A 43,851-nucleotide genomic window follows, 5' to 3' on the forward strand; every position below is an offset into this window, starting at 1 on the left:
TATGGCTAACGGTGCTACTGCTGTTTTAAATATTAAAACTAGAATTTTGGTCACTGATGCTGTTATTACTAATGTTGCTAATGTTACTAGTGATACTCCTGATCTTGATTTAACTAACAATGAGGATAACGCTACTGTTGATATTGGTCATGAGGCTGATTTGGCCATCGTTAAGGTTGTATCAAATTCAACCCCTCACTTTGGTGATGTTATTACCTGGACTATTACTGTTACTAATAATGGTCCGGACAGGGCAATTGACGTTGTTGTTAATGATACCTTACCAAAAGGATTAGTTTATGTCAGTGATGACTCTAACGGAGCTTATGATAATGTCAAAGGAGTTTGGACTATCGGAACAATACAAAACAAGGCCAGTGTTACATTAAATATACTTACTCAAGTGAACATTACTAATGCGACAATTACTAATGTTGCTGTAGTTGACTCAGATACTCATGACCCGAATGAGACAAACAATAAGGACAATGATACAATCACTGTTGGAAATTATGCTGATTTGGGCATTGATAAAACTGTAAGTCCTCATTATCCAAAAGCGGGTGATGTTGTTACTTGGATTATTACTGTTACTAATAATGGTCCGGATACTGCGGTTAATGCTTTTGTTCGTGATGTTTTCTGTTTTAAATATTAAAACTAGAATTTTGGTCACTGATGCTGTTATTACTAATGTTGCTAATGTTACTAGTGATACTCCGGATCTTGATTTAACTAATAATGAGGATAACGCTACTGTTGATATTGGTCATGAGGCTGATTTGGCAATCGTTAAGGTTGTTTCCAATCCAAATCCTAGACCTGGTGAAATTATTACCTGGACTATTACTGTTACAAATAATGGTCCTGACAGGGCAATTGACGTTGCTGTTTATGATGTCTTGCCAAAAGGTTTAGAATTTATTGAATCTGATGGTGCTTTCTCTGATAATATGTGGTATATTGGTGTATTGGCTAATGGCGATACTGCGGTTTTAAATATTAAAACTAAAGTTTTAGTCAGTGATGCTGTTATTACTAACATTGCCAATGTTACTAGTGATACTCACGATAGTAATTTAACAAATAACGTGGGTAATGATACCATCGTCGTTCATCCTCAAGCAGACATTTCCATCGTTAAAGAAGCAAATACTGCTAAAGCTAATATTCATGATATAGTCGTTTGGACTATTACATTAACCAATAACGGTCCTGATGTAGCTGAAAATGTCGTTGTAAATGATAAATTACCTTCTGGATTAAAATTATTATTTGCAAGGGCAGATGTTGGCTCCTATGAGAATGGTGTTTGGAGTGTTGGTTCATTAAACAATGGTGAAGTTGTTACATTAAAATTGATTACTGAAGTTACAATTTTAAATGGAACTATTAAAAACATTGTTAATGCTGAAACTTCTTCTTATGACCCTAACAAAGACAATAATAACGATTCTGAAATTGTCACTGTTATTCAAATTGTTGATTTAGGGCTTAAGATTGATTCAAATAAACAGGTACTTAAAGTTGGAGATGAATTTATTTGGACTATTACTGTTATAAATTATGGTCCGAATGTTGCAATAAATACTGTTGTTACTTATTATGTGACTGGAGATGTTAAATTTATTAAATATGCGGCATCTAAAGGAACAGTAGACCCATCAAGGGGTATTTGGAAGATTGGTGATTTGGATATGGGAGAACAGGTTACATTGAAGCTTGTTTATAAAGCATTAGGTACTGGCATTGCACGTATCTATGCAAATACAAGTTGTGACCTTCCAGAAATAAGTATGGCCAATAACAACGACACATCTGTTGTTAAAATCATACCTAATGAAACCAATCCTAAAAACAAAACAGATATTGTAAAGAATGAATCCACTTCATCTTCAAATCCGTTAACTGTATACCAAACAGGTAATCCGATTGCACTTGTCATTTTGGCATTGCTGTCTGTAGTTTTTGTACGTTTAAAAAGGGAATAAAATTTTAACATATTTGTAAGTGGGAAATGAATTTTCCCATCTTTTCTTTTATTTTTTTCTACAAGCAAATTGCTTTTAGCTTTAATATAATTAAATTCTATCATTCAAATTGCTATTTTTTTAATCGAATTTTAAATATGTGATGACCATAATTTTTCTTCAGTTATTTTTAATCATATAATCTACATATAAATAATCAAATATTATATTTTTTCAATTCCAATATTATAAAAGATATTAGAAAGATATATACATATTGATTAAATTAATTGTGTGATTAAATGAAAAGTGATAGTGTTAAAAAAGGTATTCAAAGGGCTCCTCACAGATCCCTTTTAAGGGCTTGTGGGCTTGATGATGATGACTTTAAAAAACCGTTCATTGGAATAGCTAACAGCTTTACAGATATTGTGCCTGGCCACATTCATTTGAAAGAACTGGTCGAGTTTGTAAAAGACGGAATCATTGCCGCCGGAGGTATTCCATTTGAATTTGATACTATGGCGGTTTGTGACGGTATCAGTATGAACCATGAGGGAATGAAATATTCACTCCCTTCACGTGAAATCATTGCAGCAACCGTTGAAAGCATGACCAAAGGCCATGCATTTGACGGACTAGTATTGATTCCAAGCTGTGACAAAGTAGTTCCGGGAATGATAATGGGTGCCGCACGTGTGGATATTCCAAGTATTGTAGTTACTGGAGGTCCAATGCAATCCGGTGAATATAAAGGCAAACCTGCGGATCTGATCACTGTTTTCGAAGCTGTTGGTGCCTATTCTGCAGGAAAAATGTCTGAAGAAGAAGTATATGAGCTTGAAAAATGTGCATGTCCTGGAGCCGGAAGCTGCTCAGGTTTATTTACAGCAAACACCATGGCATGCCTTACCGAAACATTCGGTTTGTCCCTGCCGACCTGCGCTACAACTCATGCAAGAACAGAAGAAAACGACCAGATTGCATTTGAATCCGGAAAGCAAATCATCAAACTCGTCGAAGATGATATCAAACCTTCAGACATCCTGACTCAGGAAGCATTTAACAATGCGATTGCTGTAGATATGGCATTGGGTGGTTCTTCAAACACTGCCCTTCACATTCCCGCTATTGCCAGTGAAGTTGAAGGAGTAGATGTTGACTTGGAACTCTTCGATGAAATATCAAGAAAAGTGCCTCATATAGCATTGATTTCACCTGCCGGTGAAGACTCCATGATGGACCTGCACTTTGCCGGAGGAATTCAGGCTGTTTTAAAAACATTGGGAGATAAAATTGATACAGATCAATTGACAGTAACCGGAAAAACAATCAGGGAAAACCTTGAAACAGTTGAAAACAAAAACACTGATGTAATTCATACTTTGGATAATCCTGTACATGAAGATGGTGGAATTGCTATTTTAAAAGGTAATCTTGCCCCTAACGGAAGCGTAGTTAAAAAAGGTGCTGTTGCCGATAATCTGATGCATCTTAAAGGGCCTGCAAAAGTTTATGACTCCGAAGAGGAAGTGACAAAAGCCATATTTGACCATGAAATCACTGAAGGCGACATTGTTGTAATCAGATATGAAGGTCCAAAAGGAGGTCCCGGAATGCGTGAAATGTTAAATCCGACTTCCGCACTTGCAGGAATGAACATTAAGGATGTAGGTTTAATAACAGATGGAAGATTCTCAGGTGGAACAAGAGGGCCTTGTATTGGACATGTGTCTCCTGAAGCCAGAGAAAATGGACCGATAGCCGCTATACAAAATGGGGATATAATTGAAATCGACATTAACAACAGGCTGATTAATGTTGAACTTAGTGATGAAGAAATTGAAAAAAGATTAAGTGACCTTAAACACCCTCAAAGCGATGTATCCGGTTGGTTAGCTATATATCAAAAACTGGTTCACTCTGCAGATACTGGTGCTATTTTAAGGTAGTGTTAAAATGGAAATACTTAATTATTCAGAAATAGATTTAACAGAAACAATCAAAAGGTCAGAGGAAGATGTAAACAAGGTTTTAGACATCGTATCTGACATTTTGGACAATGTCAAAATTAATAAGGATGACGCTATTCGCCAGTATACAGAAAAGTTTGACGGGGTTACAATAGAAAATTTGAAAGTATCCAAAGATGAAATTGATGAGGCTTATGAAACATTGGATGAGTCTTTACTTGTTGCTTTAAAACAGGCAGCTTCAAATATCGAAAAATTTCATAAAAGACAAATTCCATCTGAATGGGAAATGGAAGTAAATCCCGGCATTGTTGCAGGCCAGATAGTAAGACCTATTAACTCTGCCGGATGTTATATACCTGGAGGCCGTGCAGCTTACCCTTCATCAATACTGATGACAGTGATTCCTGCAAAGATTGCCGGTGTCGAAAAGGTAGTCTGTGTAACTCCTCCTCAAAAGGATGGGAAGATTTTGGATGCGATTTTGGTGGCTGCGGATATTGCAGGTGCTGATGAAATCTATAAGGTCGGAGGTGCCCAGGCGATTGCAGGCCTTGCATTCGGTACAGAATCCATACCTCAAGTAGAAAAAATTGTAGGTCCCGGCAATATATTCGTTACAGCTGCAAAGAAATTGGTCTATGGTCAAGTAGATATTGAGTTTCCGGCAGGTCCCTCTGAAGTGCTTATATTGGCTGATGAAACTGCAAATCCGGAATTTTTGGCAACAGACATATTGGCTCAGGCAGAACATGATCCTAATGCATCCTGCTTTTTGGTGACTGATTCAAAGGATTTGGCTATTAAGACTGATGAATTTGTTGGAAAATTAACTGAAACTGCACCAAGGCGTGAAATCATAGAGGAATCCCTTGAAAAAAGTGGAAAAATCATTATCACTAACACAATTGAAGAGGCAATTCACGTTACAAATGAATACGCTCCCGAACATTTAATCATATCCACATCAGATGACGATGAAACATTATCACACATTAATAATGCAGGTTCTATCTTTTTAGGTGCTTATTCACCAGTTGCGGCAGGCGATTACGGTTCAGGCACAAACCATGTTCTTCCGACCGGTGGAGGAGCAAAAATGTATTCCGGTTTGTCAACTGAAGCATTCATTAAAAAGCCTACAGTTCAAAGGCTTACAAAAGAAGGTCTTAGGCAATTGTCCAAAACTTCAGTACCTATTGCTGAATATGAGGGATTCTTTGCCCATGCAAATTCATTCAAAACAAGATTAAAATAATGTTTATAAGTTAAAACCCTTATAAACCTTTTTTTTTATTTTCAATTTAATAAAAGTTAAAAAAATAGCTATTGGATAGCTATTAAAATACATTTTCCACGTCAATGCGGTTGACAATGTGTTTTCTGAAGGATTTTGATGAAACGATACCGATAATCAGTCCGAGTATTGTAAATATTATCGCAGGATATCCGAACAGCATTTCATAGCTGAAGGAGAATCCGTTTGCAACTTCCACGATAAAATTGCTTAGAAGACCTAAAACAAGTCCGGTAATGATTCCTAAAAGGCCACCGTTGATTATTTCTTTAAATGATCCGAATATTCCAACAGATATAATCAGGCTAATTATAAATCCGATAGGGTAATAATCTCCTTTTACATTTGCAAAAATGTAAGAAAATATCAGTGAGAGGAACACAGACAATATAATTGAAATTAAAGTACATATAATTAAGCTCTTAAAGTTTATTGTGTTTTTTATTCCTGCAAATGATTGTTTATCCACTTCTACGGACTTTCCGCATTCTGCACAGAATACTGTTTCATTATCAATTTCGCTGTTGCAGTATGGACAATATCTTTTTTCTGCAGTGTCTGTTTTTGTTTCGCTATCTTTAACCTCTTCAGTTTTTTCTGCAGTGTCTGTTTTTGTTTCAGCCTCTTTAACCTCTTCAGTTTTTTCTTCTTCCTGTGTACTTTCTTCTGTTTCTTCCGGGCTGTCTTCAGTTTGACTGTCGTCATCCGCTGAGTCATCAATTTTTGTACCACATTTTGGGCAAAAAACACTTTCTTCATCCAGTTCAGCATTACATTGCGGACAAACATTATCTTGTTCAATTTTAGCTCCGCAATTGGCACAATATGGATTATCATGTGCTTCTTTTCCACATTCTGGACATTTAACCATATTTTATAACACCTTTTTTTGTTTTAAAAATTTTGTTTTGTTACTATTTTATATATTTTTTATAGTATTTATATCATAAAAAACATACATTGTATACATAATAAGTTTAGGTGAAAGTTAATGAAAATTGATACTCATGTTTTATTTCTTATTTTAATTGTTGGTATCATTTCTGCCGGTGTGGTTGGCGCAAATGTGTTAAACAGTGACCAATCAATGAAACAAGAAGTATTTGATGGTATTAAGATTTCTGTACCTTCAGATTCTAATTTTGTTAAAACCGGGGATGGCGTTTATAAGGATAGCAAATATGGCGTTACCCTTCACACATTTAAGAATAATGACTCAATGATTAAATTTTTGAAAAATACAAAAAATTCAAAAGTGGTTCCGGTTGAAAATCAACCGCCACAGTCTGTAGCATTTAAAAAAGGAGACACAATAAACATATTGGTAACTAATGGTCAAGAAGGAGTTGCTGTAGGTTCTAAAGATGGTGAACTCACTACTAAAATAGCAAACAATGTTGTATTCAGTGACAATCATAAATCACAAAAACCTGCTCCTATTATAAATATTGTTTCACCAAAAATGGACATGCATAAGGATTTCAATTTAATCATGCCTCTTATAGGTGACGTGAATACCAATATATTTAATTTAGCCCTTGTTGAAAATGCTCTTGTACTTGTAGTTGATAATCATAATGAAAACCTTGAACAGTCCATGTTCAATAATATTGAAATTGTATCTGATGATTCCTCTTCAGACGCTTCAACAGGCAATGCAGAAGATCATTCCGATTCAAACGGAGTCATAATTACTGATGATAATGAAACTTCAGCGGACGGTCAAAATACCACTACTTCATCCGGTGATGATTTGGCTGATGAAGTATCCACAAAATTGTTGGATGACAGCTCTTCCAGTAACAGCGCTCCAAGTTCAGCAGAAAGTAGTTCCGCTAGTTCAAGCCCTGTATCTTCAAGTTCTAGCCAGCCTGCTTCTTCAAGTTCACCAAGCAGTTCAGTAGCTGCTCCTAGTTCAAGTTCATCAAGTCCATCTTCAAGTCCATCTTCTTCAAGCTCATCATCTTCTAAACTTTCATTTGATGAGTGTAAAAATCTTGTAGACCAGTACTTAATGAATTTAAATGGTATGAAAATTGACAGGCATGAACAATCTGGAGACACTTATATCTTCTATATTGTGGACAGCACCCATAATGATATGAGTGCAGGTACAATTACTGTAGATGCTACTACAGGTCAATTGGACAATACTCACTTCAATAAATAATAATTTTTTATTATTATTTCTTTTTTTATTTTTTAAATCTTATTAGTTATAAGTTATAACTTTTTTTTAGTTCAAAATATTTTTTCAGGCAGTTTTTTTCCTATTTTACATACGTTTATTAAACATTAAAACCAAAGTAAAATCATAATGAAAATTTATCATTATTATTAATTTTTTTAAAAACCTCGAGGTGAATAATTTGCAAGGTTTATTAAACGATTGGAGAAGAACTAATTACGCTAACCAATGCCAGCCTGATATTGCAGGCGAAGACGTTACTATCATGGGTTGGGTTCATGAAATCCGTGATTTCGGTGGAATCATGTTTGTAATCATCCGTGATGTAACTGGCAGAGTTCAAGTAACTGCTCCAAGTAAAAAAGTAGGCGAAGAAATATTAGAAGAATTAAGAGAACTTAGAAAAGAGTCCGTTGTAGCTATTAAAGGTACTGTTCAAGAAGCAGGAAAAGCACCAAATGGTGTTGAAGTTTTACCAAAAGAAATCAAATTATTAAACTTAGCTAACCAGCCTTTACCAATGGATCCTACTGAAAAGGTTAAAGCAGGAATTGATACAAGATTGGATTCAAGATTTTTGGATATAAGAAAGGATAATGTTTCTGCAATATTTAAAATTAAAGGTCAAATGTTCCATACTATCAGAGATTTCTTCTATGATAATGGATTTTATGAAATTAACACTCCTAAACTTGTAGCTTCAGCTACTGAAGGAGGAACAGAATTATTCCCAATCACTTACTTTGAAAAAGAAGCATTCCTCGGTCAATCCCCTCAATTGTACAAACAAATGATGATGGCATCTGGAATGGATAAAGTATTTGAAATAGGTCAAATTTTCAGGGCAGAAGAGCATGATACCCTAAGACACTTAAACGAAGCGGTTTCTATCGATGCTGAAGCTTCATTCGCTGACGATGAAGACGTAATGAAAATCCTAAACGACATGATTATTCAGGTATTGAAAGATGTCAATGAAAACTGCGCTTCCGAATTGGAGATTTTAGGCCATGAATTAGAGGTTCCTAGTGGAGATTTCCCTCATGTAACCTATGATGAAGCTGTTGATATTGTAAACTCCAAAGATGTTGAAATGGAATGGGGAGAAGATTTATCCCGTGAAGCCGAAAAAGTATTGGGTGACACCATGGGTGGATTCTATTTCTTAACCAGATGGCCTTCTGAAATCAAGCCGTTTTACGTAATGCCTGTTGAAGGTGAAGAGCAATATTCCCATGCTTTCGACTTGATGTATAACAACTTGGAGTTATCTTCCGGTGCAACTCGTGTTCACCAATATGATTTACTCGTAAAACAAATTGAAGAAAGAGGATTAAACCCTGCTGGATTTGGAAGCTATCTCAAAGCGTTCGAATACGGTATGCCTCCTCACGCAGGTTGGGGTGTAGGTGCTGACAGGTTAACCATGGTGCTTACAGGATCTGAAAACATCCGTGAATGTGTACTCTTCCCAAGAGACAGACACAGATTAACCCCTTAAATTTTCTTTTTTTGATTAGAATGAAAGAATATGACATAGCTGTTATTGGAGGAGGACCTGCCGGAATGATGGCTGCAATTGCGGCCGGGCAAAATTCCTCCAGCGTAATATTGCTTGAAAAGAATCCGTCATTGGGGCGCAAGCTCCTGCTGACCGGCGGAGGAAGATGCAATATCACCAACAATAAGTCAATAAAACAGCTATTAGATTCTTTTAACAATAAAAATTTCCTCAAACACTCTTTTTATACATTTACAAATGAAGATTTATTTTCACTGTTTGACTTTGAGTTTATCCAAGAGGAGGATAATCGGGTTTTTCCCAAAAGTGAAAAGTCCAGAGATGTATTGGAAGGACTCATTAAAAAGTTGGAAAATGTAGTTATAAGTTATAACTTTGAAGTAAAAACCATTACTGAGGACTTTATTATTAATGATAAGATAAAGGTAAATAGGATTATAATTGCTACCGGTGGCATAACTTATCCTCAGACAGGCTGCAGCATAAAAAATTACTCATTAACTTCACAGCCATTGACAGACATTAAATATGGGCTTTCACCATTAATTACTGAAATGGATTTGTCAGATATTGCCGGAGTGACTCTAAGCGATGTTGTTATAAGTTATAAGAAAAGCAAAGTTAGGGGAAACGTGCTGTTTTCACATGTCGGTCTGACCGGTCCGGGAATTATAAATTTAAGCAATGAAATATCCGAAAGTATAAGTTATAACCTATTGGAAAATGAACCTGATGTTGATTTGGAGATAGCTATTGATTTATGCCCAGAATACACTCGCGAAGCTCTTTTGGATAGGTTCACATCAGACTTTCAATCCAAGGGAAAGACAATGATTAAGAATTATCTGAAATTGTTTTTGACAAACAGTTTTGTGGCTTTCTTTTTATCACAAGTAGATATTGACCCTGAAATCCAATTGTCCAAAATTAATAAGAAAAGCAAAAACAGGCTGATTGAGAATTTGAAACGCTTCACTTTTAAAGTCATAGGATTCAATGACAATCTGGCCAAAGTAACTGTTGGCGGTGTTGATTTGAAATATATCAATCCGAAGACAATGGAATCAACTATAACACCAGGTCTTTATTTTGCTGGGGAAGTTTTGGATGTGCATGGTCCGACAGGAGGCTATAACTTAAAAATTGCTTTTTCTACAGGTTATTTGGCAGGTCTGTCGGCCAGTGAAAAATAGTTTTGACTTTTTACTCTATTTTTAAAATTTATCTTGAATAAACAAAATGTTTAACATATATTTAATTCAAAAATTATAATATGACAGACAAAATGTTCATGGGTGCATCAACTAAACAAGGTATGGATATTGCTACAAAAAGTAGGGAAATTATCCGTGGCCTTATTGGAGATGATGTAAAAGACTTAAATCCTGCTGAAAGGGACATTGTTGAGAGAATTGTTCATTCAACTGCCGATCCTGAATATGCAAAACTTGTACATATGAGTTCAGATTTTGTGGATGTGGCTATGGCTTCTTTAAGGAATAATGAAACTATTCTAACCGATATCAATATGGTTAAGTATGGCATTACACAATACCCTGGAGAAGTGGAGTGCTATATTAAAAATGAAGAAGTAAAGCAAATTGCAAAACAGGAACAAATCACAAGGGCAGCCGCTGCAATTAGATATGCGGCGCAAAATGATTTTGAAGGCATTGTTGTGTCAGGCAATGCTCCGACAGCTGTTTTTGAAGCTATGGATTTATATCAAAAATGTGAAATGAATGTTAAGGCTATTGTCGGAGTTCCTGTAGGTTTTGTAGGTGCTGCCGATTCCAAAGAAGCTTTAAAGAATTCAAATATTCCAAATATTGTAGTTGAAGGCCCTAAAGGCGGTACACCTATTGCTGTAGCATGTGTAAATTCCTTAATTCAACATTTATGAAGGTGAATTAAAATGTTTTCTGAAGAATTATTCAATGAATCTAAAAATTACTTTCCAGGTGGAGTGAATTCTCCAGTGCGTGCTTTTAAACCATATCCTTTCTTTGTAAAAAGTGCAGGTGGTTCTAAAATAACTGATGTTGATGAAAATACATACATTGATTATTGTTTGGCATATGGTCCTTTGATTTTAGGCCATGCCAATCCGAAAGTCGTAAGGGAAGTTTCAAATCAATTGACTATCGGAAGCGCTTATGGTGCTCCTACTGAAAATGAGATTAAACTTGCAAAAGAAGTGGTTTCCAGAATTCCTTCAGCTGAAATGGTGAGATTTTGTAACAGCGGAACCGAAGCCACAATGAGTGCAATAAGGCTTGCAAGAGGATTTACAGGTAGGGATAAAATCGTTAAATTTGAAGGGGCGTATCACGGTGCACATGACTATGTTTTAGTTAAGGGCGGATCCGGTGCTGCAACCTTGCCTGACTCTCCGGGCATTCCTACTGACACTACTAAAAATACTTTGTCTGTTCCATTCAATGATGAGGAAGCCTTAACTGAACTGATTGAAAAAGAAGGAGAAAACATTGCCTGTATTATAATGGAAATAGTTATGGGCAATATTGGATGCATTGAACCAAAACCAGGATTTTTGGAATTTATTAGAAAAATAACTGAAGAAAATGGTATTGTATTGATATTTGATGAAGTGATTACCGGTTTCAGGGCTTCAAAAGGTGGAGCTCAGGAATATTATGGAGTTACTCCGGATCTGACTACACTGGGTAAGATTGTTGGAGGAGGACTTCCAATGGGTGCATTCTGTGGTAAAAGAGAAATAATGGAATTGATTGCTCCTAGCGGACCGGTTTATCAGGCAGGAACATTTTCTGGAAATCCTATTTCAGTTCAGGCGGGAATTTCTACCATGTCTCAGTTGGATGACAAGTTTTATAAGGATTTGGAAAGCAAAGGAAATTTCCTTAGAAGCGAAATAAGAGCAACAGTTGAAGAAAGAGGATTGGAAATTCAACCTGTTGGTTTGGCTTCAATGTTACAAATTTATTTCAATGAAAATGAAGTTTATAACTACGAAGATGCTAAAAAATCAGACAGTGACAGATTTTTAGTATACTTTAGAGAATTATTAAAAGAAGGTGTTTTCATACCTCCTAGCCAATTTGAATGCAATTTTATTTCAAGTGCACACAGTATGGAGGATTTGGAAAAGACTTCTCAAGCTATTGACAATGCCTTAAGAGTGGCATTCAAATAAATGATAAAAAGGTGTTATTGTGACAGATTGGAAAGAGATTGCATCATATGCTGTTATATTGATTATAGTTTTGATAGCTGCACAGCATTTGAATGTAGTTGTTTCAGGAAGTATGGAACCTGCATTTTACAGGGGAGATATTGTAATGGTTGAAAAGGCCAATTTTCTGGGTATCCAAGAATTCAACGTAAATGATATCCAAAAAGGGGATGTTGTTGTTTATGATGCAAAATGGTTTAATCAACCGGTAATTCATAGAGTTATTGATATTGTGGATATTAATGGAACTACGATGTATCTGATTAAGGGTGACAACAATAATGCTCCCGATCCGTATTATGTTTCACCAAGCCAAATCCAGTCTAAAGTTGTAAAAATTGGTGATAATCTGGTTGTAATTCCAAAAGTCGGTTATCTTTCCCTTTGGTTGAGGGGTTTATGATTATTATAAGGTGAGTTAATGTATTTTGAAATTGAAAAACAAGCTATTGATGCCATCAATAAGGCATTAGATCAATATGATGTGGAAATAGATAGAAATTTCAAATTGGAATTTCCTCCTAATCCTAATTTAGGAGACTTGGCAAGCACCATTGCTTTTGCGCTTACAAAAAAATTAAGAACTTCACCTCCTGAAGTTGCTGCGGATTTGGTCGAAAAGATTGAAGTTCCTGAAATTTTTACCAAGGTTCAGAATTTCGGACCATATGTCAATTTTTTCATTGACTATTCAAAGTTTTCAAAACTTCTCCTGCAAAAGGTTGATGATAATTACGGACAGCTTCCGGAATATGGTGAAAAAATCGTATTGGAACATACTTCTGCAAATCCTAACGGTCCATTGCATATTGGACATATAAGAAATTCAATTTTTGGAGATTCCCTTGCAAGGTTATTGAAATTGGCTGGAAGAGATGTTGTAACCCAGTATTACGTAAATGATATGGGAAGACAAATCGCCATAATTGTATGCGGAATAACCGAATGCGGTCTTAAGATTGAAGACTATGAAGGCGATAAACTTGACCACAAAATAGGAAAGCTATACTTTGATGCAAACAAGGCTGTGGAAGAGGATGAAGCCTTAAATGCTAAAGTTGACGAATTAATCCAAAAATATGAGCAAGGCGAAGACGAAGAGCTAAACAAGGTCTTCGAAGATGTTGTTTCCAAATGCATTTCCGGAATGAAAGAATCTCTTTTGAGAATGAATATTGTCCATGACGACTTTGTTTGGGAAGGTCAATTCGTAAGAAACGGCGAAGTCGATGATTTGGTTTCATACATTCAAAGGGAAGGTTTTACCCGTGAAAACGATGTGCTCTACATTGACCTAACAGATTTCAACATAGAAAAGGAATTTGTTTTAAGAAGGTCAAACGGCACTTCACTTTACTCTACCCGTGATTTGGCTTATCATAAGTACAAGGCTACTTTAGGAGACACTGTCCTTGACATTTTAGGTTCAGACCATAAACTTGCTGCAAAACAGATAAAGGTTATTTTTGAAGAAATATTCAGGCAGGATGCTCCGGAAGTAATATTTTATGAATTCATTACACTTCCTGAAGGTTCAATGTCTACAAGAAAAGGCAAATTCGTATCAGTCGATGAATTGATTGATGAAGCTGTCTTAAGGGCACATGATGAAATAAAATCCAGAAATCCTGATTTGTCCGAAGAAGAAATTGCCCCAATGGCTGAAGAAATTGGTATCGGTGCTGTAAGATTCTTCATTGCAAAATTGTCTCCTGAAAAGCATCTGACCTTTAAATGGGATGAGGCATTGAGCTTTGAGAGAGGATGTGCTTCAATTCAATATGCTCATGCTAGGGCATGTAAACTGCTTGAAAAATCAGGTAAGGATATCAGCTCTTTAAATGTCAGTGATGATTGGGTTCCTGATGAGATAGAACAGGACCTTGTAAGGCAAATTGCCAAATTCCCTCAAGTTGTTGAAGATTGCGCCAACAAAAAGAGAGTTCACAATATTACACAATACTCACAGGATTTGGCTAGTTCATTCAACAAGTTCTATAAGTCAGAACAGGTTATCGGCTCTGAAATTGAAGATACTAGACTCATTTTAGTTGACAGAGCCAAAACAACTATTAAAAATGCTTTAGATATTTTAGGTGTTTCTGCACCTGAAAAAATGTAGATGAGTAGTTTAACTCATCTTTAATTTTCTTTTTTTAATCCACATATTGGATGTAGTCTTCTTTTCTAGGCAATGGTTCCGGTGCGTCCATATCAGGATATCCGAGCACGACATGACCAATTCCCTCATAAGTTTCAGGAATTCCCCATTCTTTTAGTAATTCTTTTCCTTTTTCGGATGCAAATTCTTCACGTGCTCTGTGAATCCAGCATGAACCAACGCCAACTGCATGTGCTGCATTAACCAGAACCGCCAATACGCTGGAACCGTCTTCAACATATGTTGGACGTTCGCTGTCGGCCAGTACAATCAGCAATGTTTTTGCGCCGTAAAATGGATCCATATCTTCAGGAACATCAATCGGGAAATAGCTTCTGTTCCATGCTGAAAATTCTTTAATGGTTTCCGGATTTTGAATTACAACGATTTTAGGTGATTGCAGGCCCTGTCCTGTTGGTGCATAGGTTCCGGTTTCCAGGATTGTTTTTAACTCTTCATCGGAGATTTGTTCATCTTTGAATTTTCTGATGCTTCTTCTTGTTTTTAGATTTTCGATAGTTTCGTTCATATTAACTCCTCACATATTTTTAGCAGTGTACTTTTAAAGATAGTATACTCTTCATAATTTAAATTACTTTTAATTATTTCATCCCATTTATCATCATAATCCATAACTTTTTGGGCGGTTTCGGATCCTTTTTGGGTTGTTTTTATTATTTTTGTTCTTTTATCAGGTATTCTTTCGATGAAACCTTTATCTTCGAGTTTTTTAAGGTTTCTTGTTATTGTACTTTCGTTTAAATGGAATATTTCGGCTAACTGTTCCTGTATAATTCCTTCATTTTTGTAAATTGTTATTAAAATTGGCTGCAGGCCAAAACTCAAATCCTCATTTTTCACTTTTTCGTTTAAGTATTTGGCGTGTTCCCTGTAAAGTATGGATATCAATGGGGCTGTCGGCATTGTTTCATCAAAGGGCATTGTCCCTACCTCGGATTAACTTGTTGATGTATAGTTCAATGCATGCATAACATATTAATGATCCTATTCCACCGCCCAGAAGCATTCCGCAGTATATTCCGAACTCTCCCATGTGGAAGGTAAATCCTAAAAGGTATGCAAAGATTAACACCAAAATGAATTCCCTGAATGCTGTCAATACAAATGATATTGTTCCTTTTCCGACTCCCTGGAATACATTACCTGCACTTGCTCCAAATGGAACATATAGAATAAAAAAGCACATTATCTGCAGGAAACTTGCAATCAATGGAGCTAAATCTGCACTGCTTTGTGAATATGAGAAGATAATCGCTATTTGGTTGGCAAATACGTATAATATAATGCACACGATTACTGATGCAATTAATGCCACCTTGACGGCATATCTTGCTGTCACTCTTAAGTTTTCATATTTTCTTGCACCATATGCAACTCCGGCAACTGATATCGCTGCAGTTCCGATTCCTATTGCTGGAAGCATTCCAATATTTACTATTCTCCATCCTGCTGTATAAACAGCTACTGATGTAGGTCCGGAAACAATTGTAAGCATGTAATTGACAAATATTGTTAAAACGGACAGTACCAGCTGTTCCAAACTTGCAGGTATGCCTACAACCAGAATATCTTTGTACATTTTAAAGTCATTATGGAAGTCTTTAAAGTTGTATGATAGGTATGTGTCTTTTTTGACAAAAATCCAGTATAGCATGAGGAATAGACTTATAAGGGGTCCTAATACTGTTGCTATTGCAGCACCTTTAATTCCCATTCCTAATGTGTAGATTAATATCGGATCTAAAATCATATTGATTACTGCGGCAACAGCTATTGGAATAGTAGCACGTTTGATATCTCCTTCAGCTCTAAATGCTCCCCCTACAATTGGAGGCATTAAAAGAGCAAATGTACATGAAAATATGATGAATCCATAGTCCATTGCATAGTTTATTACGCTACTTGCACCCATAAGTTTGAGCATCGGCTCCATTGTAATAACAAATATGATTGCAATGACTATTGACACGATTACGCTTAGGATAAGATTGTGTATTGCAGCATTATTTGCCGAGGATTTGTCCTCTGCCCCAATAAATCTTGAAATCACCGAGTTACCACCGGCTCCGAGTCCGTTTCCAAATCCGACTATAATCATGAACAGGGGTGTGGTGTATCCTAATGCAGCAAGAGGTCCCGCACCAAGTCCAGCTACCCAAATACTGTCGATAATACTGTTTGCAAAAATTAAAAACATACTTGCAATAATCGGCAGGGATAATTTGTTTATTGCCTTTTTAGGGTCTCCTGTTATCATTTCAATATTTTCGTTTTTTTCCATAATTAGCCTCACTCTTGCATATGCAATTATATACTTGTATATGCAAGTATGCCTATTTAAATGTGATGTTAAAATATTAAGTTAAAATAAAAAAAGAAAAAGAAATGGTTTATTCTAAACCATTTTCAGTAACAACAGGTTGGTTATTGATGAGATCCAGAATGTGCATACCGTCAGATTGTCCGCCTCTGATTATACCGTCGTCGTCATACCAAACATTTAATTCTTCATCGTAGTATAAGTTAGGTCCTGATCCTTCAGAAAGGCTTGAACCAGATGATGAACCAGAACTGGAAGAACTGGATGATGTAGTTTTTTCATTATATTTTACAGTACTTGCAGTGGAATTTCCAGATACTTTTTCGGTATTTGTGGTATTTCCTTCTTCAATGGTTATAGTCTGTTTTGCACTGCATCCGTTGTATTTATTATTACCACCATAGGTTACGGTAACTTCGTGATTGCCTGCTTTTTCATTATTTAATGAAAGGCCACCTTTACCGTTATTGTCGGTAATAATTGAGAAGTTTTGTTTTTCTCCATTTTCCTCAAAAGTAATGTTTATAACTTGATTTCCAATGGCTTTTCCACTTGCATCTTTAAGTTCAAATTGAACTATGTCCCCATTTTTTAAGTTTGCGTTACTTATGAATTTAATTTGAGTATTTACTTTACCATCTGCTGTTGTAGCTTGTTGTTGCGGGTGTGCAAACAAAGAAACTCCTACAATAGCGATGATGATAACAACTAAGATAGCAATAATTATATTCTTATTCATTATATCACCTTTGACAAAATGTATTTTGATACTCATATTTATATTTTTTTTTAATTTGTGTGTTTTTCTGAAATTTTCTCAAATTTTTAAAAAAATAATAATTTTGTTAAATATTGAAACATTTTAAATATTCTTAATTACATACCTTAAAACAATAGGAGACTATATTATGAAGGTTTTAGTTGTTGGAACTGGTGCTCGTGAACATGCTATTGCTGATGCCCTAAAAGATGATGTAGAATTATACTGTTATATGAGTAAAATAAACCCTGGAATGAGTAAAATTGCCGAATTCAAACAAGGTGATGAAGGTGAAGTTGAAAAAGTAGCTGAATATGCAGTTGAAAATGATATTGATATTGCATTCATTGGTCCTGAAGCTCCACTCGGAAAAGGAATTGTGGATGAGCTTCAAAAGAATGGAATCAAATGCGTTGGACCAACTCAAAGTGCAGCTAGGATTGAAACTGACAAATCATTCATGAGAAAACTCTTTGAAGATTATGAAATCGAAGGATCACTCGTTTACAAGGTATTCGATAATTCTGAGGATGTTTCCGAATTCCTGGATGAATTTGACCGTGATGTTGTAGTAAAACCTGTCGGTCTGACAGGCGGTAAAGGAGTTAAAATTGTTGGCGACCACCTTAAAGACAATGAAGAGGCAAAAGAATATTCCTGTGAAGTTATTGACAATGCAATGGGTGGATTCGCTCAAGTAATTATTGAAGAAAGATTAATCGGTGAGGAATTTACCATTCAGGCATTCTGTGATGGTGAACATCTTGCACCAATGCCTGCAGCGCAGGACCATCCTCATGCATTTGAAGGAGATGTCGGTGCAATAACTGGGGGTATGGGATCATACTCTGATGTTGGAGGTCTGTTGCCGTTCTTAAGTCAGGAAGACTATGATGCTGCAGTTGAAATTATGAAAGCTACTCTAAAAGCTATTGCTGAGGAAGCAGAACCTTACAAAGGTATCCTATACGGTCAGTTCATGTTGACTGCTGACGGACCAAAACTCATTGAATACAATGCAAGATTCGGGGATCCTGAAGCTATGAATGTATTGCCACTTTTAAAAACTCCATTGGCTGATGTTTGTCAGGCTGTTGTTGACGGTAACTTGGATAAAGTAGAATTTGAAGACAAGGCCAGTGTGTGCAAATACATTGTGCCGGACGGATATCCTGAAACCGAATATGCTGGAGAATTAATTGAAGTTGATGAAAAAGCTATTGAGCAGATGGGTGCCAAAGTATTCTATGCTGCTGTTTCTCTTGAAGACGATGGAATCCACCTGTCCGGTTCAAGGGCATTGGGAATTGTGGCCAGCGGTGAAAGCATAGATGAAGCTGAAAAAGTAGCTGAAAAAGCATGCGAATTTGTTAAAGGTAATGTTTACCACAGACGAGATGTAGGTACTCCAGAACTTGTTAATAAACGTGTTGAACACATGAAAGAAATTTTAAACTAAATTTCTTTTTACTCATTTTTTTTGGGATTTGGTGATATTATCGAAGATGATGAGTTTGAACAATATAGGGACTATGTAACTTTAAGAAATTATTTTAGTTCAGAGCTTTCAGAGATAGTGGAAGAGTTGGATGATGAGGACGTTGAAAAAATAAGAAATTTTAGAACTCATTTTAATGAAAAATACTCTGATCATCCTATAGTTGGAAAAAAAGTTGACAATATAAAAAATGACTTCTTTCATAATTTTAAACAATCTTTTGAAAGCAATATTGATATTGACCCTAGTAGATTGCAGGGGTTGACTGATGGCATTTTTGGTATGGTAATGACTCTTTTGATATTCGGTTTGGCTTTGCCTGCATCTCAATTAGTAACTGAAGGAGATTTTGTAACTTTTTTACAGTCAATTGCCCATACTTTCGGTTTAACTATTATTAGTTTTGTTCTAGTCAGCTCTTTTTGGATTTATCATCATGAATTTATAAAGATTAATTCATTGAATATTCCATATTTGTGGATGAATATATTTTTTTTGGCTTGCATATCCACTATCCCATTTACAACATCTATGATAGGTGCTTATTCAAGGTTTTTCTTGGCAGAAGTGATATTCGGATTAAATATATTTTTTACAAACCTCTCCTTTTTAATCATGTATGTCTATGCATATAATAGAGGATTTTTAGAGAATCATCCTTCAAAAAATGAAAAGAGATATGTTTTAAATACCTTTATATTAATCATGGCTCTTACTGTAATTGTAAATCTTCTGGATTACAATTTATCAGCGGATTTCATGTATCTGTTCCTGTTGGTTCCGGTAATTTCTACATTGAGGGATATTAATTTTAAAATGAACTCATAGAAACATTTAATATATATTAATAAGATATATTTATTTTTGTTAAGATTATTTTAGGGGATTATATGGGTAATTTGGTATCAATATGTGACATAAAGGATGATGTTCACCATATTTTGGATTTGGCTATTAAAATTAAAGCAGGGGAAGTGGAAGACAAACCTCTTGAAGGCAAGACATTAGCTATGATTTTCCAAAAGTCATCAACAAGAACCAGAATTTCTTTTGATGTTGGAATGTATCAGTTAGGTGGAAGAGCAATCTTTTTATCTTCTAATGATTTGCAGATGGGAAGGGGAGAGCCGATTTCAGATACTGCAAAAGTTTTAAGCCGATTTGTTGATGGAATAATGATAAGAGCAATTGAACATCATGATGTTCTTGAACTAGCCCATTATTCTGATGTTCCTGTAATCAGCGGATTAACCAATATTGAACACCCTTGTCAGGCATTGGCCGATGTTTTAACAATTAAGGAACATTTCGGCACTCTTGAAAATAAAAAGATATGTTTTGTCGGTGACGGAAATAACGTATGTAATTCCCTTTTATTGATTGCTCCGCTTTTAGGCATGGACATATCTGTAGCATGTCCTAAAGGATATGAACCTGATGAGCATATTTTAAGCATTGCAAAAGAGTATGCCGATGAAAGGAACACTGAGGTTACTGTAAGCAGTGATTTAAAAGTTGCTTTGGATAATGTTGATGTTGTCTATACTGATGTTTGGGTAAGTATGGGCGATGAAAGCGAAGAATTGCAGAGAAAACTTGATTTATCTCCTTATCAGGTCACTTGCGAATTAATGAATTTGGCTAATGATGAAGCTATTTTCATGCATTGTCTGCCAGCAGTTAGAGGTCAGGAAGTCAGTGCTGATGTTATTGACGGGTCCCAATCTGTTGTTTTTGATCAGGCAGAAAACAGAATGCATGCTCAAAATGCCGTTTTATATCATTTTTTAAAGGACGATTGATGCTGAGAAATCAGAACAATTTAAAGAGATGTCATTATCTCTAAAAACCACTTTATTATTATTTTTAAGAATATTATTAAACCAATTCCACCAATAAGACCAGTTGTAAATCGCAATGTATTGTTGCTTTCTCTAAATTCAAGAAATTGCGTAAATCCGTCAATTGTTGTAGGGATTAAAAGAAGCATTGAAATTATTAGCATGTTGATGCTGTAGTCAATTTCATAAAATTGATTGTATATTAAAAAAACAGCCAAACCAGTATAAAACCCGGTACATCTGGCACAAACTGGAAACTGGTGCCCTTTGATAAAAAAGCTTCTTTCAGGTTTTCTATGGCATATTAAGTTTTTATAATTCATTTTTATCTCTTTTATAATTCTTTTAAGATAATTATATATATTCTTGTATACATAAGTTATTGTATAATATATAAAAAGGTTATTACAATGAGAGGCGGAGAAGCGATAATTGAATCCCTTAAAAATATGGGGGTTAAAACAATATTTGGTTATCCTGGTGGACAGACCATACCATTCTATGATATGTTATATGATTCAGACATGGACCATATATTAGTTAGACATGAACAATGCGCGGCTCATGCAGCAGACGGATATGCAAGAGCTTCTGGTAAAGTTGGTGTGTGTTTGGCAACTTCAGGTCCTGGAGCAACCAATCTAGTCACTGGAATTGCGACTGCATACATGGATTCTTCTCCAATTGTGGCTATTACCGGTCAGGTTCCTACTCATTTAATTGGTAATGATGCATTTCAGGAAGCAGATATTATAGGAATAACAATGCCTATTACCAAGCATAGCTATCAGCCAAAAGATCCGGATTTGATACCTTCAATGATTAAATCCTCTTTTGAAATTGCTTCAAGTGGAAGGCCTGGCCCTATTTTGATTGATGTTCCCAAAGAAGTTCAGGAAGGGGAGCTTACAAAATTCGATGATTCATTAATTAGCACTCCGGGCTACAATCCAAATACTAAAGGCAATATTAGACAAATCAAAAAGGCTCGCGATTTGATAAAGCAATCCAAAAGACCTATGATTATAGCTGGTGCTGGTGTTATCATATCCAATGCTTGCTGTGAGCTGAAAAAACTTGCAGATACTATTGAAGCTCCAGTCATGACTTCACTATTAGGTAAGGGAGCTATTGATGAGACTGATGATTTGGCGTTAGGTATGCTCGGTATGCATGGAAGAAAGGTTTCAAATGATTACATTAACGAGTCCGATTTGCTGATAGCAGTCGGTATAAGATTTTCAGATAGGACTACCGGAAGGCTGGACAGTTTCGCACCGGATACTAAAGTCATTCATATTGATATAGACCCTGCTGAAATAGGCAAGAATGTGGATGTTGATTTGCCGATTGTAGGGGATGCAAGAAATGTATTGTCATCATTAAATAAGCTTTTAAAAGATTATGAAGTGTCAAATGATGTTAAATCATGGGCAAATATGATTCGAGAGAAAAAGCAGGAATTGCTTCCAAGAGTTACTTATGATGATGTACCTTTAAAACCTCAAACAGTTATAAAAGAAATTTCTGAGGTCTTAACACCTGAATCTATTTTAACAACAGATGTAGGTCAAAATCAAATGTGGGCGGCACATTTCTATAATACTCAAAAACCGCGCAAATTCATTTCATCCGGAGGTCTTGGGACTATGGGATTTGGATTCCCGTCAGCTATTGGTGCAAAAGTGGCCTGTCCTGATGATCCTGTTGTATCCATTAATGGTGACGGCGGATTTTTAATGGTTTGCCAGGAGCTGGCAACTGTCCATGAATATGACATACCTGTCATTGCTGTCGTATTGGAAAACAGGACCTTGGGAATGGTATATCAATGGCAAAGCTTATTATATGATGAAAGACACTCTCAAACCTTATTGGGCAATAGTCCGGACTTTGTTAAATTAGCGGAAAGTTTCGGCGTCAATGGAGTTAGAATTACAAAACCTGGTGAAACAAAAGAGGCGTTATCAAATGCAATTAAGGATAACGAACCGGTTTTATTAAATGTTGTTATTGATTCTGAAGAGGCGCTGCCGATGCTTCCTCCCGGAGCCGGAATCAATGAGATGATTGGCGAGTACAAACTTGAAAAGGATGTGATTTAAATGACCTTGGAATATCACGTTATTTCTACATTGGTTGAAGATAAACCGGGTGTTTTACAAAAAGTAGCTGGAATGTTTAATAGAAGAGGATTCAACATAGACAGCATAACCGTTGGAAAATCAGAAGTGGAAGGTCAATCCCGTATGGTAATTACTGTTCATGCAGATGAAAAAGGACTTGAACAGGTTACAAAACAATTAAATAAATTAATTGATGTTATCAAGATTAAAGATATTACTCAAACTGCTGTTAAAAGGGAATTGTGTCTTGTTAAAGTCTCTGTTCCTAATGCGAAAGCAAGAGCAGAAATAATGCAGTATACAAATATTTTCAGAGCCCATATTTTGGATGTTTCAGAGCAGACATTAATGGTTGAGCTTACTGGAGATAAGGAAAAGATTAATGCATTCATATCTTTAGTAGAAAATTATGGAATTAAAAGAATAGCCCGTACTGGCCTTACAGCTATGTCAAGGGGAGTATAAAATGACTATATTAGAAAACGTATTAAAAGACAACAAGGAATTTGTAGAAAACTTTGAAGGCGAAGAAATGTCTCACCATGCAGCTAAAAAATTAGCTATCTTAACCTGTATGGACTGTAGACTAATCGACTTTTTTGAACCTGCACTCGGTCTTAAAAGAGGGGATGCAAAAATCGTTAGAAATGCCGGAAACTCCATTGTAGGTGAAGATGCAATCAGATCTATTGGTGCAGCTTTATACAACCTCGGTGCTGAAGAAGTCATGGTTGTAGGTCACACTGAATGTGGTATGGCTGGCGCAGATGCTGAAGCTTTAAAAGAAAAAATGCTTGCTCGAGGTATCAAAGAGGAAGACATTGCAAAATATGATTTGGCTGAATGGATTGGCGGATTCGATGACGAAGAAGAAAACGTTAAAAACGTTTGTGAAAAAATCAAAAACCATCCATTGATACCTGATGTACCTGTTCACGGTCTCATAATCGATATTGTTACAGGTGAACTGAAAGTTTTAGTAGATGGTTACTGATTCCCATCTATTTTTTTATTTTTTTCTGTAATTAGAGATTATTTCTATACCTAATTTTAGGTTACTTTTATAAATATTGAAAATCATATTTATTAAATGATATTTTGTTTAATATCTAGATTTTAATTAAATTATTTAACGAGATGATTTAAAATGAAAATGTATTACGATGCAGATGTAAATACAGATGCTCTTGAAGGAAAAACCATTGCAGTAATTGGATATGGTTCTCAAGGAAGAGCACAATCTAGAAACATGGCTGACAGTGGAGCTAATGTTATTGTTGGTGTAAGAGAAAATGGTAGTTCCTGGAACTTAGTCAAAGAAGACGGTATGACAGTAAAAACTATCGAAGATGCAGCTAAAGAAGCTGACATTATTCACATTTTGCTTCCTGACGAAATCCAAGAAAAAGTCTACAATGAACAAATTGCACCATATGTTGAATCTGGCAACACCATTTCATTCTCTCATGGTTACAACATCCACTTCGGTTTAATCAAACCTGATGAAGATGTAAACATTGTAATGTTTGCACCAAAAGGACCTGGATCCATGGTAAGAAGAACTTACGAAGAAGGATTCGGTATTCCTGGTTTAGTAGCAGTTCAACAAGACGCTACTGGTGATGCAATGCAACTTGCATTAGGCATGGCAAAAGCTTGTGGATTAACCAAAGCTGGTGTTTTAGAAACTACTTTCCAAGAAGAAACAGAAACTGACTTGTTTGGTGAACAAACTGTTTTATGTGGAGGAATCACTGAATTAATTAATGCAGGTTTCACTACTTTGGTAGAAGCAGGATATCAACCTGAAATCGCTTACTTTGAAACCTGTCACGAAGTAAAACTTATTGTAGATTTAATCTATGAAAAAGGTTTTGCCGGAATGTGGCACGATGTAAGTAACACTGCTGAATATGGTGGATTAACCAGAGGTAATAGAATTATTACTCAAGAAGCAAAAGACGGTATGAAAACTGTTTTAAAAGAAATCCAAGATGGAACTTTCAAAAAACAATGGGCTGAAGAAAACGCTACTGACGGCGCTAACTTAAAAGAAATGAGAGCTGCTGAAAGTCAAAAAGATATCGAAATTGTTGGTGAAAGATTAAGAAAAGCTTGTGGATTACAAAAAGACGATTAAGTCTTTTTAATCCTTTTACTATTTTTTTTATTTATTTTAAGTGTGGTAAACATGGTGTTTATTGGTATGGACCATGGAACTACTGGAATCTCTTTTTGCATAATGTCTGATGAAGGGGATGTTATTGATATTTTCAAAATCGGAAGAGAGGAAAGTAAGAAAGGCTTGGTTTCAGCTTCACAGGAGCTGACCAAGCGTGTTGATTTGGATTCTGTAAAATTGATGGCCATTACCTATGCAATGGGTGACGGTATAAGTAAGATTTTGCCAGCTGACCAAGTTAAGGATAGGGGAATATTATCAATTAATGGTGCCGGCAAGGTGACTGGTGGAGGAACATCAGTATTTTCTGAATTGCAGGAGTTAAATATTCCTTCTATAATGATTCCTGGTCTCCATAAGGATTCTACTTCTCTTGATGAATTATTTAGAGCTGCCTATTCTCATCAGGCAAGTCCGGAAAAGGTAAGCATTTCATATAATGCTATTAAGGAAACCGGCTGGAGCGATTTTATAGTTGCTGATATATCTTCAAACAGTGTAGATATACTGATTGAAGACGGCAAAATCAAAGGGGCAATGGATGCATGCTTGGGCGCAATGGGTATTGTACATGGACCTATTGATCTGGAAATGATAAGAGACATTGATGAAAACAATGCGTCCGCTAATGATTGTTTTTCAAATGCCGGAGCTATTAAAATTGCCGGAATCGACGGTAAAGTAGCTAACATGAAAGATCAGCTATTGGAAAACTATAGGAACGGTGATGAAAATGCCAAATTGGCTATTGACACATTAATAATGACCGTTGCTATGGAAATTGCCGGTTTGGATGTGGTCTGTAACAATGAAATTGAAGGTATTGTTTTGACAGGGTCCGTTGGAAGTGCAACTGAACCGTTTAACTTTGAAGATGAAATCAACAGCTATTTCAAAAATAAGTATCCTTTAAAAGTTATTTCAAAAGAATCCGGTGCAATTGGTGCTGCACAAATAGCGATGGATGTTTTCAATGGTAAAAAAGAAATCTTAGGAATAGAAGTAGATATCTAAGATTTCAATCTTCTTTTAAACTAATAAAAATGATATTTCCGCCTTTAATGGTTTCAAGACCATTTTCATTTTCAAGAACAAGGTTTAAATAGTTATCGATAGCAATTACTTTTCCTTCACTTTGATAGTCGCCTCTTAAATCTACAGTTACATATTTGTCTTTAAATTGGGCAAAAAGTTTATTTACATTATCTTTATCAAAACTCATTTTTTCAAATCCTTGGTTATAATAATTCTATTCATATTTTGATGTTTCAACTTTAAATACTTTAATGTTGATAATATATACTATGGCAATTAATCAATTAGAAGAAAATTTAGAAGCGATTACTAGAACAATTGAACAGTTAAAAAGAGACGGATGCACTGATGAAAAAATTTTAAATGAGCTTCGTGAAGAAAGAGATAAAATACTTAAAGATTTAAATTTATAAGTATTTTATTTTAACCATTTTTTCAATGAATCCATATCATTTGTCAAATCTATTTTTAAGGGTGTTATTGTAGTTTTTTGACCCCTGCGTAATTCATAACCATCAGTTCCAGGTTCATCAAAATCATATGGCTCGCCGCCAATCCAGTAATATGATTTTCCTCGTGGATCCAAACGTTCCTCGATATTAGGTATGTACATCCTTTTTCCTAATTTTACAACTTCAAATTCTTCATTTATTGGATTTGCAGGTATATTAACATTTAATAAGTCGATTCCTTCAGGCAATCCTTTTTTAAGAACAATTTTAGCCAGTTTATTTAGCATTTTTCCTGCAAAGTCAAAGTCTATTTCAATTTCTCCGTTTTCAAATTTGATGTCGTCCCTTGCAACTTCCAGTGAGATGGCGATTGTTGGAATTCCAAAACTTGCCGCTTCAATTGCAGCTCCCAATGTTCCGGATGTTGTCAGCTCTGCCTGTCCAAGATTATATCCGGTATTTATTCCGGAAATCATGATGTCTGGATGCTCTTCCAGTATCTCAAATAATCCTAAGGTCACAGCATCGGTCGGTGTTCCGCTTACGCCATAGCCTAAACTTCCGTCTTTTAAGGTATATTCATTTACTCTCAATGGTTCATAAAGAGTTAATGCATGTCCTATACCACTTTGTTGTGTTTCTGGAGCTATTACATATGTATCACATAAATTTTCGACTGCCTTTTTAGCAGCAAGAATTCCTGAAGCAGTTATTCCGTCATCGTTACTTATTAATGCTTTCATATATTTATTAAGGTATTACCTTGTTAAAGTAGTTTTATGTTTTCTGCAAAATATGATAAACTTTAATAATAATTTAATTAATAAAATATATTAGTATATTTTTTTTGAAAAAACACATGCGGGTGGAAATTTGGAAAAACCACAACTGATTAATTTTATAGCTAAGGTAATGGAGGACTCTGGTTTCAAGGTTTATAAGAATTTTAAAACCTCTCAGAAAGTTATAGATATATATGCTATATTGCCAACTACTATTGGGGATTTTGGAGTTGTTGTAGCATGTAAAAACTATGATAAAGACTTTGAAATTGGAGTGGATGTTTTAAAAGAGATGGAAGAAGTTGGAGAAAGTTTAAAGGCATCTAAAGTAACTATTGTTTCATCTTCTTATTTTTCAAGTCAGGCAACTAATTATGCGCTTCGAAAAAACATTAAATTGGTAGATAGGGATAACCTGCTTGAACTTGCCAAAAAATATCAGGACAGAACTTCCCAAACAACTCTTGACAACACTCCATATGATGGCGGAGCTTCTGCTTATATTGATGAGGAATATCCGGAATACAGTTATGATGCTTCTGACATGGAATATCTGATGCAAAGAAGAGACCAGAATCCTGTTGTCTACAAAAACAGTCTTTACAGGGAAGTTGGTGATAACCGCTCTGGAGGAATTTCTTCATTATTTAATAGGGGAGTCAATACTGCCAGAGGTGGCGGTTATGGCCACACAACATTATATAACTATAATCGGGGATCAAATTTCAGTAATTCCCCATTTTTCGTACTGATTCAAAATCCGATAGTAATGGTTATTGTGGTTGTTATTGTTTCATTTCTCCTTTCATTCATTGCAGGCAATCTTTTGAAGATGGATGCTGGAATTTCAGGTTTAATTGAAATGCTTACTGCTTTAATTTTATCTTATGGTTTGTCCTTTTATGCAGATAGAAATAGTGATTTTATTGTTAAAGGAACATTCATATTCTTTGTTTCATTGATAATATTAATTGTATTAATTTTTATTTAATTTAATATAATTAAAATTAATTATTATTAAAATTAATCCTAAAAGATACAGGAACCAAATCATTATGTCTGTTGGTCCGGTTTCTATCCAAATTAATGTGTGTGTAAGTATAATGGAGTAAATCCCTACTCCTATTCCTTTTTTTATTTTGTGTGTCAGTTGCAGAAACACTCCCATAAACAGCATCTGAATTGTCAATCCGATCAATCCGAAATCAAGATATGCCGGTCCAAACAATGTGGATGTTAAGCACACGTCATAATGCAGCACATATTGGCCGATGAATGTTCTGGGACTTCCGGATGAGAAAATCATGCTTAATATGTGTCCATGTGTACTTCCGCCCAATGGTATTATCTTTTCAAATACTTCCAATGTGAATGCGGCTCTGTAAAAAACAAGTTCTATAGGATTTAAAGTCCAGTGCTGGTTTGCGATTGACTGTGATGCGATGTATCCGACTGCCAACATTCCGATGGTAATTATTGCAATGAAGACAATGCCCATTTTTCTTGATGTTTTTTTAAGGTAGTAAAGGGTAATGAATGAGCTTCCTAAAATTCCAAGGACTGATGTTCTGTAACCGTTTAATCCGAATATCAATGCACCGATAATTACCAAAAGCAGATATTTTTTATCGTAATACTTTGCAAGCAACAGATTAATCATTATTAGGAATAGCGGATATGCTATTCTCCAGATGTTGGTTGTTGCATTGGACTTTAAAACGCTGTTGAAAAGAGGAATGCCTCCAATCAATACCATATTCAGCGCCTGCAATATTAATGCGATTATTACAAGAATGACAAGCAGCTTTTCCGAGAGAAAATCAAGATTTTTGGTTTCTTCCACATTGACTTTGTATTTGACGATAACTGCTCCGGCTATAAATATTGCACATGAAAAAATAATGGTTAATATTACATTCAGATTCAACGGATCTTCAAACCTGTAGTTGAATGATCCAACATAGCCCATTGCTAAAAATACGAGTATTGCAATTACTACCAGTAAAGGCTGAAAGAAATCAATTTTTTCAAGTTTCATGATTATCCTTCAAGTTCCTTGGCGGATATGGTCAGGTTTCCTCCAAAGTCAGGCATTGCAGCCACATGTGTGTGAACATAGCTTGCAAGTGTGTTTCTGCATATGAATCCATCCTGGTTGTTGTATGAGCCTTTTCCTCTTAGGATATCGAATGCCAGTTTGTGGTCGATGTTTGTGGAATCAACCAGTACCTTTGAATAATGGAACTCATGGCCATGGAATTTTTCACCTTTTTTGGATATGATGTTGTCCTCTTTGACTTCGGCAATGGTGTACTTCAGTGCCTGCACCCTATCTGTTAGAATTGCCTTGTAAGGATATACATTTACAACTTTATCTTCGTGGATGGAATTCATAAGATACATTAAACCACCACATTCGGCAAAAATAGGCCTATCTTCCAGGTGGAAAGTATGGATTTCTTGAAGCATTCTTTCATTTGCACTAAGCTCTTTTGAAAAGAGTTCGGGATATCCTCCTCCAATATACAATCCGTCTACATCGGGCAACCCTTCATCGTTTAATGGTGAAAAATATTCTATTTTAGCATTGTTTGCTTCCAATGATTCAATATTTTCCTTATAATAAAAATTGAACACTTCATCATATGCCACTCCGATTTTAACTTTCTGCTTATTTAGTTTATTCCAGATGGGAACGATATTTGATGTAATCTTCGGAGCTTCTTTTGCAATTTCCACCAGTCTGTCCAAATCGATTGAATTCTTTATTACTTCAGACCAGATGTCAATAAATTTGAGAGAATTTTCTTTTTCTCGAGCAGGAACAAGGCCTAAATGCCTTTCTTCAATTGATATGGAATCATCACGAATAATCCCTCCGATAACTTCGGTTTTTGTTATTTCTTCAATTGATCTCTTTGTTTTTTCGTAGTGTGCCTTGTTTTTAACCTTGTTCAGGATAACTCCTGCAATATTTATTTCAGGATCCAATGCCTTAAAGCCCAAAACCAAAGCTGCGGCGCTTTTGACCAAACTTCTTGAGTTTATGATTAGGATAACCGGTGCCTTTAGGGATTTTGCTATTGAAGCTGTACTTCCGATATCGTTGACAGAATCGATTCCCTCATAAAGTCCCCGAACACCTTCGATTACAGCAATGTCCTTTCCATCCATAGCTTTCAGATAGGAGTCTCTCACCTGTCCGGATTCCATAAAAAAAGAATCCAAGTTTCTGGATACATTACCGGTAGCTAATGTATGGTAAGACGGGTCTATATAATCAGGTCCAACTTTAAATGGTTGAACATTGTATTTTTCACTTAAAGCTTTCATAATCCCGGTAGATATTGTGGTTTTTCCAACAGCACTACCAGTCCCTGCTAAAATAATTCTCATATTTAGTAATTTGCATCTTCTTTTTATAAACAATTATTGTATAAATCATTTTATATAATATTAAAAATAAAATTTAAACCATAATATATGGTGATTAAATGAGAATTTTACTAATCCATTCTGATTATTTAAATTACAATGTAAAGAATAAAACACCTGTTGCCGAAGAAATCGACGAGGCTAAAATGCAAGGTGCATTCGACGATTCTTTAGTGGTATTTACAAGTGTTGAAAAAGATGATGAAAATAATCCGGAAGGCATCGTCAAAAATTTAGTCAGCGAAGTTATAAAAACCAATGAACAAGTTAATGCGGAAAATATTGTTTTATATCCATATGCTCACTTATCTTCTTCATTAGGTTCTCCAAAAGTTGCTATTCAAATTTTAAAGGATACTGAAGAAGCTTTGCTCGCTGAAAATTTAAATGTTAAAAGAGTACCTTTCGGATGGTATAAGGCCTTTGAGATTTCCTGTAAAGGCCACCCATTGAGCGAACTTTCAAGAACTATCACTGCCGATGTTGAAGATGAAAAAGTTGAAAGAAAACCTTCCAAGTGGCAAATTCTTGAAGGAGACAAAATTACTCAAATTGAAGACTTTAACTTTGAAAACAGGGCTTTCAAACAGCTTGTTGATTATGAGCTCGGACAAGGCGCATCCGATGAAGGAGAACCTCCTCACGTAAAACTGATGAGGGAAAAGGAAATCTGCGATTATGAACCAGCATCCGATGTCGGAAACCTCAGATGGTATCCTAAAGGAAAATTAATCAGGGATTTGCTTTCAGATTATGTTTATGATTTGACTGTAGATCGTGGAGCAATGCCTGTTGAAACCCCAATTTTCTATGACCTGGACAATCAAGCTATTTACGAACATGCCTACAAATTCGGTGAAAGACAGTACAGAACCGACACCAAAAAGAATTTGATGCTTAGATTTGCGGCTTGTTTCGGTGCATTCAGATTAATGTCCGATTCATATTTGACATGGAAAAATTTCCCTGCCAAAATTTTCGAATTAACCAGATACAGTTTCCGTTTTGAGAAAAAAGGTGAAGTTGTTGGTCTTAAAAGATTAAGAGCATTCACTATGCCTGATTGTCATTCATTCTGTTGTGATGTACCTTCATCTTTAGAAGAATTTTCTCAACAAACTGATATGTGTATGCAAACAGGTAAGGATTTGGACCTTGACTTTGAAGTAATTTTCAGAGCAACCCAAGACTTCTTTGAAGAAAATGAGGAATGGATGTATGAAATTGCAAGTAAATTCAATAAACCAATTCTTTTAGAAATCCTGCCTGAAAGACACCACTACTGGGTATGTAAAATCGATTTGGCAAACATTGACGCATTAGGCCGTCCGATTGAAAACCCAACCGTACAGATAGATGTTGAAAGTGGTAAAAGATTCGACATTACCTATTTGGGTGAAGACGGCAAACAGCATAATCCTACAATCCTGCACACTTCACCAACCGGAAGTATTGAAAGGGTTTTATGTGCAATGCTTGAAAAAACCGCAATTGAAATTAATGAAAGATCTCCAATGTTGCCAACATGGTTAAGCCCAATTCAAGCAAGAATCTTGACTATTGGAGAAGCCCATAAAGAATTTGCAGATGAACTCTATGCAAAAATCAATGCTTCAAACATTCGTGTAGACGTTGACGACAGGGATGAAAGCGTTGGTAAAAAAATCAGAAACGCATCTAAAGAATGGATTCCGTACATATTCGTTGTTGGTGATAAAGAAATGGAAACCGGCAAGTTCCAAGTGACCGTACGTGAAACCGGACAAAAAGTTGACATGACAGTCGACGAATTGATAGATGAAATAAATGCCAAATGTGAAGGAAAACCTTTCAGAAAATTGCCTTTGCCTAAGGACATTTCAAGAAGGATTAACTTCCAATAATTATATTTACAAATAAAAACATATTATAAAATGTTATTATATAACGGAGGAAATTTAATGGACCCAATGTACAGAATAGGAGAAGCTCTTATTGGAGATGGACCTGAATTGGCTCACGTTGATTTATTAATCGGTGATAAATTCGGACCTGTTGGTCAAGCTTTTGCTAATGGATTATCCAATTTATCTGTTGGACACACTCCATTGACAAGTGTAATCAGACCAAACTTAATGACTAAACCAGCTACTTTAATTATTCCTAAAGTAACTGTTGGAGATTTGGAAGATGCAAGTAAAATCTTTGGACCTGCACAAACCGCTGTTGCAAGAGCAGTAGCTGATGCAGTTGAAGACGGTTACATTCCAAAAGATATTGTAGAAGATATCGTTATTAACGTAAGCGTATTTATTGATCCTTCTGCAAAAGATTTCAGAAAAATATATCAATATAACTACGGCGCAACCAAGTTAGCTATCAGAAGAGCTATGGAAAACTATCCATCCATCGACAAAGTGCTTGCAGAAAAAGACCGTGGAACTCACCCAATCATGGGATTCAAAGTCAAAAAACTTTGGTCACCACCATACTTGCAAGTTGCACTTGACCTTGATAATGAAGCTGCAATGGAAAGAATCATCAGCGATTTGCCTGACAATGACAGAATTTTACTTGAAGCAGGTACTCCGCTCGTTAAAAAATTCGGTGTCGGAATCATCGGTAAAATCAGAGCATTACGTCCTGATGCATTCATTATTGCTGACTTGAAAACCTTGGATGTTGGTCGTGTAGAAGTTAAAATGGCAGCAGATGAAACTGCAGATGCAGTTGCAATCTCCGGTCTAGGTACTGTAGAATCTATCGCTAAAGCTATTCACGAAACCCAAAAACAAGGTATTTACTCTATCCTCGATATGATGAATGTAGCTGAATTCGAGAAAAAATTAGCCAAACTTCCTAAAGACTTAAAACCAGATATTGTTTTATTACACAGAAATGTGGATATGGAAACCTACAGGGCAGAACATGGTGAAGACACTAGCGACATGACCGAATGGGGTAATATTAAAGATATTAAAGCTGCACTTGGTCCTAAAGGTCTCATTGCTGTTGCTGGAGGAATCAAACCTAATAATGTTGAAGAAGCAATCGGTAAAGGTGCAAACATCATTATTGCAGGAAGATACATAATCGGTTCAAGAGATGTAAGAAGAGCTGCACAAGACTTCTTAGAACACTTTGACCCAGATCCAGACAACATGAGACTTGCTATGGATGAAGATGAAAATATTGAAGTGAAAGACGACTAGTAAATTAGATTAATTCTAATTTACCTACTATTTTTTTTTAAAAGGAGTTTTTATTATGGGATTTTGTAATTCATGTGGAAGACCAATCGTAAGGGAAGATTACGGTACTAACAAGGATGGTAGTCCAAACGATGAATTTTGTATAGACTGTTATCAGAATGGTGAATATACGGAGCCAGATATTACTCTTAATGAAATGATTGTAAGAAAAACCAAAGAAATGATGGAAAAAAATCCTAGATTGGCGGAAACACAGGCAACAGGTATTACTGCGATGTTCATTCCTGGCTTGAAAAGATGGAACCCTGAGTTTCAGGATGATTACAAGACTCTTTAATTGCCACCATTTAAAATAAATTCTTTAACTTTATTGGCGATGTATTCATCGTGGCTTCTATTTGTTTTTATGTTATAGATTTCTTCTTGTAAATCATTATATTTATCAACTAAATCATTATATTCAAGACGTAGGGAATCGTAATCTTTTTCTAAATCTTCATTAAGCTCATAAATCTCTGCGTAACTGGTTTTTGTACTGAGATTTTCATGCTTTAGCTGATCATATTTGGAAGTGATCTTATCATAGCTGCTCTTGATGTTTTGATGCTCTTCTTTTAAGTTGGAACATTTGCTTTTCAGGTTTTTGTTTTCTTCTTTAATGCTTGAATACTTGGTTTTGAGATTCTCATTTTCGGTTTTCATATTGACGAATTTGGTTTTGAGATTTTCATTTTCTATAATTAATTTTGAATGTTTGTCTCTGATGTTTTCATTCTCTTTTTTCAAATTGTCAATATTGTTTTCGTTTAAGGTATTGTATTTGTTTTCAATTTCAGTTATGGCATCATTTTTTGCAGCAATTTCAGCTTTTAACTCTTCAATTTCTTTTTTATATTCTAAAGTAGATGGATTAACGTTATTTTCAAGTTGATCTCTCAATTCTTTCACTTCCTGTACATACAAATAATTAGCTATTTTTAAAGATTCACTTTCTTCCTCTCTACTTTTAAAGGTTTCAATTTCGCTTTGGGGTATGATTAATACTTCTTCCTGGTTATTGTAAATGTCTTCATTTTTAGGAACGGTGATTTGAATTTGTTCTGTTGTGTATTTCTTTCTCTCACCGTTTTTCAAAGTTCTATGATATTCCCTTGAATATTTTTTTACAATACCTTTTCCTACTTTCATATTATACCCTTTACCTATTATAAATATATATTGTGTTTGTGAGTATAAATATTTTTATTAATTGGCTTTTTTTATGGGGTTTAACTTTTTTTCAATAGTAATACTTTTTTTCGATATTTGTGAAATAAGTAATACTTTAAATATATTTATTAATATTAAAAGTAATAATTAAAAATAGTTTTTATATTAACAGTGGGTAATATTATGTTTTGTTTAAAAAATAAAAAGTATTTTTGCGTATTAATTTTATTAATAACGATTTTTATCATTCCTTATTCATTTGCATTGGATAATTCCACTTCAGATGATTTGCCTATTTCAAGTGATGATAATGCATTATTAAATGATAATATTGAAGAATCGGTTGGCAACGATAATCTGATGAGTGTAGATTCATCCAAATCTCAAAATATTACTTTATTTATTGTAAGCGACAATCCAGGGACTAATATTTTGGATAAAGCTAGCAGTGAATTAAGCAGTTCCCAAAATTTAAGTAATATTAATTTGGTTGTTCGCAGCGGTGAACAGATAAAGGAAATGAGTGATTTTGAATTAATAAGTCTTCTTTCTTCCAGCGACGGATTTGTCGGTGAATGGATAAGTAGTGATGTAGATTCAGTTTTAACAAATGTTTTGGGTAAATATCCTGAATTGTCAAATAAGGAATTGTTTCTTATATTGGAACCGCCTTCAGGCAAAATGAACTCCGGTTCCAGTTCAATAGGTTTAATCAGAAACAATACAATAAATTATCAAAAGATTTTCGCATCATTTTCAGACCAGGAATTGATTTCATATTTTGAAAACACAAAAAGAGGCAAATACTATACTGATGTTTATAATTACATTGACAGGAGCGCTACAAAATTTGACCCACTGTTCAATCAGATGGTTCTTTATAAGGATATAAACGATAAAGAAAATCTTAAAAATCAAATATTATACGCATTAAACTTTTTAGGCACATCTTTTGAAGTCAATGCACCGACATTTACAGGAGTAAAACAGTATGGAATTTATAGGGACAGATGGTATTCCCTTGAAGAGTATATTGCAGAATTTTTCAATCCGAATAATTCCAGAACTGTCGGAATATTGGAAAGTACAATGTATGTTGAATCTCAGCAATTGCATCCATGCTACAACATTATCGAATCATTGGAATCAAGAGGATATAATGTAATCCCTATCTTTGCTGCAGGGGGGTCTGCTGAACAATTGAAAGTGATGATTGAATCCTGGACCAGTGCAAAGACTGACTATTCCGGATTTTTAAGAAATTCATCCAATTATGATATTTATGTGGATGCAATAGTGTCCATGGTTGCTTATGGTGTTGGGGGTCAGAATTTTTCCAATGCTACAAACTTCTTTGAACAGGTGGGCGTGCCTGTATTCAGGGCAGTACACTCTGATTATGTTTCCAATGAGATGTGGGAATTGGGATCTACCGGTCTTACAACAGAAAAAAGTGACAAATGGTGGCACATTACCATTGCCGAAACTCAGGGAATAATTGATGCAACATTTGTTGGCGGTCAATCAAAGTACATTTCCAGCAGGACAGGAGCTCAGATTACTACCTACATACCTCACGCCAGAAACATTGATTTGCTGGCTGACAGAATAGATTCCTGGGTTGATTTAAAATACACTTCAAATATCGATAAGCTAATCTCAATAATCTATTACAATTATCCTCCTGGAAAACAGAATATCGGTTCAAGTTACCTGGATACAATAACCAGTATTTACAACATGCTGATAACTTTAAAAAATGCCGGATATGATGTTGGCGAGTTGCCAGCTAATGTTTCTGAACTTGAAGATTTAATGCTTAAGTGCGGTATTAATGTAGCTACCTGGGCACCGGGAGAGCTTGAAAAATTGGCTAACCAGTCAGGCGTTACATTACTGCCGGTTAAAGAATATACCAAATGGTTCAATTCATTGGATGAAATTGTTAAAATACAGGTCACTGAAGGGCCTGTTGCTTACATAGGCGAGCTTTCAAGACGTTCAGTTGAGCTAAACTACACAGTAACAATCGCAGATACAATTGATGATTGGTACAATCAGGTTGTTGCCCTGCTTCCAGAGGAAAATGCCGATAAGTCTAAAAGCGTTTTAAACAATATCGTATCAAGCTTAAAAAATTATACAAAGACTCAGGATGCAAAATATTATAAGCTGTTCTTAAGGTACTTTGAAGAATTCAAAAAGTTAAATATTTCCGGATTAAACGGTTGGGGTAATGCTCCGGGCAATGTAATGGTTGTTAATAGAAACGGAGTTGATTATTTTGTCATACCTGGCTTAACTTATGGAAATGTATTTATCGCCCCTGAACCTCAAAGGGGATGGGAATCTGACATTGAAAACTTATATCACTGTACTGCAGTAGCTCCAACCCATCAGTATCTGGCGGCTTACTACTATATGCAGACCAAATACCACAATGCAATGATTTTCGTCGGAAGGCACGCTACACATGAATGGCTTCCTGGAAAGGAAATTTTACTATCATCCACTGATTACGGATCAGTTGTGGTAGGTGATGTCCCGCAACTGTACTTCTATATTGCAGATGGTTTGGCTGAAGCTATTCAGGCAAAAAGAAGAGGTTTTGCAGTTATCATTTCACATTTGACTTCTCCAATGTCTTACACCCATTTATATGGTAACTTGACCGTTGCGGCTAGTCTGGTTAAGGAATATTCTGCTAATCCAAATGTTCGTACTGCTAGTGAATTGCGCAATCTAATTATAAAAAATGATTACTACACTAATTTGGGCCTTTCAAAAGGAGAAGTAATGAATATCTCTGATACCTTACTTGTTGAGAAGGTAAATAAGTTTTTAGTGGAGATGCAGTCTACCTTGTATCCATTGGGGCTTCATGCATTGGGTCAGTCCTGGAGTGAACAGGACTTGGCAAGCACAGTTTCAGCAATGTTGTCTTATGATTATGTTCTTGATAATAATCAGGGTGTTTTAAATTTATTCAGTGAACTTTCAAGCTACTATTATTCAAAAGGATATAGCCAGCTATCCGCATTTGAAAGGGAATTTATTTTAAACAAATCCTATGATATTGTAAAGGCACTGATTTACTGGGATGTAGACACGGTCAATAGCCTGTTAATAAGTCAAAATCAAAAATTCAACAATCCTACATTTTTTGCCTGCCTTGAATTGGCTAAAAAGTATATAGGCCTTATCAATTTCAGTGTTTCAAACGAATTGGATGCAATGCTCGACGGATTAAACGGCAGATATGTTCCAGTTGGTGAAGGTGGAGAACTTGTAATAAAACCTGCAATTCTTCCGACAGGTAAAAACATGTTCCAGGACCAATCATCTGAGCTTCCGACAATGGATGCATGGGAATATGCGAAAAATTTGGCTTTATTAACACTTGCTGATTTAAATGACACAACAGAGAAGATTATCATGGGTATCTGGTGTGTAGAAACCGCAAGAGATGACGGAGCGTTGGTTTCAACCGTTCTTTACTTGTTGGGTATGAAACCTGTCTGGACAGATTCATCAAGTGCGGGTTATGACGATGAAGGAAATCCGACAGGTAAAAAAGTGGGTGCAATGCCTGAAGTTATTAAACTGGATGATTTGACCCGTCCTGCCGGTTGGGCCAAAAAAAGAATTGACGTGACTGTAATAACTAGTGGTTTATTCAGGGATTTATACTCATCTCAATCAATTCTTATGGATAATGCTTACCGTGTTGCGCTTGCAAGGTCCTATCTGACATTGATTAATAATAATGCATTAATGAACTCTAAAAATGGTAATCAATTGCGCGAGGCTCTTGAAGGTGTAATGCAAAGTATCAGCTATTATGGTATTTATAATGAGCCATTGGATTCCAATTATGTGGCACAGCACTGGATTGAAGATACTTTATTCTATTTAAGTCAGGGCTATAATGCAACTTATGCAGGCGAATGTGCAATAACAAGAATATTTGCACCTCCAAATGGTGATTATGGTGCCGGAATATCAAAATTAGTATCAATGTCATGGACATGGAACGATACTAGTGAACTTGCAGACTTTTACCTTGGAAGAATGGGTAACATGTATTCAAAAAATTATTGGGGAGATACAAACCCATTGGTATTCCTGAGGGCTCTGTCAAACTCAGACACAATTGTGGCCAGTCGTAATACCAACCAATACGGTGTACTCGACAACGACGACTTCTTTGATTATTGGGGAGGTTTGTCAATGACTGTAGAAAATATTTCCGGAAAAGCTCCTAAATTCAATGTATTGATGTATTCAGATAAAAACAATGCATACATTTCATCTTTGGAGGAAGTAATGTATAAGGAAATCGCCGCAAGATATGATAATCCTGACTGGATTAAAGGAATGATGAAAGAGGGTTACAGCGGTGCTCGTTACATGTCAAATAAGTTTGTAAGTAATTTGCATGGATGGCAGGTAACAAGACCATCAGCCGTATCAAATGACTTGTGGAATAGAATTTACAATACTTATTACAATGATAAATACAATATTGGAGTTAAAGATTGGCTAATGAGTGGAAACAATGCATATTCACTTATTTCCATGAGTGGAACAATGCTTACAACAATCCATGATGGTTATTGGAAGGCAGATAAGGCTACAATTAGCGATATAGCTAATACATGGGCTCAAGCAACTGTTCAAAATGGTGTGGCCTGTTGTGATTGCAGTTGCGGTAATATTGCAATGATGCAATGGGCTGTCCAATATGTCAATCCGGATATTTTAGCACAACTGCTTCCTAAATTATATGAAGCAACCAAAAATCCGGTATTTAAGAATAATACTCAATCAACTCAGCCGCCTGAAACTGATATAAAAGATAATCCGAAGGAAGCTTCAACTCAAAATCCTGTAAAGGGATCAACTTCATCTTCTACTATTAAAACAAATTCCAGCTCCACAACCACTCAAACTACTGCTCAAAGCGGAAGCAATGCTCAGGGTGATGCCTTTTCAAATGTTGGTGCTGGAAGTGAATCAGTTCAGGCTGGAAGTTCATCTGCAGAGGGAGCAGATGTCAAGAAAGCAGTTGAAATAAATCCAATATCCTCTCAATCAGCAAGTGAAGTAGGATTGTCAATAGTAGCTGTATTGGCTATTTTATGCTTGATTATGGTTGTGGCTGTTGGATACTTTAGAAATAATGATAATAAAGATAAAGTTCAAGATTTAGATAAGCTATTTAATGAAAGATAGTAGGTGTTTTAATGGATGCAATTAATATTTTATGGCAACTTGGGATATTGTCAGCGGTTTTAATTTTTGGAGTCAAATTGGGCCTTGCTACAGGCCTTGCGAACATGTCAAAAAAGTATTTGGCATTGGTGTCAATAGGATATGGTGGGGGAGTTTTAGTACTCACAGAAATTTCTTCATTCTTCACAGATCAAATCACTGATTTGATTTATACTTATAACTTTGAATTTTTCCTGATTATGGCGATAATCATGATTTTAGCGGGAATATTTACAATAAGGGAGTATAAGGTATTTGAAAAAAATACCACTGCAGCCACTTGTATGGCGGTCGTTGCTCCATGTCCTTGTTGTTTTGGTTCTATTATTGTGAGTATAATGCTTGTAGCGCCTACTGTAGGTTTAGGGTTGATGAATTTAAGTGTAATCGTAGCTTTGGCGTTAGTTTTAACAATTGTTGTAACTTATTACGCATCAAATTACCTCGTAAAATTCATTAATAAGCCTTATCCAATAGTATTGGGCAATTTCATGTTCTTTTTGGGAATTTACTTCCTATTGTCTGCATTGTTCTTGCCGAATATTACTGCAATGATTCAAAATCCAATGGAAGCAATATCAATATCATCTCCATATTCTCTGATTGGAGCTTTAGTATTGGTGCTTGTTATAGTGGCTATCGGCGGAATAATCTCTAGGAGAAACAGTAATTTTAATTAGGTGATTTAATGGTAACTACAATTCCTGGAAGTGAAATATTAACATCAACATTGAATATGATTTCACAAAGTCTGCAGATTCCTGTAATCATATTTCTGGTGGTTTTTGCAGTCTTTGCAGTACTTGCAATCGGAGGATTGATTTCTGAGTATACTTCAAGAAAGAAAATCACTCCCGAGCTGATTGAAGAATTGATTTATTCAATATCAAATGCAACTTCTTTGGATGAAATAAAAAACGTTATTAAAAACGCTAAAATTTATGAATCTCAAAAAGTTGTTTTAATTAAGATTTTACGTGCAAATTCCCTAACTCCAGAGTCAAGACATGCACTTGCTAAGAAACTGGTTGAATTTGAAGAAAATAAATTTGCAAAGTCAATCGAAAGAACCGATGTTGTCACGCGTATAGGACCTACATTGGGTTTGATGGGTACATTAATTCCTATGGGTCCGGGTCTTGCTGCATTGGGAGCTGGTGATGTAAATACGTTGGCTAATGCTATTATTGTTGCTTTTGATACAACTGTTGTAGGTATTGGTGCTGGAGCTGTAGCTTATTTTGTATCTAAAGTAAGGCGCAGATGGTATGAAGAGTACTTGTCCAATTTGGATGCGCTTGCAGATGCATTGCTTGATAAGTTAAATCAATAAGAGGTTTTGGTGATGGTTCGAGATAAATCTAAAAAACGATTTTCAGAAGGTGAAGAGGACCCGATGGCTGGAACTTCGAATCTTGTAGATGCAATGCTTGTTATTGCAGTTGGCTTATTGATTTTCGTTGTTATAAGTTGGAATATGCAGAGTGTGGTTTTCCAGGATAATCAAAATCCGCAGAAAGCTATTGAGCAGTCTTCACCTGATGTAACGGAAGTCAGTGAAGGACAGACATTGAATGAAACTCCGGAATCTTCAAACAGTTCTGGTCAGGGTTATATGGAAATGGGTAAAGTCTATAAAGATCCTTCAACGGGCAAGTTGATTATGGTGGAAGGTTAATAAGTAATACTTTTTACTTTTGGATTTGCTCCATTAGTATTACTTTTTTCCTCTTTTTTTTAAATAATTATTACTTTTTTTTAAAAAAACTTTACTTTAATATATAGTTTTCTCTTTTTTAGAGCAAATAAAAAGTTTTATAAGAGTATTACTTTATAATAATATAATAGTATTTTTAGTAATATAATTTATATTATTTTTATTATTACTGAATACTCAAGAGAAATGTAATTGAGTGAGATTATGAAAAGTAAGAGTTTAATATTTTCAATATTTTTGGTTTTCATAATTGTTATTAGTGTCAGCGCCATATCCGCTCAGGATGTGGACGATGCTATCTCTACAACTGACGATGAAACAGTAATTGGGGATTCTGAACAAGTTTCAGGTACTGTTTCAGGAGATGTGGATGTTACAACTGAAAATCCATGGACTACAAGTGGAGAATTAAGTTATGATATTCCTGCCGATGCTAAGACAATTAAAAGTGCTGATGTTTATGTGAATGTTTATAGTGGTAGTGCAAAAAATACTCATGGTGCAAATGCAAATGTAAGTATTTCAACCGCTAATGGAAATGAAAGTTACTCTGAATCTTTATGGACTGAAGACGGTTCAGCTGACGGTACTGTTTACAAAGTAAATAATCATACTACCAAATGCTATTCCGATTTCATGGTTCATTATGATGTAACCAGTTTAGTTCAAGGATTAAATGGAAGTAATTTAAAGATTAAAGTCGATACATTTAAGATGGAAAATAAGTCATTTGACGGTAGGATAAAACTAATCGGATTAGTTTTAGCTTATGATGATGGAGATGATGATGTAATCAATTATTTAATTGATGATAATCAAATTTGGACTAATTCCAATATAACTATTCCTTTTAACACTTTATCATTTAATAATGTGTTTGAATCAAATCTGATTAATATTGCTCTTTCATCAGTTGATGGAACTTATAAATTCAATAATGAATTTTTAACAGATTCCAAACATAAATCCGGTAATTATTATCAATATAATGAATGGAATGTAACTAATTATTTCAAAAACGGTCAAAACAATGAATTGAATGTAATTCCTGGTCAAGGTTCCTACGGATCTTCTTATAAAAGTGTTCTTTCAGTATTGACCGGAAAATCTGTTATAAATTCAGCTGCTATTTCCACTTTCAAAGTCGCTGATAATTCTAAAGATGTTGTTTATCCTGGCTTTGGTAATAAATTGACAGTTACTATCACTGCTAATAAGGCTGGTAAATATGTCATTAATTTATTGGCTAATGGTACTGTTGTAAATTCTACTGAAGCTGATTTGGCTGATGGAGAAAACACCTTGACTTTGGTTGATCCAACTATCAGGCCTATGACTGACCATATGAAATATGATGGCTCCGGAAATTATGATACTGTAAATTACCAAGCTCAAGTCTTGTTTAAAGGATTCGTATTGAATGAAACTTCTTATGATGCTACTGTATTGTATAACGGTTACCTTGGTAAGGATACTTATAATGATACAAGTTTAGAGTCTTTCTATACTGCTACTGTTACTGGTGATATTGTTATTTTAACCAATGGTTCCTATGCTACTGGTACTACCAAATATGCTTTGACCAGTTTCCCTGTTGTATTGTCTGAAAATGATGCATTGGCTAAAGCGTTTATTTATGTGACTTACACTTACGGTGGAACTAATGATAATATTAACATG

Annotated in this window: 39 protein-coding genes and 1 pseudogene; 29 read left to right on the forward strand and 11 right to left on the reverse strand. The window is 35.4% G+C overall.

Going from position 1 to position 43,851, the window contains the following annotated elements; all coding sequences use genetic code 11:
* The 4 genes and pseudogenes from QZV68_RS03915 to hisD form a co-directional block, all read left to right on the forward strand.
* Positions 1-658: pseudogene (locus QZV68_RS03915) on the forward strand (hypothetical protein); the annotation flags it as partial.
* The gene (locus QZV68_RS03920; RefSeq protein ID WP_296878796.1) at positions 636-1,991 is read left to right on the forward strand and encodes a DUF11 domain-containing protein; all 1,356 of its coding nucleotides are present in this window, start codon (positions 636-638) and stop codon (positions 1,989-1,991) included. The pseudogene QZV68_RS03915 and the gene QZV68_RS03920, both read left to right, overlap by 23 nt.
* 281 nt (positions 1,992-2,272) lie before the next feature.
* Positions 2,273-3,922 carry a dihydroxy-acid dehydratase gene (ilvD, locus tag QZV68_RS03925; RefSeq protein WP_296878797.1) on the forward strand — a complete coding sequence of 550 codons (1,650 nt, stop codon included), beginning with the start codon at positions 2,273-2,275 and terminating at the stop codon, positions 3,920-3,922.
* 7 nt (positions 3,923-3,929) lie between these two features.
* Positions 3,930-5,201 (forward strand): histidinol dehydrogenase, encoded by a 1,272-nt coding sequence (gene hisD / locus QZV68_RS03930; protein ID WP_296878799.1) that lies wholly within the window; start codon positions 3,930-3,932, stop codon positions 5,199-5,201.
* An 82-nt stretch (positions 5,202-5,283) separates the two neighbouring features.
* Here the strand turns inward: hisD and QZV68_RS03935 are convergent, their stop codons facing one another.
* Positions 5,284-6,111, reverse strand: coding sequence for a YrzE family protein (locus QZV68_RS03935; RefSeq protein WP_296878801.1), 828 nt, complete (start codon positions 6,109-6,111; stop codon positions 5,284-5,286).
* A gap of 120 nt (positions 6,112-6,231) precedes the next feature.
* Between QZV68_RS03935 and QZV68_RS03940 the strand changes: the two genes are divergently transcribed.
* From QZV68_RS03940 to argS, 7 genes are all read left to right on the forward strand, one after another.
* Positions 6,232-7,410: a hypothetical protein gene (locus tag QZV68_RS03940; protein ID WP_296878803.1), complete on the forward strand. Its 1,179-nt coding sequence runs from the start codon at positions 6,232-6,234 to the stop codon at positions 7,408-7,410.
* 199 nt (positions 7,411-7,609) lie between these two features.
* A complete protein-coding gene (gene aspS, locus QZV68_RS03945; RefSeq protein WP_296878805.1) occupies positions 7,610-8,929 on the forward strand; it encodes an aspartate--tRNA(Asn) ligase in 1,320 nt (439 codons plus the stop codon).
* A gap of 20 nt (positions 8,930-8,949) precedes the next feature.
* On the forward strand, positions 8,950-10,143 hold the full coding sequence (locus QZV68_RS03950; RefSeq protein WP_296878807.1) for an aminoacetone oxidase family FAD-binding enzyme: 1,194 nt from the start codon (positions 8,950-8,952) through the stop codon (positions 10,141-10,143).
* 80 nt (positions 10,144-10,223) lie between these two features.
* A complete protein-coding gene (locus QZV68_RS03955; protein WP_296878809.1) occupies positions 10,224-10,853 on the forward strand; it encodes a cobalt-precorrin-8 methylmutase in 630 nt (209 codons plus the stop codon).
* Positions 10,854-10,865: 12 nt separating this feature from the next.
* On the forward strand, positions 10,866-12,128 hold the full coding sequence (gene hemL / locus QZV68_RS03960) for a glutamate-1-semialdehyde 2,1-aminomutase (RefSeq protein WP_296878811.1): 1,263 nt from the start codon (positions 10,866-10,868) through the stop codon (positions 12,126-12,128).
* Between the two features lie 19 nt (positions 12,129-12,147).
* Complete coding sequence (locus tag QZV68_RS03965) at positions 12,148-12,570, forward strand: signal peptidase I (protein WP_296878813.1); 423 nt, start codon at positions 12,148-12,150, stop codon at positions 12,568-12,570.
* 18 nt (positions 12,571-12,588) lie between these two features.
* The gene (gene argS / locus QZV68_RS03970) at positions 12,589-14,289 is read left to right on the forward strand and encodes an arginine--tRNA ligase (protein ID WP_296878815.1); all 1,701 of its coding nucleotides are present in this window, start codon (positions 12,589-12,591) and stop codon (positions 14,287-14,289) included.
* Between the two features lie 34 nt (positions 14,290-14,323).
* Here argS and QZV68_RS03975 read toward each other — a convergent pair whose 3' ends face one another.
* The 4 genes from QZV68_RS03975 to QZV68_RS03990 form a co-directional block, all read right to left on the reverse strand.
* Positions 14,324-14,857 carry a nitroreductase gene (locus QZV68_RS03975; protein WP_296878817.1) on the reverse strand — a complete coding sequence of 178 codons (534 nt, stop codon included), beginning with the start codon at positions 14,855-14,857 and terminating at the stop codon, positions 14,324-14,326.
* A complete protein-coding gene (locus QZV68_RS03980) occupies positions 14,854-15,270 on the reverse strand; it encodes a MarR family winged helix-turn-helix transcriptional regulator (RefSeq protein WP_296878820.1) in 417 nt (138 codons plus the stop codon). Before QZV68_RS03980 ends, QZV68_RS03975 begins: the two co-directional genes overlap by 4 nt.
* Positions 15,260-16,630, reverse strand: a complete 1,371-nt coding sequence (locus QZV68_RS03985) for an MATE family efflux transporter (protein WP_296878822.1) — start codon at positions 16,628-16,630, stop codon at positions 15,260-15,262. Before QZV68_RS03985 ends, QZV68_RS03980 begins: the two co-directional genes overlap by 11 nt.
* 109 nt (positions 16,631-16,739) lie before the next feature.
* Complete coding sequence (locus QZV68_RS03990) at positions 16,740-17,408, reverse strand: Ig-like domain-containing protein (RefSeq protein WP_296878824.1); 669 nt, start codon at positions 17,406-17,408, stop codon at positions 16,740-16,742.
* 169 nt (positions 17,409-17,577) lie between these two features.
* Between QZV68_RS03990 and purD the strand changes: the two genes are divergently transcribed.
* The 3 genes from purD (at position 17,578) to argF (ending at position 20,729) form a co-directional block, all read left to right on the forward strand.
* Positions 17,578-18,888 (forward strand): phosphoribosylamine--glycine ligase, encoded by a 1,311-nt coding sequence (purD, locus tag QZV68_RS03995; RefSeq protein ID WP_296878825.1) that lies wholly within the window; start codon positions 17,578-17,580, stop codon positions 18,886-18,888.
* 21 nt (positions 18,889-18,909) lie between these two features.
* Entirely contained in the window at positions 18,910-19,755 is an 846-nt protein-coding gene (locus QZV68_RS04000; protein ID WP_296878827.1) for a TMEM175 family protein, read from the forward strand.
* 62 nt (positions 19,756-19,817) lie between these two features.
* Positions 19,818-20,729: an ornithine carbamoyltransferase gene (gene argF, locus QZV68_RS04005; RefSeq protein WP_296878829.1), complete on the forward strand. Its 912-nt coding sequence runs from the start codon at positions 19,818-19,820 to the stop codon at positions 20,727-20,729.
* A gap of 20 nt (positions 20,730-20,749) precedes the next feature.
* On the opposite strand, the gene QZV68_RS04010 is transcribed toward argF, so the two are convergent.
* Entirely contained in the window at positions 20,750-21,091 is a 342-nt protein-coding gene (locus QZV68_RS04010; RefSeq protein ID WP_296878831.1) for a DUF2085 domain-containing protein, read from the reverse strand.
* Between the two features lie 87 nt (positions 21,092-21,178).
* On the opposite strand from QZV68_RS04010, the gene QZV68_RS04015 reads away from it, so the two are divergent.
* From QZV68_RS04015 to QZV68_RS04035, 5 genes are all read left to right on the forward strand, one after another.
* The gene (locus QZV68_RS04015; RefSeq protein WP_296878833.1) at positions 21,179-22,873 is read left to right on the forward strand and encodes an acetolactate synthase large subunit; all 1,695 of its coding nucleotides are present in this window, start codon (positions 21,179-21,181) and stop codon (positions 22,871-22,873) included.
* A complete protein-coding gene (gene ilvN / locus QZV68_RS04020; protein WP_296878834.1) occupies positions 22,874-23,359 on the forward strand; it encodes an acetolactate synthase small subunit in 486 nt (161 codons plus the stop codon).
* 1 nt (position 23,360) lies between these two features.
* Positions 23,361-23,888, forward strand: a complete 528-nt coding sequence (locus QZV68_RS04025; protein WP_296878836.1) for a carbonic anhydrase — start codon at positions 23,361-23,363, stop codon at positions 23,886-23,888.
* Positions 23,889-24,041: 153 nt separating this feature from the next.
* Positions 24,042-25,034, forward strand: a complete 993-nt coding sequence (ilvC, locus tag QZV68_RS04030; RefSeq protein ID WP_296878838.1) for a ketol-acid reductoisomerase — start codon at positions 24,042-24,044, stop codon at positions 25,032-25,034.
* Between the two features lie 51 nt (positions 25,035-25,085).
* The gene (locus QZV68_RS04035; protein ID WP_296878840.1) at positions 25,086-26,090 is read left to right on the forward strand and encodes a methanogenesis marker 12 protein; all 1,005 of its coding nucleotides are present in this window, start codon (positions 25,086-25,088) and stop codon (positions 26,088-26,090) included.
* A gap of 4 nt (positions 26,091-26,094) precedes the next feature.
* Here the strand turns inward: QZV68_RS04035 and QZV68_RS04040 are convergent, their stop codons facing one another.
* Positions 26,095-26,298, reverse strand: a complete 204-nt coding sequence (locus QZV68_RS04040) for an LSM domain-containing protein (protein WP_296878842.1) — start codon at positions 26,296-26,298, stop codon at positions 26,095-26,097.
* An 82-nt stretch (positions 26,299-26,380) separates the two neighbouring features.
* On the opposite strand from QZV68_RS04040, the gene QZV68_RS04045 reads away from it, so the two are divergent.
* Positions 26,381-26,524, forward strand: a complete 144-nt coding sequence (locus QZV68_RS04045; protein WP_292882442.1) for a hypothetical protein — start codon at positions 26,381-26,383, stop codon at positions 26,522-26,524.
* Positions 26,525-26,529: 5 nt separating this feature from the next.
* On the opposite strand, the gene surE is transcribed toward QZV68_RS04045, so the two are convergent.
* Positions 26,530-27,306, reverse strand: coding sequence for a 5'/3'-nucleotidase SurE (gene surE / locus QZV68_RS04050; protein WP_296878844.1), 777 nt, complete (start codon positions 27,304-27,306; stop codon positions 26,530-26,532).
* Positions 27,307-27,436: 130 nt separating this feature from the next.
* Here surE and QZV68_RS04055 point away from each other — a divergent pair, with 130 nt between their 5' ends.
* Entirely contained in the window at positions 27,437-28,336 is a 900-nt protein-coding gene (locus QZV68_RS04055; protein ID WP_296878846.1) for a restriction endonuclease, read from the forward strand.
* On the opposite strand, the gene QZV68_RS04060 is transcribed toward QZV68_RS04055, so the two are convergent.
* Complete coding sequence (locus QZV68_RS04060) at positions 28,322-29,383, reverse strand: oligosaccharide repeat unit polymerase family protein (protein ID WP_296878848.1); 1,062 nt, start codon at positions 29,381-29,383, stop codon at positions 28,322-28,324. The genes QZV68_RS04055 and QZV68_RS04060 overlap by 15 nt on opposite strands.
* Before the next feature lie 2 nt (positions 29,384-29,385).
* A complete protein-coding gene (gene cfbB / locus QZV68_RS04065; protein WP_296878850.1) occupies positions 29,386-30,741 on the reverse strand; it encodes a Ni-sirohydrochlorin a,c-diamide synthase in 1,356 nt (451 codons plus the stop codon).
* Between the two features lie 98 nt (positions 30,742-30,839).
* On the opposite strand from cfbB, the gene QZV68_RS04070 reads away from it, so the two are divergent.
* From QZV68_RS04070 to QZV68_RS04080, 3 genes are all read left to right on the forward strand, one after another.
* On the forward strand, positions 30,840-32,663 hold the full coding sequence (locus QZV68_RS04070) for a threonine--tRNA ligase (RefSeq protein WP_296878852.1): 1,824 nt from the start codon (positions 30,840-30,842) through the stop codon (positions 32,661-32,663).
* A 66-nt stretch (positions 32,664-32,729) separates the two neighbouring features.
* On the forward strand, positions 32,730-33,971 hold the full coding sequence (locus QZV68_RS04075) for a bifunctional 5,6,7,8-tetrahydromethanopterin hydro-lyase/3-hexulose-6-phosphate synthase (RefSeq protein ID WP_296878867.1): 1,242 nt from the start codon (positions 32,730-32,732) through the stop codon (positions 33,969-33,971).
* Between the two features lie 55 nt (positions 33,972-34,026).
* On the forward strand, positions 34,027-34,308 hold the full coding sequence (locus QZV68_RS04080) for a zinc ribbon domain-containing protein (RefSeq protein ID WP_296878854.1): 282 nt from the start codon (positions 34,027-34,029) through the stop codon (positions 34,306-34,308).
* Here the strand turns inward: QZV68_RS04080 and QZV68_RS04085 are convergent.
* Positions 34,305-35,159 (reverse strand): phosphoserine phosphatase, encoded by an 855-nt coding sequence (locus tag QZV68_RS04085; protein ID WP_296878855.1) that lies wholly within the window; start codon positions 35,157-35,159, stop codon positions 34,305-34,307. The genes QZV68_RS04080 and QZV68_RS04085 overlap by 4 nt on opposite strands.
* A 204-nt stretch (positions 35,160-35,363) precedes the next feature.
* On the opposite strand from QZV68_RS04085, the gene QZV68_RS04090 reads away from it, so the two are divergent.
* The 5 genes from QZV68_RS04090 to QZV68_RS04110 all read left to right on the forward strand — a co-directional run.
* The gene (locus tag QZV68_RS04090; RefSeq protein ID WP_296878857.1) at positions 35,364-40,415 is read left to right on the forward strand and encodes a cobaltochelatase subunit CobN; all 5,052 of its coding nucleotides are present in this window, start codon (positions 35,364-35,366) and stop codon (positions 40,413-40,415) included.
* Positions 40,416-40,426: 11 nt separating this feature from the next.
* A complete protein-coding gene (locus tag QZV68_RS04095) occupies positions 40,427-41,134 on the forward strand; it encodes a DUF2162 domain-containing protein (protein WP_296878859.1) in 708 nt (235 codons plus the stop codon).
* A gap of 8 nt (positions 41,135-41,142) precedes the next feature.
* Positions 41,143-41,787: a MotA/TolQ/ExbB proton channel family protein gene (locus QZV68_RS04100; protein ID WP_296878861.1), complete on the forward strand. Its 645-nt coding sequence runs from the start codon at positions 41,143-41,145 to the stop codon at positions 41,785-41,787.
* A gap of 12 nt (positions 41,788-41,799) precedes the next feature.
* Positions 41,800-42,132 carry a DUF2149 domain-containing protein gene (locus QZV68_RS04105; protein ID WP_296878863.1) on the forward strand — a complete coding sequence of 111 codons (333 nt, stop codon included), beginning with the start codon at positions 41,800-41,802 and terminating at the stop codon, positions 42,130-42,132.
* Positions 42,133-42,375: 243 nt separating this feature from the next.
* On the forward strand, positions 42,376-43,851 hold a 1,476-nt coding region (locus QZV68_RS04110), incomplete at its 3' end, for a DUF3344 domain-containing protein (protein WP_296878865.1).

Source organism: uncultured Methanobrevibacter sp., assembly GCF_902801725.1.
GTDB lineage: Archaea > Methanobacteriota > Methanobacteria > Methanobacteriales > Methanobacteriaceae > Methanocatella.

Excerpts from the sequence above, each read along its gene's own strand:
- QZV68_RS03920 (WP_296878796.1), top strand. The coding sequence starts at position 636 with ATGTTTTCTGTTTTAAATATTAAAACTAGAATTTTGGTCACTGATGCT.
- ilvD (WP_296878797.1), top strand. The coding sequence starts at position 2,273 with ATGAAAAGTGATAGTGTTAAAAAAGGTATTCAAAGGGCTCCTCACAGA.
- hisD (WP_296878799.1), top strand. The coding sequence starts at position 3,930 with ATGGAAATACTTAATTATTCAGAAATAGATTTAACAGAAACAATCAAA.
- QZV68_RS03935 (WP_296878801.1), bottom strand. The coding sequence starts at position 6,111 with ATGGTTAAATGTCCAGAATGTGGAAAAGAAGCACATGATAATCCATAT.
- QZV68_RS03940 (WP_296878803.1), top strand. The coding sequence starts at position 6,232 with ATGAAAATTGATACTCATGTTTTATTTCTTATTTTAATTGTTGGTATC.
- QZV68_RS03950 (WP_296878807.1), top strand. The coding sequence starts at position 8,950 with ATGAAAGAATATGACATAGCTGTTATTGGAGGAGGACCTGCCGGAATG.
- QZV68_RS03955 (WP_296878809.1), top strand. The coding sequence starts at position 10,224 with ATGACAGACAAAATGTTCATGGGTGCATCAACTAAACAAGGTATGGAT.
- hemL (WP_296878811.1), top strand. The coding sequence starts at position 10,866 with ATGTTTTCTGAAGAATTATTCAATGAATCTAAAAATTACTTTCCAGGT.
- argS (WP_296878815.1), top strand. The coding sequence starts at position 12,589 with ATGTATTTTGAAATTGAAAAACAAGCTATTGATGCCATCAATAAGGCA.
- QZV68_RS03975 (WP_296878817.1), bottom strand. The coding sequence starts at position 14,857 with ATGAACGAAACTATCGAAAATCTAAAAACAAGAAGAAGCATCAGAAAA.
- QZV68_RS03980 (WP_296878820.1), bottom strand. The coding sequence starts at position 15,270 with ATGCCCTTTGATGAAACAATGCCGACAGCCCCATTGATATCCATACTT.
- QZV68_RS03985 (WP_296878822.1), bottom strand. The coding sequence starts at position 16,630 with ATGGAAAAAAACGAAAATATTGAAATGATAACAGGAGACCCTAAAAAG.
- QZV68_RS03990 (WP_296878824.1), bottom strand. The coding sequence starts at position 17,408 with ATGAATAAGAATATAATTATTGCTATCTTAGTTGTTATCATCATCGCT.
- purD (WP_296878825.1), top strand. The coding sequence starts at position 17,578 with ATGAAGGTTTTAGTTGTTGGAACTGGTGCTCGTGAACATGCTATTGCT.
- argF (WP_296878829.1), top strand. The coding sequence starts at position 19,818 with ATGGGTAATTTGGTATCAATATGTGACATAAAGGATGATGTTCACCAT.
- QZV68_RS04010 (WP_296878831.1), bottom strand. The coding sequence starts at position 21,091 with ATGAATTATAAAAACTTAATATGCCATAGAAAACCTGAAAGAAGCTTT.
- QZV68_RS04015 (WP_296878833.1), top strand. The coding sequence starts at position 21,179 with ATGAGAGGCGGAGAAGCGATAATTGAATCCCTTAAAAATATGGGGGTT.
- ilvN (WP_296878834.1), top strand. The coding sequence starts at position 22,874 with ATGACCTTGGAATATCACGTTATTTCTACATTGGTTGAAGATAAACCG.
- QZV68_RS04025 (WP_296878836.1), top strand. The coding sequence starts at position 23,361 with ATGACTATATTAGAAAACGTATTAAAAGACAACAAGGAATTTGTAGAA.
- ilvC (WP_296878838.1), top strand. The coding sequence starts at position 24,042 with ATGAAAATGTATTACGATGCAGATGTAAATACAGATGCTCTTGAAGGA.
- QZV68_RS04035 (WP_296878840.1), top strand. The coding sequence starts at position 25,086 with ATGGTGTTTATTGGTATGGACCATGGAACTACTGGAATCTCTTTTTGC.
- QZV68_RS04040 (WP_296878842.1), bottom strand. The coding sequence starts at position 26,298 with ATGAGTTTTGATAAAGATAATGTAAATAAACTTTTTGCCCAATTTAAA.
- QZV68_RS04045 (WP_292882442.1), top strand. The coding sequence starts at position 26,381 with ATGGCAATTAATCAATTAGAAGAAAATTTAGAAGCGATTACTAGAACA.
- surE (WP_296878844.1), bottom strand. The coding sequence starts at position 27,306 with ATGAAAGCATTAATAAGTAACGATGACGGAATAACTGCTTCAGGAATT.
- QZV68_RS04060 (WP_296878848.1), bottom strand. The coding sequence starts at position 29,383 with ATGAAACTTGAAAAAATTGATTTCTTTCAGCCTTTACTGGTAGTAATT.
- cfbB (WP_296878850.1), bottom strand. The coding sequence starts at position 30,741 with ATGAGAATTATTTTAGCAGGGACTGGTAGTGCTGTTGGAAAAACCACA.
- QZV68_RS04070 (WP_296878852.1), top strand. The coding sequence starts at position 30,840 with ATGAGAATTTTACTAATCCATTCTGATTATTTAAATTACAATGTAAAG.
- QZV68_RS04075 (WP_296878867.1), top strand. The coding sequence starts at position 32,730 with ATGTACAGAATAGGAGAAGCTCTTATTGGAGATGGACCTGAATTGGCT.
- QZV68_RS04080 (WP_296878854.1), top strand. The coding sequence starts at position 34,027 with ATGGGATTTTGTAATTCATGTGGAAGACCAATCGTAAGGGAAGATTAC.
- QZV68_RS04085 (WP_296878855.1), bottom strand. The coding sequence starts at position 35,159 with ATGAAAGTAGGAAAAGGTATTGTAAAAAAATATTCAAGGGAATATCAT.
- QZV68_RS04090 (WP_296878857.1), top strand. The coding sequence starts at position 35,364 with ATGTTTTGTTTAAAAAATAAAAAGTATTTTTGCGTATTAATTTTATTA.
- QZV68_RS04095 (WP_296878859.1), top strand. The coding sequence starts at position 40,427 with ATGGATGCAATTAATATTTTATGGCAACTTGGGATATTGTCAGCGGTT.
- QZV68_RS04100 (WP_296878861.1), top strand. The coding sequence starts at position 41,143 with ATGGTAACTACAATTCCTGGAAGTGAAATATTAACATCAACATTGAAT.
- QZV68_RS04105 (WP_296878863.1), top strand. The coding sequence starts at position 41,800 with ATGGTTCGAGATAAATCTAAAAAACGATTTTCAGAAGGTGAAGAGGAC.